This is a genomic window from Aureibacillus halotolerans (assembly GCF_004363045.1).
In the GTDB taxonomy this organism is placed as follows: Bacteria; Bacillota; Bacilli; order Bacillales; family DSM-28697; genus Aureibacillus; species Aureibacillus halotolerans.
Window position 1 is genome coordinate 374561 of record NZ_SNYJ01000001.1, and the last position, 57671, is coordinate 432231.

Sequence of the window (57671 nt, forward strand, 5' to 3'; positions counted from 1 at the left end):
TTTTGCGTCTTTTCTTCAGGTGCCTCACTGCTCTCCTCCACAAGGTCTGTCTCATTAGCTAACAAGGCTAATCGCTCCAACGTCTCAAAGGTCAATCGGAAATAGGCCTGTTTTTCTGCGAATCCCTTTGCATCAATTGCTTCTAAATCATGAAGCAGCTTCTTCTTAAGTTCATTAAATAACCTCTCCATATCATCATCCCCCGCTCACGCTCTTTGTTTGTACGATAGTATTCGCCAACAGTTGTCAACAACCCTACCGTCGTTACAAAAAGACGACCAAAGTCGTAGAGGTTTAGCAAAAAAGACCAAAGGAAGATTGGAATAAGTGCATTCAGCTTTATAATTCGTTGTTGCTGCCTACTCTATTCTTTCTAGTAGATCAACCCCCATACTCTTCCCAATATTCCTCTAACTTTTCTTTGAGTAAGACTTCTAAGTCACCTTGCCCAGTTTTCGCAAGTATTTCTGCATCCATAATTGTATGAGCAAGAGGACCACTTAAGCCCTGACTATTTCCACCTAGACCTAATTCGGGCAACCTTTCAGATTGGGAATACCATCTCTCAGCATAATCTTTTGTTCCTCCGGCATTTTTTACGATATATATTCTGTGAAGAATATCTTTATCGTCACGATATCCATAAATAAAATACCCTTGCGTTTTTAAGTTTTTAGTAATATCGATTTCCTCACCGTTTAATTTGAAAATGAGTTTATTATTCACTTCATTCACAAGCCATTCATCTTTTTCATTATCCGCCCCAATACCAACGTAGCCATTGCCCTCCTCATCTACATAAAAATCAACCGAATCACCATTCGAGAAAAACACTTCTTCCATTTTCTTCTGAATGCTTGAAAAGACTGTACCACCTGTGGCGGCATAAGCACTTGTAGACACAATGAAAAGGGTTGTCATAGCGATAATGGTCACAAGCAGTTTTCTCTTGAGTGAACGCGGCTTCGACTTTTCTTCTTTCGATATTCTTTCGGCAAACATGGCATGACGCATTTTCGCCTTTTGCTGCTGGCTTGGGGTCAGGTCATCAAATGCGCGTCTGATAGGATCTCTCATACGTCCCTCCCAGGTCAATTTTAAGGCGTTTTCTTCCTGTAGCGAGCTGTGTTTGGATCGTGCTTTCCTTCTTTTTTAGAAGATCTGCTAGCTCTTTCACAGAATAATCCTCAAAATAATAGAGATACAAAATGGTTTTATACTTTGGTGGCAGGGCCAACAGCTTTTCAAGCACTTCATTGTTTGAACCGCCATTTTCATGAGTCACTTGGTCTGGCAGCACGTCGAGGTCTACCTTGCGTCGTTTCCACCAGCTTTTCAGCAAATCTTTGCAATGGTTTTTGCTCGTTACGATCAGCCATGCTTTCTCATGCTCCAGATCCCTAAACGACGGGTGTGGGTTTAGCATTTTGAGGAAAATGGATTGCACCGCATCCTCTGTATCCGCTCGATTTTTCAAATACACATAGCACAGTCTGTACACCATATCGGCATGGCGGTCATAAAAAGCCCCCACTTCCTCGTCTGACATCGCTGATTTCTGGTCCAATTGCTCACCTCCTACTTAGTACACGATTCTAAAGCGAGGAATATCCTGTTTTTTTAAAATTCTATTAGAATTTAGTATGTTCTCTTCTCAAAACCACTCTATCATAGTACACTGGACCAAAATGGAAATTACACCAAAGGAGGGCATCTGTCATCCTATCACTTTTTATCCGTGTGAACCTCACTGCCGCGTTGTATGGCTTAGGTCTTGCCATCCCGAGCATTTTGTACATGAACATTTATCGAATTGATCGCTTCATTGGCTGGTCAGATGGGCTTATGACTAGTTTAGGGATTGTTTACTTCGTGGCGCTCACGGTTATTCTGTTTTATGTCACGCGTCGACTGCCTTCAGTACTGAGTCGGGTCGCCACATTTTTCTTGCATGGGATTTATGCTTTCGGTCTTCTTCGCTTCGCTTTCTGGCTATACCCAATCACCTACAAAGGCGATGAGATGTCCGCAGGTGGGGGCTTTGCCTTTCTCTTTTTATGTCTTTTGTATTTTTTCTATGTCTTCGTGATGCTTTGTATCTCTTTACCTAAATGGCCGACTGCCATTCCCCACCCCTTTAAAAGCATGCCTGATCAGTGATCGGGCATGCTTTTAGTCTCCATTTGATTTCGCATTCTCTTTTACAGTAGTTCTGCACTAATTTCAAAATGTTCTAACTTCTAAAGATCTCCCCAACAAGCGTTTAAGCTGATTATCAATAAATTGATTATCGGTCTTGTTTATCCCGCGACCGGCAAAATGACCCCAGATCGACTCAATCGGACGAAAATCGGCATTTGGCATTTGCTTTGCCTCGTATTCGTTATCATCCGCCGCGCAAAAGAGATCTGTGCTCCCTGGCATGACGCAAGCAAGTGCTTTTATGCTATTAAGCGCCTTCTCAAAATCTCCATTATAGGTGGGGTTTGCACTAATATCGGCTTGTTGTCCTGTCGATAGCATAGCGAGGACATTGTGCGGATCCATCTCCATAAAGCTTTTTTCCCAGACGCTTGACACAAAATCGGTCAATGCCTCAAACCCGAGCTCACGATAAAGTTCCTCTCTATAAAATGCCTGCGATACGCCCCACCCTGCGTAAACCCGGCCAACGGTGCGCATATGTTTAGAAGTTAGCTCGTTAACTCTGCTAGAATCGAAGTCAATGGCCGCCATAAGCGCAGCCTTCATTGCGTCTAACACCACATACGTATGGTTCCACGTCTTGGCCACACCGGCGAAAGGGGCAATACGCTCCACCATCTCCGGATAACTTGCTCCCCATTGATAGGATTGGATGCCCCCCATGGACCATCCGACGACAAGGGCGATCTTTTGAATGCCAAATTTTTCGGTCACGAGCCGATGCTGGAATTTGATGTTGTCATAAATGGTTACTTGCGGAAAGTTCCCCCGGTCGAATGGCGGAGGCGTATTGCTGGGGGACGAAGACAACCCATTGCCCAGAAGATTAGGAACGATGATAAAATATTTTTGTGGATCTAGTGCCATTCCCTCTCCAATCAACCATTCATTCTGAACATGCTGATCACCAAAAGCTGTAGGATAAACAATGACATTGTCTTTCTTTTCATTTAGTTTTCCATATGTCTTATAAGCAAGAAAAGCGCGAGGTAATGTCTTTCCCGATTGCAAAGCTACGTCACCCAAATCATAAACATCATATTCCATATTGTTGTTATCTCCTTTCAAATTATCGTGCTTATTGTTAGTATAGTTTCAAGAGACGTTCAATAAAAGTGAGCAAAATTCAATATAGCTTTCAATATTATTGAAAGTCAAAGGAGAGTCGTATAATGGAATTGCGCCAATTGAACACGTTCCGAACGGTTGCCTCAACATTAAATTTCAGTCGAGCTGCGGAAGTGCTGAACTACGTCCCTTCCAATGTCACGATGCAGATGAAAGCATTGGAAGAAGAACTTGGGGTGCGTCTTTTTGACCGCCTCGGTAAGCAGCTCGTCCTCACAACGGCGGGCGAGCGCTTTTTAATGCATATCCAAGTTGTGCTCGACAAAGTGGACGAAGCGCGCAGCATCGTTCATGACAATGAAGAGCTGACCGGGACATTAACAATTAGTGCGAACGAGGTTCTCTGCGCCTATCGGCTTCCTGATGTTTTTCACTTATTCCGTTCGCGCCACCCTGGAGTGCGCCTTATCTTCCGCACCGTTCCCAATCAACAGCTCAAGCAATCGCTCTTTGACGGAACTGCAGATGTCGTCTTTATGTTAGACGAACCAATCCGCTCTACCGGACTCGCCATTGAATCAATGGTGGAAGAAACGTTTCGCTTTTTCGCCGCTCCAGACCACCCACTCGCAAAACGACCTTCATTGCAAATGGACGATTTTCATAGAGAAGTCTTTCTGACGAATGAGAAAGGGTGCATGTATAGAACAATGTTTGATCGCTCATTTGAGCAAGAAGGCATTGATACGATTACGCATTTGGAGTTTCAAAATGCCGAAGCGATTAAACAATGTGCCATTACAGGCATCGGGATTGCCTTTCTCCCGGAGGTCGTAGTGAAAGCTGAATTGGCACGTGGCGACCTCGTTACTCTTCCATGGCAAATCCCGGACCTCTACGTGTACACCCAGATGTTATGGCATAAAGACAAGTGGCTTTCACCCATTATCTGCTCTTTTATAAAAGCCGCACGAGAGGTTATTGCTGAAGATCAGGTGGAAAATATGCCATTACGTAAGGGACTAATGGAAAAATAGTTGAAAAGGGATTGCAAAAGAGCTTTATCATAGAGAAAAAAGAGCGTACCTGATCACTGATCAGGTCGCTCTCTTTTTTATGCTTACTCTGCTGTTGTGTAACGCTCATAGGCTGCATTTTCAATTTCCATATACTGATCAAGGCCCATGCTTTCGACCTGCTCAACGTAGCTGTCCCATTCGCTAAGTGGTTTTTCACCTGTGACAAACTTCGCCTCATTCTCACCAATAAATGTTTCCATATCTGCCGCTGTAGAGCTCATAAACTGTAGTTCTTCGTCTGTATAGTTAAACGCATTCCAAATCTCTTCTGGCAAATGTGGTTCGATGCGGTCTCCCGTTTCCACCGCGTTTGGCAATGCTTCTGAACCGTTAAAATATTTTTGTTTCACAATACCAGGATAGCTGCCGCCAAGCCATGTGAAGTATTCGGCTAACGCCTGGTCCTGACTCAAGCCATCTGGGTTGTTTGTAATGTTCTCTGTATAAGCGAGCTTCCCGTCTTCAGCAACGTTGTAAGTCTCTCCTTCTTTACCCATAAAATAAAAGGTCGCGCCTTCATCTCCAAAGAAGTGATCCATCCAACGCACAGTCGCTTCTGGATAAGGGTTACGGTCTGTAATCGCAAAAGCGCCGATGTGCATAAGGCTTTGTTTCACATGTGAATACAGGCTATCGCCATCCGGCCCTTCCAACGCACCTAGGCCCACATAATCGTCTTGTGTCATTTGTGTTACTGGGTTACCCGTCAATACAGCGCCAATGCGCCCTTCTGCACCTTTGGCATTGAACTCAGCGCCTGACTGCGTAAAGATGTCCTGGTCAATGAGACCTTCTGTGTATAGCTTGTTCATATACGTGAGTATCTCTTTGTACTCGTCAAGTGTTCTTGTAAAACGAAGCTCGCCTGTTTCTGGATCAACATCGACATGCTTATGTGCCAAACCACGATTGCCGACGCCCCAAGAGCCTCTCAGCTGCATGATCATGTTGTCTAGGCTTGTGCCACTGAAAGCAATTTCTTCGCCTTCCACTAGATCATTTTCTTTCACAGCCTTCAAGTACTGATAAAATTCTTCTGTTGTCGTTGGTGCTTCCATGCCGAGTTCATCAAGGAACGATTGCTTGACCCAAATTGGTGTTCCAATTAACAAAGACGTAAACTCAGGGTCATAAAAGGAAGGGAAGGCATAAATATTGCCGTCAGCCATCGTTAGACCTTTTCGCAAATCAGGGTTTTCATCGAGCAACTTGGAGAAATTTGGTGCGTATTCTTCAAGCAGGTCATTTAATGGGATAAACACACCTTGTTTACCATACGTCGTTAAGTCTTTCGAATTTAGGCGCGCAGAATAAAACGCGTCAGGATAATCCTGGCTGGCTAACGTTAAATTGACCTTCTCGCTAAGTCCTTCAAAAGGAACTTCTTCAAAATTGATGTTCATCTTGGTTTGGTCCTGATACGTGCTCCACACCATGCGTTCTTCAAAATTATCGTTGTTGGCTGTTGCTTTGCCAGTGAAAAAGGTGAGGTCTATTGCTTCATTCACGATCGGGAAACCCGTCGCATTTGTATTTGCCAAAGCATCTTCTTTTGAGACTGTTGGTGCGCTACTCCCACCGGAGCAGCCAGCAAGCAAAAGCGTCCCTGTTAACATCATCGTTGTAAACTGTTTTTTCATCATAAACCTCCTGAGAATTGTTTAGATAATTTCTTTATCGCTAAAAGGTGTCTAGCCTTTGATTGAGCCAATCATGACCCCTTTAACAAAAAATCGTTGTAAAAATGGATAGAGTATCAACATCGGCAGACTAGCCACAATGACAACGGCGTATTTAATGCCTTCAACTCGCATCATATGCCGCTCAAGCGTGGCATCACTTATGCCAATCATTTCAGACATTTGGTCCTGGATGAGCATTTCGCGTAAGAACAATTGCAACGGATAGAGACCACGATCCGTCAGATAGATTAGCGCATCGAAAAATGCATTCCATTGGCTGACTCCATAAAACAGCACCATGACTGCCAAAACCGGCTTTGAAAGGGGCAGCAAAATTTTCGTAAGGTATTGAATGTTATTGCATCCGTCTAACTGGGCAGATTCTCTCATTTCCTCGGGAATACTTTGGAAAAATGTCCGGATAACAATGACGTTATATACCGAAACGGCACCAGGAATGATCACCGCCCAAATTGTGTTGAGCATGTCAAGATCTCGAATCAAGAGATATGTTGGGATCATGCCCCCATTAAAAAACATCGTAATGACGAGGAACAACGTCAACACGTGGCGACCGTGAAAATCGCGTCGTGACAGTGGGTAAGCGACGAGTACGGACAGCACAAGATTAAACAACGTGCCGAGCACCGTATAAATGATCGTGTTTCGATACCCTAACCAAATATCACTGTTGTTCATAACACTTTGGTACGCTTCAAACGTAGGTTCGACAGGCCACAGCCATAATTCACCTCGAAGGATCGCCGCAGGATTGCTGAACGATGCACTTAACACATATACGAGTGGGTACATGACTATAATTGTGATGACCGTGAGCGTCAGGCCAACAAAAATGCCAAACGCGCGATCTTGCGTTGTTTCTTTCAAACAGACACTCCTTTCCCTACCAAAGACTTGTATTGCTCGTTTTCTTCGCAGCAAAATTGACAGCAAGCAGTATGAAGAAGTTGAGCAGTGACTCAAACAACCCGATGGCGGCGGAGTAGCTGTACTGCGCTCCCACAATCCCTGTCCGATAAATGTGGGTCGCGATCACATCTGACGCTTCCATGTTCAGATCGTTTTGCATGAGAAAGACCTTCTCAAAGCCAACCGATAAAATACTTCCTGTTTGGAGAATCAATAAAATAATGATTGTTGCTTTGATGCCGGGCAAATTCACATGCCAAATTCGTTGCAAACGAGAAGCCCCGTCCATTTTCGCAGCCTCGTGAAGCTGTGGATCAATGCCAGCAAGTGCCGCGAGATAAATAATTGAACTCCACCCCATCTGTTGCCATACACTTGAAAAGACATATGTCGTTTTAAACCATTCAGGCTCTGTTAAAAATAAAATTTCAGATAGGCCAATAAAAGACAACAATTGGTTGATCGCACCGTTTGGCGATAAAAATAAAAACAACATCCCGACCACAACAACGGTCGATAAAAAATGAGGCGCATATGTAACGGTTTGCACGAAGCTTTTGCCGTGTTTGTTTTTCACTTCGTTTAGCAGCAATGCTAACAGAATGGGAATCGGAAAACCTACCGCCAATCCGTATAAACTGATGCCAATCGTATTCGACAAAAGTCGCCAAAAATAAAACGAGTCAAAAAATCGAATAAAATGCTCAAACCCCACCCATTCACTTCCAAGGATGCCTTGGGTGGCAATAAAATCCTTAAAAGCAATTTGCACACCATACATTGGAAAATACTTAAACACAAGAAAATAAATCACAACCGGTAATACGAGTAGGTACAAATCCCAGTTTTTCTTCATCTTTTGAAGATGCCTCTTTTGGTTTGGCGCACTAGGTGTTCGTGCCTCTTTGTTGTGGACAATCCGTCCTTGCATAGAATCCCTCATTCCCTTTAGCCACATATATCAATTACAAGCATATTTCTCCATTTTATAGAGAGATTATTAAGATACTATTGATGAAATGTATGGTTTATGTGAACGAATTCTTTATTTATTTACAAACAGACGGTTATTTTCTTCTTTAACTTGAGGCGATTAGCAATTACATAATGACTGGCACACTAAAAAACCTGCGCCACTATAGGTGGGCAGGCTTCAGACGACTGATTTTCACTGATTTACATGGTTATTCCTTGTTCCACTCGGCTGGCATAGGACGAATGCCGCGGTGGTAATAAATCATTGGTGTGCGGTCGCTGTTTTCAATATCAATGACTTTACCGATCATGACGGTATGATCACCAGCGGGTACAGCTTGATAGGTGTCGCATTGAAGTACAGCTTTGGCGCCTTCGATAATTGGCAGTCCGTTTGGTGACAAGCTCCACTTGCAGGACGCAAATCGATCGACGTCTTTTCGTGCGAAGGTCCAGCAAAGGTCTCCCTGCTCTTCGGCGAGGATATGCACGGCAAAGCCCTTCGCATTTGCGAAAATGTTTTTTGAATTGACATGATCATCAATCGACCAAAGCACGAGCAATGGGTCAATTGAGACCGAGGCAAACGAATTTACAGTTAGACCTACGGGTTCGCCATCCTCTCCTGTGGTGGTCACGATCGTTACACCTGTTGGATACTTTGACATTACGTCTTTATACGTTTGTTGGTGATCAGCCATGCAAGTTTCCCCCTTTGTTCTTTCCAACCTATTTTCTATTTGCAGTGTATGGTGTCATTCTCTCATCCGTTCATCCCATTCTCCAACCTAGTTATATCAAACATCTTGAAACAATTGCAAAGAGAACGTTCGCTTACGGCTGTAAATAACAAATGGCAGCATCTTCACACAAGTATCAAGAGCAGCTTCTTTACATCACCTTTGTCAGTCCGATTGTTTTCTCAATGATGATCAAAGCAACGATCGACACAACGATAAACAAAAATGAAATTGCATTAACTGTTGGATCAAAGGTTTGTTCAATATACCCAAAGGTACGGACCGGTATCGTCACTGTCGAAGGACCAGAGACAAACAGGCTAATTGAAATTTCTCCAAATGAAGTGACGGCGGAAAAGACGGCCCCCGCAATAATGCCAGGCTTGATTAACGGCAGTGTAATTTTATAAAAGGTTTCGGCAGGACCTGCGCCAAGACTCTGGGAAGCAAGCTCTAGTCTAGGATTCATGTTGGACATCGACACGCTCACGGTCCTTACGACATAAGGAAACGCGATAATCATGTGTCCTATCACAAGCGCTCCGAGTGAACCCGACCATCCGAGCGACGTGAACACATACAGAAGTGCAATCCCTAGCACGACTTGCGGAATCATTAACGGACTAAGCATAAACGCTTGAAGGGCACCACGTCCCGGAAAGCGTAACCTAGCCAACGCATACGCCGCCGTTGTTCCGAGCAGCACAGTGAGCGGTGTCACGATGAGGAGCAGGACAATAGAATTCATTAACGCTGCTGTCCACGCTTCGTTTCGGAACACCTCACCAAACCAATGTAGCGAAAAACCTGATGGTGGGAAGGTCGGGTACGGTGTGGGGCTAAATGCCGACAAGGCAATGACAAGCACCGGCAGCAATAAAAATACGTAAACGAGAATGCCTGTTGCCCAGACGATGCCATCTAACGTACTAAAGCGTCGTTTCTTCATTGATCTAGCCATGCATTCTCGCCTCCCAACGTTTTAATACGCCACCTAAAATACCGATAACAATAAACACTAATACAAGCAAAATCATCGCCATTGCTGCGGCCATTGGCAAATTATAGACTTGCATCATCTGCTGATAGATCGACAATGGCAAAAAGGGCTGCAGTCTGCCCCCGACCAATAGAGGGGTAATATAGCTGCCTGCGGCGAGGGAAAACACGAGCATGGCACCAGTGATCATCCCAGGGATCGTCAGCGGAAAGGTGACCTTCCAAAAGGTTTGAAAGCGTCCTGCTCCCATGCTCATCGATGCCTTACGCAAGTTGCCATCGACATCTCCTAGAGACGTTACAATAGGAAGCACGGCAAATGGTAGCATAACTTGCACGTAAGCAATCACGACGGCATTCATGTTCCAAAGCATTTGCAATGGTTCGTTAATGAGATGGAGCGACTCGAGAACATCATTAACAAGACCGTTTTGAGCCAAAAGCACGATCCATGCGAATGTCCTAATGACCACACTTGTAAGCAATGGTGAAATCAAGACAATATAGAAAAAGGCGCGTAGCCCTCGGCTCGGCGCACGGACTAGCAAATAGGCAGCTGGATACGCCAAAAGCAAGCAAATCACCGTCGTCACAAAGGCAATCCATAGGGTCATCCAAATTGTCTTCACGTACAACGGCGTTGTTAACACCTCAGCATATTGCGAAATGCTGTACGTTGGCAGCAGCTGTGAAAAGTCGCCGACTTCACGAAAGCTTAAAACAAATAGAAGGATGAATGGGATGAGCAGAAACAAGAGGAGGAAGACCAGTGTTGGCGACAACATCAGCCATTGAAACAGTGATGCCTTTCCCCGCTTTATTGATTTTGCCATGTGGCATCCCCCCGTTGGACGAGCGGAATAATATCTTCATTTCTCCAAGAAAGCTCCATTTCCTCGCCTGCCTTTGGCAACGTAGGAAAATTCGGGTCCGTCGCGTGGACGATCAGCTCTCCGCGACCCTTTAACTCAAATCGTAAACGAAGCAGCTCACCCGCATAGCTGACGTCCTTGAGCACACCGGTGACGTGATTGATTCCTGGAGTCACTGGCTTTGCACCAATAGTTATCCGCTCTGGGCGCAGCATGCATTGCACATCTGCCTCTTGATCCAACGCCGGCTCATTCGGGACTGCGATGTGAAGGCCTCCTGTTTCGTTGGCGTGCGTACTCACATCGTAATGAAATACATCATCACCCGATCTGGCGTTGTTTTTTCTACCCTCGAGAATGTTCACCTGACCGATAAATTCTGCAACAAAACGATTTGCCGGCTGGCGGTAGACCTGCATTGGTTCGCCCACCTGTTGCAGCTCCCCATCGCCAAGAATGCCAATACGATCAGAAAGACTGAGTGCCTCCTCCTGATCGTGTGTGACAAGAATGGTCGTAATCCCAATGCTTCGCTGAATACGACGCAGCTCTGTTTGCATGTCCTTGCGCAGCTTAGCGTCAAGGTTGCTTAACGGTTCATCCAACAGCAACACAGATGGCTCAATGGCCATCGCTCGGGCAATGGCAACGCGCTGTTGTTGCCCCCCACTCAATTGCTGAGGCATCCGGTCCGCATAAGCTTCCAAGCGCACGAGAGCAAGGACTTCCTCGACTTTTTTGGCTATGTCCGCTTTTGGCATTTTCTTGACACGCAGCCCATACGCGACGTTGTCAAAGACACTTAAATGCGGGAACAACGCATAGTTTTGAAACACCATCCCCATTTTCCTTCGAAATGGCGGAAGTGCTGTGACATCCGTCTCATCTAGATAGACGTCTCCAGAAGAAGGGTCAAGAAAACCAGCAATAATGTTTAATAAGGTGGTTTTTCCACAGCCACTTGGGCCGAGAAGGGAGAAAAATTCTCCTTCTCGAACTTCAAGGTCCACATGACGTAAGGCCGTGTTTTCACCGAACTGTCGACTAACTCCACGGATTGAGATGCCTTTCGTCATTGGCCTCCCCCCATCACCTGCGTCCAGCGGTTTGTCCAATCTGCCACATTAGGGGACGCTGTTTCATAATCCACCCACTTCAGCTCGCGATAAAACTCTTCACCAACCTGTACTTTGTCGGCAATGGAATCGCTGTACTCCACATTTTGATTGGTCATCCCGTAATAGGTGAGGTCTGAAAACGCTTTTTGAACGTCAGGACTTGAAAGATAGTCGACGAGTTTGTAGGCATTTGCTTCATTTGGTGCGCCTTTTGTAACCACCCAGCTTGCCACTGCGGCAACGGGTCCTTCCTCAGGATAAACGAACCCAAGATCGAGACCGGCTTCTTGTAGAGCAAAGGTACGTCCATCCCAAAACGGCACAAGCCAAGCGTCTCCACGCTCAAGTAACGTCTGAATAGAGCCTGCATTGTCTGGATAGGCGACGACATTGCTGCTAAGTTTTCCGAGCTCTTCGAAGGCTTTATCAATAGATGCTTGATCGCTTTCCTCGCCACCAAATGCATTGACCCAGCCTGAGAAAAACTGCAAGCCTGCTGCATAGCTAGGAGATGATACAGCGACATGCCCTGCATACGCTGGATCCTGTAGGTCCTTCCAGCTTTCAGGTGCTTTATCAACGAGGTCTTTGCGGTACGCAATGCCGAGCTGCCCCATGCTAAAGCCTGCTGCATAAGTCTCTCCCTCATACTGAAGCTTCTCCTGAACAGATGGGTAAAGGTCTGCTAAATTCGGTACATTTTCCTCAGTTAATGGCTGTAGTAGCCCTGTTGCCGCTGCACGCGTGATTGTGTCTGGCTGAAGAACGAGAACGTCATACGCAGGGTTGTTTCCATTTGACGCACGAAGTTTGGAAAACCATTCGGCATCCGTTCCTGCCACAACATCAACCTCGATGCCAGTTTCTTCTTCAAAGCCCTTAATGCCTGCGGAGATAATGTTTTCCTCCCATGCACCTCCCGTTACACCGATTACAACTTTGTCTGTTTCTGGCAACGGACCGTCCGCGTTGTCTGTTGTTCCTCCACCGCCACATGCGGTTAGAGCTAAAAGCAAAAGTGATCCAATGATGGCCTGTTTTTTCATTTTAGTTTTCCTCCTGATGTTCAATAATGGTCCAAGCGTGTTGAATGTCTTGTTCTGTTAACGCTTCTTTCGCATTTGAAAAATAATCGTGTAGAAGCTGTTTGTAATGCCAACGTTCGGCTGCTGGCTTTTGCTGCACGAGCAAGGCAAGTACATCACTCGCATCCGTCGTCCAAATACGCTCATAGGCCTCACGTGCCTCGCCAAAATCCCAAGGGTTTGGCGCTTCATTAAAATGAGCCAGACGTAACGCCTTTGTCTCGTCATGCTGCACTTTATATGCGTATCCGATTTGCTGAAGCTCTACACCATAAGCTTCACGAGCCACTGACAGTGTGAGCAGCCCTGCTTCGACATCTTGACGAACCGCTTCAGGGTCCCGTTCATAAGGATGTCCCCAGCCGCCGCCTCCAGGAGAAAGAATCTGAACGACATCTTTTTTTTCTGGCTTAAGCACATTAATTTTTGGTTCGTTGGTTTCCTTCGAAGTCCCTGGGTTAAGGTGTACACTGCCCGAAGCTCCTGCTTTTCCACCAGCGAAACCCCAAGGCTGAAAACGCAGACGCTCCATTCCGCGAGCTGTCACCATTGAGTCAGGTTGCACAATTTCAAAATCAAGTCCGATCGCATGACCGCCACGATGCTTGCCGGGACCTGCCGTATTCGGCAACAATTCATAGCGCTTGACGAAGATATCAATATGCTGCTCAAGGCTTTCAATTGGCGTGTTCTTCAAGAAGCCAGACGCATGGTCAATGCCATCGACACCATCCATATCGGCTTGACCACCACCCCCGCCGCCCATTGGTTCGACAACGGCCATGCTACGCTTGCCGCCATCACCTGTTGGCGTGGATAACACGACAATGGCCGCTTGCCCCGCACCAGCCGCGGGCACTTCTTCTGGCATCGATTTAGCAAGCGCACCAAGAACAACATTGTACATGCGCATCGTAATTGAGTGACGCACCCCGACTGCGGCAGGGTATTCAGGGTTCACAAGTGTCCCACGAGGTGCTTCGACATGGATAGGTCGCGTGATGCCACCGTTAATCGGGATGTGTGGGTCTGTGCTAATAATGTAATTTATCAAGCCCTGAAACAGAAAAGAATGAGGACTTCCGTTTGTCACTAAGTTAAAGGCTGTTCTCACTTGGGGATCACAGGTTGAAAAATCAAGGGTGATGTCGCCACCGCGCACTTTTGCGGTAACCGCCAAGCGAATCGGTGTGTCGGAAACGATGTCATCGTCGAGATAATCGCTGAAGGAATAATCACCATCTGGAAGTCGATCAATGATCTGCCGCGACCGTGATTCACTTTGCTCGAGTAAATCATCCATCGCCGCCGTCACATCAGAGACACCAAACTTATCCACCATCCGAAGCAGGCGCTCCTCTGCCGTATTGACAGCGGCCACCATGGCGTTAATATCACCTTGGTTCAGCTCAGGCACGCGACTGTTCGCGCCTAAAAAACGAAGCACATCCTTGTTTGGCTCGCCACGTTTGTACAACTTAACAGGCGGGATCCGAAGTCCCTCTTGATGAATGTCCGTCGCACTTGGCGAAATGCTTGCTGGCACGAGACCTCCTACATCACTGCAATGGACGAAGCTCCAAGCAAAGCTGATCAGCTCACCTTCTGAAAAGATCGGCTTAAACACATGAATATCAGGAAGGTGCGTCGCAAGCCCGTCCGTCGTGTACGGATCGTTGGTAATAATAATATCGCCCGGTTCGATCGAATCAAGCTCTTGAATGGCACGTGTTAACGTCAGTCCCATGAAGATGGTGACGCCGACGGTTTTCGGATAGACATAAAATTCGCCTTTAGGCGTTGCAAGTGCCGTCGCAAAATCGGCCGACTCTTTCACGAACGTCGTAAAGGAGGTTCGCTCAATCACATGCCCCATCCCACTGGCAATCGAATTAAAATAGCTGCGCAATATTTCGAGCGTTGCTGGGTCGGTCCTCATGAGCGCTCCCCTCCTTGTTGTCGTTCAATGAGTAGATTGCCACTAACATCTGTACGTGCTTCCCATGCCGGCAACACAACAGTTGTTGTGTCGTCCTGCTCGACGATCGCTGGTCCAGGGACAACATGCCCAACCAATAAGTCTTCACGTCGATACACTGACGCTTCTTCGGCTTGACCACGACAAATGATTTGACGTGTGGCTATCGGTTGCAGTGTTGCCCCTTTTTCTACTGATGAAATCGCTGCTCGGAGTGGCTTTGGCGTATGACCGATGATTCGAGCTCTGAGGTTAATGATCTCAATAATCGCCTCTGGATCGCTGTGGCCATACTGCTTTTTATGAAGAGCGTGGAATCGGTCAATCAAGCTTGAGCTATCCTTCGCTTCAACCCATTGATTTTCGATGTCCATCTCAATATCAAACGCTTGCCCCTTGTAGCGAGCATCCAATGATAAGATGAAGCTTCGTCCTGTTAGAACCTCAAGGTTTTGATCATCTAGCCAACTCGCGGCTTCATCGGAAAGGGACTCGTACGTTTTCCTGAGGCTATCCATCGGCAGCTCATGAAGCAGTGCATCCACTGACTTTACTGCGTCATACACAAAATCAGAGCTCAATGCCCCTTGCGCACAAAGCGTTCCTGGCGTTGGAGGGACAACAACACGTCTCGCCTGAATTTCCTCTGCTAGGAAGTTTGCCGTCACTGGACCAGCCCCGCCAAAAGCAAGAAAACTAAAGGAACGTGGGTCAAAACCGTGTTGCTCCATGACGTTACTTAACTCCGCATACATATTGGCAACAGCCACTTGAATCATATGATCGGCTGCTTTGGCGGGCGTACTACCGAGGTGACTGGCAATCGGCATCATTGCTTGCTCTGCGAGATGAGGGTGCAACGTCAGGTTGCCAGCAGCAAAACGGTCTGGAGAAAGATACCCACAGAGGAGGAAAGCATCGGTTAACGACGGCTCTTTTCCTTTACCGTAACAGGCTGGACCAGGGTCAGACCCGACCGATTCTGGGCCAACCTTCAGCATGCCACCTGCATCAATCCACCCTTTCGATCCCCCTCCTGCCCCTACCGAATACATAGAGACGGATGGCATCATGATGGGGACCCCACCTAATTGATTGGCTTGTGTAAAGGTAGGGTGTCCATTCTCAATAATGGATATGTCTGCACTTGTGCCTCCCATATCGAAGGTCACAATATCCTTCAAACCAGACGCTTTGGCTTCCTGAAGGGCCCCTACGACACCAGCCGCTGGCCCCGAAAACAACGTACGAACCGGTGCCTCAGCAGCCGTTTCAATCGTCATTATCCCTCCATTGGATTGTGTAATAAAGGGGGTCGTTCGCACACCTCTTGATTCAAGGCGTTCCTTCAATGTCGTGAAGTACGCTCTGACCTTTGGCTGAATATACACATTCGCCGCACCGAGGACAGCACGTTCGAATTCTCGCATCTGTGGCCAGAGTGCCGCCGATCCAATGACTTCAATATGTGGAGCACGCTCACGAATTCGCTCTACGGCCTTCTCTTCATGAGTGCTGTTTCGGTAGCTATGCAAGAAGGCAACGACGATCCCTTCAATGTTTTCCTCTAGCGCTTGGTCAATCGCTTGATCTATTGAAGCGATTTCAAGCGGTTGGTGAACGTCGCCTGTATGAAGCATGCGTTCCGAAATCGAATACACATGTTTTCTTGGCACCAACGGCTCTGGCAACCGTGAGCGGAAATCATAAGGGACTGGTAAGCGCAAGCGTTGTAGGGAGAGAATGTCACGAAATCCCTCCGTCACAAACAGCGCTGTCTTTGCTCCTTTTCGCTGCAATAAGGTGTTCAAACCAATTGTCGTGCCGTGAACAAAATAAGTGATGGACGACACATTAATTCCGTCGTCTTCCAGCATGTCCAAGCCTTTTTGAATGCCAGCCGCTGGATCCTCTGGAACGGTCGGCATCTTTAATGTTTTAAGAAGGCCTGTATTCACATTCAACAGCGTCAGGTCTGTAAACGTTCCTCCGATGTCGATACCCAATCTGTATGTTTGCTTCCCCAACTAAGAAACCTCCTCTTGAACTTCAAGCGCACTCTTTACTTTATAATGCCTCAGTTGAGACTGTTTCATCATTCTTCACTAAAAATGAAGAAATCGATAACAACTCAATGAACTGATTGTTTTCAAATAGTTGCAACTCGTCTTCCAATTAATTAAATCCCTACACGAATAATAGGTAAATGATGAATTAATCCTATAAGATAAGTCCAGTTTAGTCAATCGATTCACTCGAATTATGTCGAAAATTCGTATGTATTTACTGGAATACCAATCAAAAAGGTAGGTCATGATGCAGATTTTCTTAGAAAGAGACTCGTTTCGCGCAAGTAGGCATGCTGGTCTCGAGAACTTATTGTGTTTAGTCGCACAGTTTGTCTCCGTATCCGCGCAAGTTGTCTCGTTTTCCGCGCAGCTTTGGCTCGTATCCACGCCGGTTAGAGCTTTTTCCTCGCACTTATAGCCTTTCCTTCCGAGCCCTTTTCCGTATCCGTGCTGTTTGTGGCAAGCAATACTATTGAGAGCGAACCATTAACTAGGCATCACAATATAAAAAACGGCCAGCACATCAATTTGATGTGTTGGCCGTTTTTCGACTTTCTCCGCATTGATTTTGTAGATAAACCTTCTTGATCTTGCACGTTTACGCATTTTGTTTTGCTTTTGCTTCCTTGCCAACAAAACGCCAGAAGTTGTCCGCAAACAGATCAGCCACGTCTCGCTTAATCTCGTCTTCGCTAATTGTCCATCCCGTTTGCAAAATGTCGTTGTACTTGTCAATCAGCACATCACCGATCAATTGCTTAGAATGGCTCCACTTATAAACAAGCTGCTCAAGAACGCGAGCATCGGAATGCTGTGGAATCATACTTGTGCCGAGCATTTCCATGCGCATACGTGTCATTTCGTTAATAATGATCGGGTTGTTCATAAACCACCAGCAACCGAAAATCATTAAGTTCGAGAATTTGCGTGCCAACACGACGAGTTCATGCTGGTTTTCACGTGAGAGCATCGTGACAATAAATTTATTGTCAGGATAATGAGAAAGCAAATGCTCAACGGCATCCATGGAGGCTTTTCCTAAATAGTCTCCAGCATCTCCAAGCCTCGGATTCACTTGCTTTTTCACGCCAATCATCATAGCAAATGGCAGGCTGTTTTCTTTTGAAACAGGCAGAATACATTCTTCAATGACTTTTCCACGGAAGGAATCCTCAGGGAAGGCAAACGTTGGTGGCAAGGACACGGCCATATAGACAGGGTCCATCCGTTTAATCCAATCGTTCAAAAACCGGCGAACTTCTGCAGCTGTTTGCTCTGACCAATTGGCATCCACCTTATAGCCCCAGCCCTGCAGCTTTGGCACAGATTGCTCAAACTGGTTCAACAATGGGTCGATACGTAAGGCTGCGTGGAATGGCGCCTCAGCCTTCTCTCCTTTTTCCCAAGAAACACGTTCAAGGTCATCAAACGGATCATTGGTCATGACAACATGATTCACATTCGCCGCCTTCAACACATTCGCCACAGCTTGCTCACTAGTAAGCTTTTCAAAATGAGCACGGTACGCATTTAAATCTCTCGTCGACGGATCGAGACCAAGTCCTTGCAAGCAAGTAAGTACCCCGCGACAGGCTTCACTTACTGGAGAATGCTTAATAAACAGCTCGTCCCAAATCAAATCAGCCTGTTCACGTTTGCTGAGCTCCCAGAAAGCTTCTGGCGTGATATCTGTCCAACGCATCACTTCAGCAACCAAGTAATGGTAGGTTAACAGCTCGTCAATATCCCAAAGCAAAATGTCTCCGAAATTTGGTGAATACAGATGCGTATGCATGTCCGTGACCGGCTGCTTTTGAATAGCCTCGTGTACGACAGTTTCCAGTTGGTCTTTCGATTGAATGGTCATGTTACTTCCTCCCTTTCGAATATGGGCCAATGTGTTGGCTGATTGTTTCAAGCACGCCTTCCTGAAGCATTGCCGTTACATTTGAGACGACGGCATCCTTCCAGCCGGTAATCTCGTTTAAGTCGCTCCCCCACACATCCTTCTCGGCGAGGATATTTTGCACGAACGAATCAATGCTCTGCTGCTCGATATCAAATGTGCTCCACTCACGCTCAAACAAAGCGATCGCTTCATCTTGATCGCGAATTTGATATAAATCGTTTTCCCGTTTCCCTGTCAAAAAAGCACCATCTCTGGCTACAGGACGCCCATACAATAGCTGTGCAGCGAAAGAAAGCGCCAGCAATGGTGGGACTTGTTGCTCCTTTTCCACGTAGGTAAACAATGAGGGCAAGAGGCGAGACTTCCATTTTTGTGTCGCATTCATGCCGATATCTGTTAAGTAATGTTGTGTGAAGGGATTTTCAAAACGTTCAATCACAGACTGTGCAAATGCCTGTTTCTCTTGCTCATCAAAATCGAAGGCAGGAATGAGCTCACTGGACAACGCATTCTCGACAAAAGGTCTTAACACGGGATGGCGCATCGCTTCGCCCACCGTATCAACGCCTGCCAGATATCCAACTGCGCTTAGCATCGTATGAGGGCCATTTAGTAGCTTAACTTTAATCGTACGTTGCGGAGCCACATCTCCCCATTTCACATTTAAGCCTGCATCCACAAAGGGGAGCACCTGTTCAGCCTTTTCATCCCCTTCAATCGCAAACAAATGATACGGTTCACCAATTACGACCAGTTTATCACTATAGCCAAGTCGTTCCTCGTACGTTGTTTCTTCACCTCTTGGATAGCCTGGTACGATCCGGTCAACGAGCGTATTGCAAAACTGATTTTCCTCCTGTACCCAGCGAACAAAATCCTCCGACAACTCCCAATCTTTCGCTTTCATTACAACGATTGATTGCAGGAATTCGCCGTTGTTGTCCACGAGCTCACAAGGAACTATCAACCACCCAGGAAGTTTAGCTAAATAACGGTGATGCAATGCCAATGCCAGTTTTCCTGGAAATGACAGCGGCGCTTTTTCCGGCTCATAAGGCTCTTTCTCATACACGAGACCGGCTTCCGTCGTATTGGAAAATACGACTTCAATATCTGGCGATGCAGCAACCTCAAGGACTTTATCCCAATCCTGATATGGATTAATGCCTCTTGAAATTGAGGTGATGACTTCTGCGTCGTCAATCGTTTCCCCATTATGAATCCCTTTTTGAATGTACGTATACAGTCCATTCTGTGCGTTCAGCTTCGGAACGACCTTCCCATGTGGAGTCGGTTGGATTGCAACGACGCGCCCATTAAACAGTCCCTGCTTGTTCATCTCTTGAATCATCCAATCGACAAAACCGCGAAGAAAATTGCCTTCGCCGAATTGGAGGACTTTTTCTGGTAGCTCCTGTGAAGGATTCGATGATTTAACCTGTGCTTCATATACGCGTTGATTTAGTTGCATACATTTCCCTCCAATCGTCTGTTAGTCCTCTCTCTAGTCTTAGAGAATTACACCGTCTTTAAAGATCGAGATTTCTTTATAGCCAAACTCCTCGTTTCGCGTTAATGTCTCACCAGAAGCAAGGGCGACGATGTAATCAAGCAATTCGTCCGTTACCTCTTCCATTGGCTTGCCTTCGAGAAGCTGACCTGCATTAAAATCAATCCAATGCTTTTTCTTTTCAGCGAGCTGTGAATTGGTAGAGACCTTCACTGTCGGAACAGGACCTCCAAACGGTGTACCTCTCCCCGTTGTGAATATGACAATATGCGCCCCTGCTGCGGACAACGTCGTCACAGAAACCAAATCATTTCCCGGTCCTTGAATAAGGTTCAATCCTTTTTTCTCTAACCGACCGCCGTAGGGAAGCACATCTACTACGTTGGCAAAACCACCTTTTTGGACACAGCCTAACGACTTTTCCTCAAGTGTTGTAATGCCTCCGTCCTTATTACCAGGTGAAGGGTTCTCATACACTGGCTGGTCATGGCGAATAAAATATTCCTTAAAGTCATTGATTAAATGGACAATCTTGTCAAAGGTTTCTTCATCTTTTGCACGGTCCATCAGGATCGTTTCTGCACCAAACATTTCTGGGACTTCGGTCAATGCGGTTGTTCCGCCATGACCAATTAAAGCGTCGGAAAACGCGCCAACAAGTGGGTTGGCAGTGATGCCAGAGAATCCATCCGAGCCACCGCATTTCAAACCGACCTTCAATTTGGACAACGGGATGTCCTCTCTCGTAAAGGAGCGTGAATACGCAAACAGCTCATTAAGCAGCTCAAGCCCTTGCTCCATTTCGTCGTCAGCCTCTTGAACCCCTAGAAACTTGACCCGATTCTCATCATAATCACCAAGTACCTTTTTAAACTCACTAATATGATTGTTTTCACAGCCTAGCCCTAAAACAAGGACACCCGCTGCATTCGGGTGATGGACGAGGTTGCTGAGGATGGTCTGCGTATACAAAAGGTCGTCTCCAAGTTGAGAGCAGCCGAAGAGATGCGCATAATGATACACACCGTCCACGCCGTTCCCCTTCATTTGCCGATCTGCAAGCGCTGCTAGTCGCTCAGCGGTTTTATTAATACAACCTACAGTATTAATAATCCAGATTTCGTTGCGGATACCGACATCCCCATTGGGTCGGTTATAGCCTTTAAATGTTCTTTCTGTTCGTGTGGTCTCTGTTTTTGCCGCCCTATTTTCAGGCTTGTATTCGTAGGAAAGCGTTCCTTCAAGCTTCGTTTTCATGTTTTGAGAATGAATCCATTCTCCCGCTGCTACAGCGTCGGTCGTTTTTCCAATCGGGAATCCGTATTTCATCACATCGGTTCCCGCTGGAAGATCGAGAAGGGCAATTTTATGGCCCGCTGGAATGTCTTCCTTACAAATGACTTCACCCTCCGGCAATGAAACCGTCTCTCCCTTTGCGAAAGGTCTCAGTGTCACAACAACATTGTCTCCGGTATGCACACGTAAAAATGGTTCTTTGATCGCCATTCGCTCGCTCCCTTTCTTTAGTTTGGTTGAACGGACACAGGCTTTAACAATTCTTTAATTTGAATTGGCTTTCCAGAAGAGGCAGATTTCCAAATCGCTTCTCCCGCTGCAATTGAATATGCCCCTGCTTCTGAGCCTGCCAATATTTCATAGCCTCGATGCGGATCAATACCAAGGAATATATCTTCAATGAGAAGTGGGTCGCCACCACCATGACCTCCGTCATTTTGTACCACATTGATTTGCTCCTTCGCCCCAAAAAGAGGAAAGTAATCTACGGTTTGTTCAGGGACTTCAAATGGCACCCTGCTGAGTTCATGAAATTCTGTCGTTTCTATCCGTCCCTTTGTTCCATTAATGGCTAGACGATACCCCTCGTATGGCAGTGAAAAATTGATTGAGTAGCTGAGCATGGCGCCTTTGTCGTATTTCATAACAGCCGTGTACGTATCTTCAATCTCAATCTCATCATCAAAAATACATTGATCTGCCCGATATCCAGTATATGCGCTACCCGCAGCCTGGTCCCCTTGGATATGATCATCAAGGACGCTTGTCCGGTTTGTTCGCGTCGTCCATCTTGTGTAGTAAGGGCATACATTTTGTTCGGAGCAGGTTTCACAGTGACGTCCATTTCGCTTCGATGGATTGTGCTCTCCGTCTGGTCCATAATAATTCAATGCGCCATAGGCAAATGCCTCGACTGGCCTTTGATCCGTCCACCATTGCACGAGGTCAAAATGGTGTGTGGATTTATGGACGGACAACCCCCCCGAAAATTCTCTCATCCGATTCCAGCGTTTAAAATAACTTGCGCCATGATACGTATCAATGTACCAATTTAAATCGACTGAGGTGACACGGCCGATTTTGCCATCCAAAATCATTTCTTTAATTTTACGATGAAATGGACTGTATCTATAATTGAAGGTAACGATAATTTTTCCCTTACTCGCTTTTTCTGCTTCGATGGCACGTACAGCGTCTTCTGCTGTTGTCACCATTGGCTTTTCTGTAATCACGTCAATGTCGTGTTCAAGCGCTTTCAAAATATAATCAATATGAGTGTTGTCACGACTCGCCACAATGATGACATCTGGTCTCGTCTCTTGAACCATTTGGTCAAAGGCTTCGGCAGAGTAAGTAGGAACATCTTTAATCTGCGGAAGTCGCTCCTTGCTAACAGCAAAGCGACGTGGGTCTGCATCTAGCATACCGACCAATCGTCCATACTGTTCATATTGCGTGACCAGAGGTTTAATAAACATGCCAATCGCCCGGTTGCTAATGCCACAAACTGCATATGATTTCATCGTTTTCCCCTTCCAAAAGTCTTCTGAAGGCCCTCTACTCCCTAAACGGCCTATTCGAACGTTTCACTTCGTTCGTCCAGAATCTTTCGTTGTTGTTTTTTGTAAGCGGATTCACAAAATGAACTGCTCTTTTCTTTGAGATGAGCATCGACTCGCTCAAACCAGCACAACGTTACAGCAAAACCAGCACCACTCAATCGACAGTCTCTCACCTCCACGTTTTTTCTCATTTAACGTATAGAGTGTCGGTCTACTCTTTATATTACCAATTTGCTGACGATACTTAAAGAGACTATTTTAAATACCATTTAAATCCATATACTTATTTGGATTTCATCTCACAGCTCTTCAATCTATAATTTAGCGATTTATCAAAGAATATCGTACTATTCTAGATGATTTCTCTCGTGATAGATTGTCTTTTCAATCTCAAAATTAAAGGATTTCTATTTAAGTAAAAAGAATGCTATAATCTTCATGAATGTAAGCGTTAACACATAGTGATTGCTAAAGGAGGGGACACATGTTTCGGCAACGGAAATCATTTTATATTCGCCTGACCATGTTTATTGTGCTCATTAGCACCGTCCCCGTATTAATTGTGGGGGTCTTTTCATATATTCGTGCATCCGATACACTTCAGGAAAATGTGCACACAGAAAAAATACAAAGTGTCTACCAAAGTCAATTAAATATTGAACAAACGTTAAAAACCGCTGATCATTCCCTTAGTTATTTTGTGAACTCATCGTTTTTAAAATCCGTCCTAAAGGAACCTATGTATGCAACACAATTTCAGCTTCTTAATGAGCTAAAGCAAGAAATGAATCATTTGCAAACCTTTGATATCGGACTGGAAGAAGTACTGCTTGTCAGTTTACGAGAGCAATGGGTCATCGACAGCTTTGGCTTTCGACGACTGACAAATGAACAGACAAATACATTTAGGAAAGCCTACACAGACTACCCTGCCGACTCGGTATGGATTTTGGAAGACCCAGAGTGGCTAGGCTACAAAATAGATGTAGAACAACAGTGTTCTCTAAGAGTGAATCTTGTCAAAATGGTGCCAGCGAATGCGAACCAAAAAAGCGGTCTAGCCATTGCAAGCTTTCCTGCATGCAGATTGCTTACCCTTGATCTAGACACACAGAAAGAAGCGTTTTTTATTCTTGATGAAAATCAAAAGGTCATCGACTCTGAAAGGCTCGATGTGTTAAACGAAGCGTATGAAAATCCCACTGAGCTTTATGAGTTAATAACAGAAAAATCACAAGTCTCAAAAACAGGTCAGTTCTCTGTAGAAAAAGAAATGGGCGACTACACGATTACGTATCGAAAATCGCTGTTTAACAATTGGATCTACGTCTCGTTTATTTCGAATCAAGAGCTAACGAAAGATTCCAGTGCAATAGGCGTCTTCACGTTAACGATTTGCTTGACGGTCATTCTTATCGTATTGTTTTTCGGTTGGTTTGGCTCTCGTCGAATCTATCGACCTGTGCGAGATTTAAATAAAACGATCCTTGCTACCTTATCTCCACTGAAGGCGAAGCAAGCAAACATTGATGAGTTTGCTTTTTTCAATGAGCACATTTTTGATATGCGTGATAAGCACAATCAACTGTTGGGAGAATTGAATGGGCAAATGGAGCAGCTCCGTCATTTGTTTATTGTCAATCTCGTTCAAGGTCATCTTTCTTCAGAGAGCATTCAGCAAAGGATGTCATCTTTGAACTATCCAGAACAATGGACCTCGTTCTGCTTATTTGCGATGCAAATCGACACACTTAAAGGAACAACGTATACATCAAAGGATAAGGATCTCCTTTTACTTACAATGAATCGTCTTGTGCAGGAACAAATTCCTGATGACGTTCGACTAACACCAATGGTGAATAAGCATACGTTAGTCCTCGTGTTAGCCGCAACAGAAGCGGAAAACACAAATGCGTCTTATGAAACGATCGCCAAGGAGCTTATTGCTCTATTCAAGGAAGACTTTGGCATCTCTGTAAGCATCGGTCAAAGCGCTCCGTATACGAATTTAGCAAATACTCGAGAAGCGTATGAAGAAGGTGTTGAAGCCTTAAAGCATCGGGTGACACACGGTAAAGAGGCTGTTATTCCTTTTGTAACAATTGAGAGAGATCATATTTACTTCACGCATTATCCACAAAAACAAGTGCATCTCGTCATGGAAGCCATTAGAAATGGCAACTTGAAAGAAACGGAGGATCACTTGTACACTACCATTAAAGAAATCGTTTCTACCAATCAACATCCGAACCAGAATCATATTTCTCTCATGCGATTGTTGAATGACATCATTCAGCTCATGCATCGCATGGGTATTGACTACTTTGAGGTCAACAGCCAAAATACGTTATTTGATAGTCTGTTTCAGCTTCATGATACCGATGCTATTTATGAATGGTTCCATGTCACACTAATTGCTCCACTCGTACTAAAGATAAATGAACGTTCGAGTGAACAATACAAGAACATTTCAGAACAAATCATTCATATGATTCAAGAAAAATACGACACGGACATTACTCTTGAGTCCATTGCCGATGAGCTTCACTATCACCCGAATTATCTCAGCTCAATGTTTCGGAAGGAAACCGGCTTGTCTTTTACGGAATACTTAACCTCATTTCGTTTAAGTGTTGCTAAGAAATGGTTGATGACAAGCAAAATGCCGATACGTGAAATTGCTGAAAAGCTCCGCTATGGCAACTCACAAAATTTCATTCGCTCGTTTAAGAAAAAGGAAGGCATGACTCCAGGCAAATACCGCGATTCTCATACCGAGTTACCGCCAGATTTTATTTAAACAAGCACCTTTGCACCTTAATTTTTAGAGGTAAGCCTAAATAGTGGCTCACACATGTTAAAGTTGGCACGCGGCAAAGAAAACACGACGAAGTCTTTTTTGAGTTGATGAAGCCCTTATGCCTTTTAGGGTGCAAATAAAACACAATCGCTTCGTCAAAATACTTCGCTTTCACCATAAATGGTATAAGGTCAACATCGATTCGAGAGTACCTCATCGTGTTTACTTTACCGCCTGGCACGGCTTCAGCTTCCTCGGAAAGCTTTCCGAGGGGATCTTCAGCTCGTGCTGTTCCCGCAGGAGTCTACGTATTTTGACTGCGCTCATTGCCTATCTTTATATCTTTATTATTGACTGTTACTTAAAGAAGAAAAGTCATTACTCCTGTTGAAGTAAATCCCCCGTTAGTTCAATAAGAAAATGACTGAAAACGACGAAACGTACTTGAGAGTCGATGTTGATCTTATGGCCTTTAGGGTAAAAGCGAGCGTATGGCAGCTTGTATAAAAAGCATCATCCACAACAAGATTGTATTATATATCGGGTTACATGAAAAAACCGAACGGCCTTACGAAATTAAACGTGACATTTCGTAGACATTCGGATTTTTTATTAAGACAACTTTCTCAGTGCAAAATAACCTTCAACGCTTGATGTAATTGAGTGGAAGCATGGTGAGATTGATCAATTGACATCTTAAGTACAAATCCTGCTGTATTCAGAATATATAGGGGTCCATGCTCAGAATCTTGTTTTTCTAAAAGATCGCCTTTACGTAACTAAACGGATTTCTACGTTCCAAATAACTAGATGAGTCCATTATTAAAAGCTGCCACTACCGAGACTCCTGCGGCAAAGAAAACACGATGAGGTCCTTTCGAATCGATGTTGCACTTGTACCCGTAGGGTGTAAAAGCGAGCTAAGTGAGACCCCGCAGAGCGCGCACGCGATCGAGGAGGCTCGCAGTTCGCCCGCGGAAAGCGAGCGTATGGAAGCTTGTATAAAAAATAGCTCAAACTACTATTTTGCAGATTACTCCGACATGGATTGAAAAAGTTACACAAAATATTTCTGTTCCAACCTCATTTGTTAAACTAATTCTTAATAACAAGATCCGGCTTTTTATTTAAGCTATGCTTGCCCTCGATAAATCTTAACGTTCCAGATTTGGCGCGCATGACAAGTGAATGCGTCGTACCGATACTGCCTTTGTATTGAACACCTTTTAACAATTCACCGTCCGTAATCCCTGTTGCTGCAAAAATGGCGTCATCTCCACGAACCAGATCCTCCATCAGCAATACCTTTTCTGGATTTTCAAGGCCCATCTGCTTGCAACGCTCCCACTCTTCATCCGTTTGTGGCATGAGAACGCCTTGCATTTCTCCACCGAGACATTTCATAGCAACCGCTGCAATCACGCCTTCTGGTGCACCGCCAGAGCCAAGCATAATATCTACGCCTGTTCCGTCAAATGCCGTGTTAATCGCGGCAGCAACATCTCCTGCTTCAATCAGCTTAATGCGTGCGCCCGTATCACGAATCTCTTGAATCACCTTCTCATGACGTTTCCTCTGCAATATCGTGACTACTAAATCCTGTACGTCTTTATTTTTTGCCCGCGCCACAGCACGGAGGTTATCAATGACTGGTGCATTAATATCGACGAGCCCAACTGCTTCAGGACCAACGGCAATTTTTTTCATATACATATCCGGTGCATGAAGCAAATTCCCGTGATCCGCAACGGCCAATACAGCAAGAGCATTCCAGCCACCAGTCGCCACAAGCTCCGTCCCTTCAACAGGATCAACAGCGACGTCAACTCTAGGACCGTAGCCTGTCCCAAGCTTTTCGCCTATATAGAGCATCGGAGCCTCGTCCATTTCTCCTTCGCCAATCATCACTGTTCCTTTCATCGGTACCGTATCAAAAACATCACGCATGCTACTCGTTGCAGCTCCGTCGACTTCGTCCTTAAGTCCTGTTCCCATCCATCTTGCTGCTGAAAGAGCCGCTGCTTCAGTTACACGGACCAGTTCCATAGACAAACTACGTTCCATTGCATAATCTCTCCTCTGCATAGTTGTGCATCAGCATACTGATTTCCTGTTTCAATTCGATACGGATCACTGATGTAAATCTGTTTTGAGATAGTATATCATGTTTCTTCTAAATATTCTTTACTACTTTTATCCTTTATCGTGATATAATCACTAAATTTTCTTTGAATACACTCAATTGAATACGTATCTAAATGAGACAACATGATAATTTTCCTGGATACTTTCTGTATTCTGCAGATGTTCAAGCGTCTTCTATAACGGTAAACTACGAGTAAGACTGACTTTTTAGAAGGAGGAGCTCGATGACAAATATCGTTGTCTTCTATGATGATTCGTTTCCTTTTCAAGGAGAGCGACCAACCCGTAGCCAGCTAGATTCACTAAGCAACTTCGCAAAGGTGTGCGATGCCCAAGAGCTGCCAATCGCCTTAGCCCAAGCAGATACGTACCTTCATTTACATGGAGGGTATTTTCCAAAAGCGAGCTGGCCAGCTATTTTGCGTCACACGAAGCAAGGCAAAGGTCTTGTGACTGTTGGTGGAGCCCCATTTCGTTTTCCTGTTGTTTCACGGGAGAAGGAGTGGCACGCGGAGCCCGAGCAAACGGCCTACCATCAGGAACTTCATATTCAAGAAGTCCATCCTGTAAAAGGAGACCGTATTCAACACTGGGAAAGCCATCAGGAGATTCCATTATTCAAAGGGTTTGAATCTCTCTTTTCAGTCCAGTCCACTGTCGGATTCACGCTTCACGTGACGAGACAGAAGGATATGCCTCATGAGAATGGTTCATCTGGTCCAATGGACGCCCATATTTATCCACTTTTGAAAGGGTTTTCAAAAAAAGAACGTTGCATCGCCTCTCCTGCTGTATTGCTTGAGCATACAAAAGGTGATTTTGCCGGCGGACGGTGGATCTGTGTGAATCTACCAGTAGAATCTGAACTTTGGTCAGAAAACGGGCTCAACGCGCTCCAGCAATGGGCAGCATTCACAGCACGCGGCGCGGATGAGATGTGGGTTAAACCACAATACGCGATGTATTACCCTGGCGAAATGCCGCGTTTGACAATTCAACAGCAACAATTAAAAGCGTTTGATACTGCCAACCAATCATGGACCTATCATTTAGCGCTTTCCATGAATAACGAAACTCTTTGGGAAGAGAGCATTACGATTTCAAGTACGGCTCACATTCAATACCACCACCAATCTATTCCTGTCACTGTTCAGCCAGGGTTATATGAACTACACTGCAAAGCCATTTCTAATCATGGCGAAGAGCGTACATTTCGACAGGGTTTTTGGGGAATGGACGAGGAGTTGCTGCAGGAAGGAACCGTGCTCAGCTGTGACGAGGATTATTTTCAAAAAGATGGGGAGCCTTTCCCTATTGTCGGCATGACGTACATGACTTCCGACGTCGCACGCAAATTTTTATTCCTTCCAAACGTGCACGCTTGGGATGCGGACATGAAGGCGATGAAGGATGCCCACATCAACTACATCCGGACTGGTTTATGGACAGGCTTCCGACAAGTGATGTTTACGGATGGTCATCCGTCTGAAGAAGTGTTGCGTGCCGTCGATGCGTTTATTCTGACAGCAAAACGTCATGGGCTTGAAGTGACCTTTAACTTCTTCTCCTTCACTCCAGAGCTTTGGGAGGGGGAAAATCCCTATCTTGATCCACGTAGCGTTGAAGCACAAAAACGCATGATTGCTGGGCTCGTGAGCCGACACACAAAAACGACAAATATTGAATGGGATTTAATTAACGAACCTTCCTTAATGGATCCGAAAAAGATTTTCACTGGGGCACAACCTCTTGGTGACCGCTTTGAACAAAAAGCCTTTATCGAATGGATTAAAGCCCGCCATGGGACAATTGAATCCTTGCAAGAGGCGTGGAACAAAACACCTGAGGAACTGCCTTCCTTTGAAGCAGTACGACCGATCTCACCTGATTCGGTGAATTTCCGACCAACGGAAAAGCTACAAAAAAACGGTCGTCCTTGGCTCGATTTTACGTTATTTACAATGGACATGCACAATGTGTGGGCGAAAGAGCTCACAGATAGCATCAAAGCGCATGCACCGAACCAGCTCGTTACGGTCGGTCAAGATGAAGGCCTTGCAGGCGGTCGCCCGTCTCCCTTCTTTTACGCTGAGGCCGTGGATTACACGACGGTTCACTCATGGTGGCTGATGGACCAACTAGTATGGGACGGGTTGTTCACAAAGGTCGACAGCAAGCCAAGCCTCATTCAAGAAACAGGAATTATGTACACCGAACGTCCTGATGGCTTTGCAAAACGTTCTGATGAAGAGCTTAAAGCAATTCTGGAAAGAAAATATGCATACGCCTTTTCCACAGGTGGGGCCGGAGCCGTCCAATGGCTTTGGAATGTGAACCATTATATGGACAACATTAACGAATCCAATATTGGCGCTGTTCGTTCCGATGGCTCTGAAAAACCTGAGGTCGATGTGTCGATGGACTTCGGTTCGTTTATGAATGAAAACCGGAAGCTTTTTAAAGCGCGCACACGTGAGGACATCGCTGTTGTTTATCCATTTTCAAACGATTTTTCCGCACGTAAAGTTTCCTATGATGCAACGGCGAAGCTGACGCGTATTTTCACGTACGACCTACGGATCCCTTTCCGTGGTGTTGGTGAGTATCATTTGGAGGAGCTTGAAGCCCATCCACCAAAGGTCATCTTCGTGCCAAGTGCGCACAATTTTGATCGCAAGCAGCTTGAAAAGCTTCTCTCTCACGTTCGCAAGCATGGTTCAACGCTTGTATGGACAGGACCACTTCATTTGGATGAATATTGGCGATCCGTACCTAAAACGTTGGTTAATGAACCTCTGACACGTGCCAATATCCGTCGTGAAGAATTGCTACAAATTGGTGAAAAACGTTTCCCTGTCTCGTTTTTCAACGACCGCAAAAGCGCTGGCGTCACCTTCTCTGGAAACCGACTTGCTGAAATTGAAACAGAGCGAGTGGACAACTGCGATGTAAGTAGTATTCATTCATGGAAGGAAGGGAAGGGCAGCGTCGTTTGGTGTCCATTGCCACTAGAGCTGAATGAGCGTGATCCTGTCTTGCTCGCCTTTTATGAACAGGTGCTTCAACCACATCAGCTGAGTGCGGAATTGGATTGGGAAACAGGTGGAGATCTCCCTGGAATTTATGGACGTAAGCTCACTTTCGAGAATGGCAGCCTGTTTATATTTGTTTCAGAAGCAGCCTACGAGATTGACGTCGCTGTGCGTGATAAAGAGACTGGAAAACGCTATTCATTTTCCGTAGAAAGTGAACGAACGGTCATGTTTTCTTGTCAATCCGATGGCACACTCACATCCATCTATCGTCCAGAAGAAGTCCAGGTAGAGTGCGCTTCGAATTAATTTCATTGGATTTATACAGATTCATGTCACCTCTTGACTCATCATTAAATCAGAGCTGTCTCCAACCGTCATCATTGTGACGTTTGGCGGCAGTTCTTTTTTTACGACGCGTATCCGTATCCGCACAGTTTCAAGCTGAAACCAAGCAGAGCACTTTTTCTTATTCTGCAAACTCTCTCTACGCAACCCGAGTTTTATGCTATCTTTCTGACACTCCAATGTTTGGTTATGGTAGATTTTTTTTCCTAAGGCATGTATAATTGCATTAAATTGAAACGTCGTTCCGTATTATGGAACTATATGATCGGCTGTGTTTTTCTTACCTCTGGTCATCCCTTAAATGTAAGGGGTTTCATTTTAATCTTTTTAAGAAAAGGAGCGTTGTGGAAATGGAATTTCGTTATGCGACACATCCAGATCAAGCGCAAGCGTTTACGACGTCCGAGCTTCGCCAGCACTACCTTATGGAAGATCTTTTTATTGCCGGTGAGACGAAGCTTATTTACTCAATGGAGGACCGAACGGTTATAGGTGGCATTCAACCGTCTGGAGAACCTGTAACATTGGAGACTCATGAGCATCTTAAAGCAGCGTATTTTCTTGAACGACGTGAGGTCGGCATTTTTAACATAGGTGGTCAAGGTTCGATTACGGTCGATGGTCAAACATATCAATTGGAAAATAAAGATTGTCTTTATGTTGGCAAAGGAAACAAAGAACTGCTTTTTTCAAGTGAAGCAACCGACTCCCCTGCAAAGTTTTATTTGTTTTCTGCGCCTGCACATACAGCTTACCCAACGCAATACGCTGCATTTAAGGAGGTTGAAGGCGACCATCTCGGGTCGAGCGAGCAAGCGAACGAACGAGTGCTTCGTCGCTTCATTCACCTTGAAGGCATCAAAAGCTGTCAAATCGTTATGGGTGTGACTGCGCTCAAACAAGGCAGTGTCTGGAACTCTATGCCGACTCATACGCACCACCGACGTATGGAAGCCTATCTGTATTTTGACCTCGATGCTAACGCACGAATGTTCCATTTGATGGGCAGACCCGACGAAACGCGCCATTTGGTCATGAAAAATGAGCAGGCTGTCCTCTCCCCTCCATGGTCTATTCACTGTGGAAGTGCAACGAACAACTATGCTTTTATTTGGGCGATGGCAGGAGAAAATCAGACATTTACAGACATGGATCAAGTCGCTATGGACGAGTTACGTTAATCAATTTTTTAGGGAGATGAACAACGATGAAGGCAACCGACTTCTCATTAGACGTCTTTAACCTTGATGGTAAAGTCGCCATCATCACTGGAGCGAGCAAGGGGCTAGGACAAGCCTTTGCTCTTGCTCTCTCCAAAGCAGGTGCACATGTGTTTGTCGTCACGCACAACAATGACTGGGAGGAGACAAAAGCGCTTCTTGACCAAGCGAAGGGAACCGCTCACTTCTATCAAGCAGATTTGTCTAATCGTAAGGAAATTACAGCAGTTGTCGATGAATGTGTTCGTGTATTCGGAACAGTCGATATTCTTGTGAACAATGCAGGGACGATCGCCCGATCACCTCTGTTGGAATCAACCGAAGAGGCTTGGGACAAGGTGATGGCCGTCAACCTTGACGCTGTTTATTTCCTCAGTCAGGAAGCAGCAAAAGTCATGGCTATACAAAAAAGTGGCAAAATCATCAATGTGGCCTCCCTACTTTCTTTCCAAGGAGGAAAATTTGTCCCTGCGTATACAGCAAGTAAGCATGCTGTCGCTGGGTTAACAAAAGCGTTTGCTAATGAGTTGAGTGAACATTCCATCCAAACGAATGCCATTGCGCCAGGTTATGTGAAAACCGCCAATACCGCCGCTATACGTGCTGACGAGCAGCGTAACGCCGAGATTTTGTCACGTATTCCAAGTGGTCGTTGGGCAGAACCCGTTGATTTAATGGGGACCGTTGTCTTTTTAGCAAGCGGTGCATCTAATTATGTAAATGGACATGTGTTAGCGGTCGATGGCGGTTGGTTGGCTCGTTAATGAGTTCTTATTTGTGTGGATTCACTGCGGGTAAATGAGGACGATGCGGGGCTTTAGATATGGAAAATTCATCTTGAAGCAGCCACAGAATGACCACCTAGACTTACAACAAATCATATAATTCATTAAGCTCCGCTCCATTTGCTTGCAATTACCTAAATGGAGAGGTAAGGTGTGCAAAATGAAAATAATGAAAACCGTTGAGAAGGTGCCTGGTGGCTTGATGCTCGTTCCATTGTTTCTAGGGGCGTTAATTCAAACGTTCGCTCCTCTATCAGGGGAATTTTTCGGATCATTTACAAATGGACTTTTAACCGGAACTGTTCCCATCTTGGCTGTATGGTTTTTTTGCATGGGTGCAGGGATTAGTCTGAAGTCTACTGGAATCGTATTACGTAAATCGGGAACGCTCGTCGTCACAAAGATTGCTGTCGCATGGGTCGTTGCCATCGTCGCAGCTCAATTTTTGCCGGAAGGCGGCATTCAAAGCGGGCTTTTTGCCGGCATGTCCGTTTTAACGCTCGTTGCAGCTATGGATATGACGAACGGCGGGCTTTACGCTGCCCTAATGCAACAATATGGGACAAAAGAGGAAGCTGGTGCCTTTGTTCTCATGTCCCTTGAGTCAGGGCCATTGATGACAATGGTCATTCTTGGTTCAACAGGACTCGCTGTCTTTGAGCCTCAAGCTTTTATTGGTGCGGTATTGCCCTTTTTAATAGGCTTTATTTTAGGAAACATCGATCCAGACTGTCGTGAATTTTTTGGCAGAGCCACGCAAACGATGATTCCATTTTTCGGTCTCGCCCTTGGGTTTTCCATTGATTTAGGCGTCATTTTGCAAACAGGCATTGCTGGCATCCTTTTAGGGGTAGCCGTTATTATCATCACTGGAATTCCGTTAGTCCTAGCAGATAAGTTCATCGGAGGCGGTGATGGCACTGCCGGAATTGCCGCTTCAAGTACAGCCGGGGCAGCTGTCGCTAACCCAATGATCATTGCGACGATGATCCCTGAGTTTATGCCGATTGCCGAAGCAGCTACGGCGCTTATTGCCGCTTCAGTCATTGTAACATCCATCATCGTCCCGATTATTACGGCTTATTGGTCACAAACGATGAAACAGAGAAATAGACCAGGGGATCAACAAATGGTGGGAAAAGAAGGTCCTCCTAGCTCGCTATGATAAAAACGCATACAAAAATGGCGCTCCGAAAAGTCTGGGAAAAGACTTTATGGAACGCTTTTTTATCTTACATACAGTGGGGTCCAGCTCCCAGAAGGATGTTTCGTGATGTAAGTCCGTATTGACGATTTCTAAGCTCGGGGCTGCTAACATCCAAGCACTCGCTGGCGCAAAAGGATGATTTTCATATCGTTTAGAGAGACTGCCAAGTTAAATTAATGAAACATACGCATAGAAGAAAAGGATTGGCGAGAAAATTTATGGAGGGGTGCTGCTGGCGTTCACAATCTTTTGGGTATGGGCGATCTTTGAGTGGGGATTTTTTGACGCACTGACGACCATACTTTATTTTATTTCTGATCTCATGTATCTGCTCATCGCTTACATTGTTATAAGATGTGCATGGTCGATCATAAAAAATAAGAGGAAGAAGAGCAATACGCATTCGTGAAGTGTTTGCCTTAGCATAACCGTAGATGAATATTCCTTTAACCACCGAAGATGACTACTCGTTCCAATTGTTTTGTTCATGGACATAGAACGATTGTTGACCCTTCGTCAGTGTTGGGCAGCGTCTGTTGTATACCCAAATTGAGAAGAAATCACCCTACTACATTCAGTGACTTTTTCAATAAGCACTTGCTCAACACGCTCCGTAGTAATGCGGTGGATTGGTCCCGCTACACTAAAGCTGGCAATGGCCTTCCCCCACTGGTCATAGATAGGCGCAGCGATACAACGAAGATGCTCCTCGTTTTCCATGTGATCAATCGCATAATGCACGGCTTTAATTTGTTGAATCTCTTCCCTAATTTTGCTTTCTGAAGTCGTCGTATGCGAAGTAATGGCTTCAAGAGGCGTATTTTTGAAAAACTGATCCAATTGCTCATCTTTTAGTCCGGCAAGCAACACTTTACCAAGCGCTGTACTGTACATCGGGGCGCGACTGCCAATACGAGAAAACATCTGGATGGTCTGATTGCTCTCGATTTTGTCAATATAAACAATCTCGCCTTTATCTTCAACACACAAATGAACCGTTTCGTTCAACTCTTGAGATAATTTCTTCAAGTACGGTCTTGCGGTCTTAGGAATGTTGCCATTGTTGATTAGGTTTCTAGTAATATAGAGCGTTTGCAACCCAAGCTTATACCGATCAGTGTCAGGATCCTTTGTGACGTAATTCATGCTTGTTAGGGTCGCCAATAGCCGATGTGTTGTACTCTTCGATAAACCGACCTGCTCTGATAACCTTGCGATTTGTAAGCCGTCAGGATAATCGGATAACGTATTTAAAAGATGTAAGGCTCTTTCCAAAGATTGCACATTCGCCATCGTTTGAACTCCGTTCTAAAGACTTATAGGATAGGCTTTAAAAGATTACTATACATTGTGTACCATTCTACACATACAATCATCTGAGATCAATGCACAACCATACCTTGCTGACTTTTCCTCAAGCCATATTGCGAAACTCTGTCGGTGTCAGTGACGTTCGTTTTTTAAACACGGACACAAAATATTTGTAATCCCGGTAGCCGACCATCCCCGCAATCTCAAAAATTTTGTAAGGGGTCTCCTTAAGGAGCTTTTTTGTTTGATTGATGCGCGCATCATTGAGGACATCGCTAAATGAATGACCCGTTTCTTGTTTAATCAACAAACTGAAATAATTTGGCGAGACATTGATCACATCTGCCACCTCTGCGGCCTTGATATCATGATTGTAATTTTCATCGATATAGACTAACGCATTCTCCACCAGTCTTTTTCGACTACTCGTTGCCGCCCGCTTTTTCCACTCTAAAATGTGCATCACATCTAACTTAAAGGCTTGGAGCAATAGCTTCGTGCTATTCAATGTGTCCAGTTGATGTCCTTCTAAAAAGCGCAAAATAGGCGCCTCCGTAAAGCTTTTAACAAGCTCCGTTTCAACAGTCTGAAACCATTGAATCACGTCCTTCATACGCCAGTGTGTCGTTTCAAGTAATGTCGAAAGTTCAACGAAAAGCGATTCCGCCATTTCCTGTTTCGTCTGCAAAACAGCATTGGCAAAACCATCTGCAAACGTAGCTAGTGCAGCAGCTTCTACTGATTCGATTTGTTCGTTCAGAGGCAGGATCGTGTTCGGACCAAATGAAGGCAAATATTGCATCTTCTGAAGCACCTGATGAACCGTCGGACGCATATCAGACCACGTGGTGAGAACATGTCCAGCGACGATTGACCAAGAAAACAATATGTTGTCCAACGAAGTGGGCAGCCGATCATACTCCGACGTATCAATGTCTCCGTCCCCCCAGTCTGTCAGACATAGCACAAGCCGATGATCAGAAAAATGTGAGATGGCTACTGTCATCTGCATATTATCAGCCCAGCGAAGCCATTTCTTTTGAAACAACGCCTTCTGATCAGCCATTTCTTCCTCCGTCAGATGACAAAGCCAGGTTTCATATTCAGCGATTTCAACTCCATACACCCGATATCGTAACGTCCGATTGCCTTGTACCGAAGCATCGACTATGTTCGTAGATAGATGGTGCTGTACCTGTTGATTCCACCATTTATGATCCTCTTCCTTGTCTTCCTCCTGCATTTTTTGTAACAGCGTGCCCAGCTCGTCAATATCGACTGGCTTTAACAAGTAGTCCTTTGCACCATATTTTAGGGCTCGCTTGGCATAATCAAACTCCTCATACCCACTCATCATAATCATTTTAATATGAGAATAATGTTTTTGGACGTGCTCTGCGAGATCCAGCCCGTCCATTTCAGGCATTCGAACGTCAGAGAGAATAAAATCAACATCAAGGGAAGCGAGGGTTTCAACAGCATCAACACCGTCATAGGCGATGCCAACGATTTCAATCCCCCACTGCTCCCACGGAATTGTGCTGCTAAGCCCTTCACATATAATTGGCTCGTCATCCACAATAAGCCCTTTATGAATCATTCGCCTCTTCCTCCTTCATGAAGATCTCAATCTTTTCTTCACTTGTCACGAATGGGTGCCTTATCCTCACCCATGCCCCACCATCTTCTAGTTTCTTTAATGAAAGAGAAGCATGACCCTTAAACGCTAGCTGCAATCGCTCTTCGAGGTTCTTAAGCGCATAGCCTGACTTTTTAAGTTTCTCAAAATCTTCACCTTCAAACCCCTTGCCGTTATCCATCACGTCAATGACGAGGTTTCCCTCCTCTTGAAAACAGCGAATGTACAGGTGACCGGGTTTCTTGCGTAGTTTAAATCCGTGCTGAATGCTATTTTCAATTAAGGGCTGCAACGACTGTTTTCCGACCAGTGCTTGAGCAGCCGTATGCTCGTAAAAAATCGTGTAGCTGAATGAACGTCCTAAGCGTTTTTTTTGCAGGGTCAAGTAAAGCCCATTGTAATCAAGCTCATCCTTAATGGAAATCCACGTTTTCCCTCTACTGAGGCTAATCCGAAACATTTTTGATAGCTGCTCAATAAGCTTGCTCGTTCCGAGTGCATTCTCCAAGCGAGCGTTCCAGCGTATCATATCAAGCGTGTTATAGAGAAAATGAGGGTTAATTTGATTTTGCAGCAACTGCAGCTCAGCTTCGCGATTTTTAATTTCCATCACATACTTGTGATCAATTAAAAGCCTTAGTTGCGACGTCATATGGTTAAACCACTGACTCATTTGACCAATTTCATCATTTGATCGCACAGGCATTTTTGCTGACAAATCCCCTGCCCCTACGCGTTTTGTTTGTGCCGTTAATAGCTGTATCGGTCGCAACGTTGTGTAATAAAAACCTATCAGCGCAAGAATGCCGAGAGCCATCGTTACAATAAACATCACCTGCGTGATGTTCACAACGCCAGAAAGCCCTGTTGCAACTTTCGCTTGATCAACGCGTGCAACCACATTCCAATCAATCCCAGGAATTTGCTTCGTAATATACAACTGTTGTTGAGTCGATTGTTTTCTTATCGCACTCGTTCTTTCATCGGCCATCTCTGTGACGAGCGAATTTTCATTTTTTGTGCCAATCAAGTTTTCGTCTGGATGCAGGACAATACGCCCATGAGTATCGACAATAAACAGTTCACCAACACCATCCAAGGCATCGGTTTTCACAAGCTGATACAGTCGTTTTGTATTTAACCGAATCGTCGCCATACCTATTCGTCTGTTGACATTATTAATGTCTTTTATGAGCCTGTATAAACTGACGACATGCTCGACATTTTCATACGAGTAGCTCTGAATAGAATAGCTTTCACTCCAAACTGGCGAACCGTCTGCCTTTTTTGCAAGCGCTTCATATTTTTGCTTTTGAGTATCTTGAAGAGAGGGACCAATATGAAGCTCTCGCGATTCAAGTAGGCTCCTCACTGTAATGGAGTGCAAATACGGTTTGGACGTTAAATGGAACACAGCGAATCCTGTGATCCTGTGCTCCAGTGGATACAAACTATTTATTTGATCAGGAGAAGAACCTGCTTGCAAATAAGCTCTCATATCTTCACTGAAAATTAGATAAGAAGTGATGTCTTCAATACTTTGCATTGTAGAACTCAAATTTTCTGCGACCTTATCTAATGCTGCCTCGGTGCTTTTCACCGTTTGCAGCTGTACAGCTTCGTTAGCCTTTTGATAGATCAAGGTGCCGAACAGTAGGATGGGAAGGAAAACGCAGACGAAAAAGACGCTGAAAAACTTCCATTTTAGACTCCAATACCGGAACATGCGCATACGCTTCCCTTCATTCCTTTACTGTTTTCAATCTCACACCATCTTAGCCTTTTACGGCCCCAGCTGTCATCCCCTTCACCAATTGCTTTTCTAGCAGTAAGTAAATGATGACGATTGGTATCACTGCGAGAGTAAGACCTGCCATCTGAGAGCCATAGTCTGTCGTGTATTGACCTGAAAAATTCGCCAGCCCATATGGCAATGTTTTTAGCGCATCGTCATTAATTAAAACGAGGGCAAAGGAAAACTCATTCCAGTTATTAATCACGTTCAAAATAACCACAGTTGCAATTGCTGGCCGTGTCATTGGCAAAATAATTGACCAAAAAATACGAAACACCCCACAGCCATCCATCACAGCGGACTCTTCAATATCCTTTGGAAAGGACTCCATAAAACTAACAAGAAGGAAAATCGTAATCGGTAAGTTAAACGCAACATACGGAAGAATTAAGCCGATATGAGTGTCCAACAAACCAATATTCCTCATTAGAATAAACATTGGAACAAGCGTTGCGTGAATCGGGATCAGCAACCCAAAAACAAAGAAAGATTGAAGAACTTTGCGTCCTTTAAAAACAAACCGTGAAAGAAAGTAGGATGCCATTGCTCCTGCAAAGACTGTGACAATAACAGCTGTCACCGATACGATCAAGCTGTTTAGAAAGTATACATCAAGATTCGCCGTTTCCCATGCTCTTGCATAGTTTTCAAACTGCCAAACCTCCGGCAAGCCAAACGAGTCTTTTGCAAATTCAGCATTGCTTTTGAAGGAATTGATAAACATCCAAATCAACGGATAGACATTAATCAGCCCATAAATGCTTAAGACGATGTAAATCATCGTGCTTTTGATTGATCTTCCTGACGTAAATTGTACTTTTCTCTTGTTGTTGGTCGTACTTGCTTCCACCTTAGTCATAGTCGGTCTCCTTTCCTTATGAATTAATCAATGTTTTTCCGTCGAAGGACAACACGCGATAGAAAGACGAGTGCAAGGCTGAAGAAGAAAATAAAGAGTGAAATCGCACTTCCATAGCCGTAACGTGTCGCATTGAATGTGTTTTCAAACATGTACATGGCAAGGACTTCTGTGGAGTGCCCTGGTCCACCGGCAGTCATGACGTAGATTAGGTCAAATGTTCGCAAACTACCGCTTATGCAAAGCATGACAGCTACAACAACCGTGTTCCACATCATTGGCAACGTAATATGAATCGTCTGCTTCCAACCAGATGCCCCATCGATTTCAGATGCCTCATAAATTTCACGAGGTATGTTTTGGAGCGCGGCTAAGAAGATGATCATATATAATCCAACAAACTGCCAAATAATTGTAATACAAACGGAGACCATGGCCCAGGTAGGATCACCGAGCCAGTTTTGTGTCCAGCTTTCGAGACCTACACTCTCAAGCAATTGGTTAAACAAACCGTTTCTGGAGTTGTACATAAGTCCCCATACGAGCGAGATAATGACCGTTGAAAGCACAACTGGCATGAAGCCTAACGTACGGAAAAGCTTGCCTGCACGAAGCTTTCGATTTAATAAAAGGGCAACAAACAGGGCAATTGGAATCTGACCAAACACTGATGCGCCAACCACATAGAGGTTGTTGACTAACGCTTGCCAAAACACGTCATCGTTCAGCGCTTCAGTAAAGTTCGCCAACCCGATGAACTCCATCTCTGATAGCCCGTCCCAATCCATTAAAGAATAGTAAAATGAAATGACAATCGGTAGTATTGCGAACACCACATAAAGGATCAAGGCTGGTGCCAGCCCTAAAAGAATCGCCCCTTTGTTCCGGCTGAGAATGTGCATCTCATACCCTCCTTAAACTATAGATAAAGAAATATTGTTGTATAGCAGACAAGCTGCGGCAACGATGGATACTACATCACTAGCGACTCTCTCTGCCAAAGAAAATCGTTCCGCAAATCCGGAACGATGCAGGCTGATGACAAACACCGCTTTCTTCGCTACTTTGCCTTGTCCGGTGCTCATTGCTCCGTGACAGCTTGTACTTTGAAAGACGAACGTTTCCATTCAGCCTGGTATAGTACCTTTTACGTACTGAATCGTTCCATGAACACATAACGGCTTTTTATCTAACGATCTAACGTTTCTTGCAATTCCTGTGCGAGTTCTTCGGGTGTCATTTGTCCAAGCGTGACACTTTGCAAACCTGAATTCAGCTTGTTAATGACTTCAACAGGCAAGACCGCATCATAGACGGGCGATACGTCACCATTCGCATATTCAATAAACGTTTTTAGCATCGGATTCACTTCTTCAGGAACAGGAACATTGGCAGCTGGAACAATTTCAGCTTTCATTAACTCTTGATAAAATTCATCACTGTAAAAGAATTTCAAAAACTGCTTTGCTGCTTCAAGCTCTTCTCCCTCAAGACTAGAATTGATCGCAATTCCTCGATTTACCGTTGATGGAACCGTTTCGGGATTTCCTTCTCCACCTTCAATGGCTGGAAAACGTGCAATGCCAATCTCTTTGTCTTCCGGTGCTTGTTCTGCAATAGGACCTACCGACCAAAGACCGTCCACCATCATTGCCGCTTCTCCATTCGTAAAGAGGGCTCGATGCTGTATGCTGTCAATGGCATTAAAATCTTCATTGAACGCTTCCATATCTGCAAGCTCTTTAATGACGCCCACAGCCTCTATGAATTTAGGGTCTGTAAACTTCGCTTCGCCAGCGATCACCTTTTCAAGAAAATCACTTCCTGTCAATCGATCGCCAATGGTTGACATGTACACAGATTGCATCGGCCATTGCGCTTTATTGCCGAACGTAATCGGAATAATATCATTGTCACGAAGCGTTTGAATCAAGGACTTAAAGTCTTTGTACGTCTCTGGAAAAGACTCATACCCTGCCTCTGCAAGCATTGCCTTGTCATAAAACACGACCGCCGTGATGGCCTGGCTCAATGGGAGTGCATATTGTTTGTCGTCTACACGATACCCCGCAAGCTGTGCATCCGTTACTTTCCCTTCCCATTGATCAAGAATGTCATCAATAGGAGCCAAAAGCCCAGCTTGCACGAGCGGTGTTATTTCAGAACCAGGCCATACTTGCATTAAATCTGGGAGTTCATTCCCTGCTGCCTGTGTTTTCAGCTTTACTTTATATTGATCATGAGGAATGTTTTGTTGATTAATTACGATGTCAGGATTTTCTTCCATGAACGCTTCTACTCGTGTTAAACTTGCGTCATTTTGCGCAGACGATTCAGCCCAGTTATTCCAAAAAGTAAGCTCAATTTTACCCTCATTTTCATTTGATGAAGATTGAGTTCCACAAGCTGTTAACAAAAACAAACCGACGAGTGAAGCAAGAACAGACCATTTTTTCATGAGAATCACCTTTCGTTTCTGTTTTCTAAGCACTTCAACATGCGACCATATGCTGACCTTTACTCTGGATGGATTAACCGTAGTTTCTTATGATGTTTTACGCTTTCCATGCAGCTTACGGCTAAGAAAACTGTCTTTCCCGGTAAAAACCAGGAAAGACTTTTAAAAAAAACGATACTCTATTTCTCAATTTCAGCTTGCAAATCTTCGGCAAGCTCTTCTGGTGTTTTCGTACCTAACGTGACCTCTTGAAGTCCTGAATTTAATGTTGAAATTACCTGTGCAGAAAGAACAGAATCATAGACAGGAGATAGTTCGCCACTAGACAATTCAGCGACACGCTGTACAAGTGGATCTACGCCTTCAGGAGCTTCTACGTTTGCCGCAGGAACAACTCCCGCTTCTAAGTAGGCTTTAAAAAGATCTTCAGTATAAAAGCCTTTCAAAAACTCTTTCGCAGCTTCTAGCTCAGCGCCTTCAAGATCACTGTTAATCGCAATTCCTGTTCCGACAACCGCAGGCACTGCTTCAGGATTTCCATCGCCACCTTCTATTGTTGGGAATTTAGCAATGCCGATGTTCATTCCTTCAGGAGCTTGTTCTTTCAATGAGCCGAGTGACCATGCGCCATCAATCATCATTGCCGCTTCTCCGCTCGTGAACAACACACGGTGCTGGATGTTGTCGATTGCGTTAAAGTCCTCGTTAAAGGCATTCATTTCGGCAAGCTCTTGGATCACGCCAACTGCCTTCACAAAACGCTCATCCGTGAAAGAGGCCTCACCAGCCACCACATTCGACAGGAAGTCGCTTCCTGTCATTCGATCACCGATTGCTGAAATATACGTTGACTGCAAAATCCATTGTGCTTTATTTCCAAGTGTGATCGGAATAATGTCGTTGCTTCGAAGGTCGGTAATGAGCTGTTTAAACTCTTCGTATGTTTTAGGAAACTCCTCGTACCCAGCTTCAGCAAGTATGTCTTTGTCATAATAAATCATGCCGGTGACCGTTTGGGCTGCCGGAATTGCATACTGACTTCCATCTATGCCGTAATCTCTCAATTGCGCATCACTAACGAGACCATCCCAATTGCCGACAATATCATCAATAGGCTGCAATAGACCTCCGCTGACAAGTGGTGATAGCTCCGATCCTGGCCACACCTGCATAAGATCAGGAAGTTCATTCCCCGCCGCTTGTGTCTTAAGCTTTACCTTATATTGATCATGAGGAATGCTTTGCTGCTCAATAATGATGTCCGGATGTTCCTCCATAAATTTCTCCACTTGCGCTAGATTTGCTTCATTTTGTGGAGAAGGGTCTGTCCAAATATTCCAGAGCGTTAAAGTCACTTTATCTTCAGCATTTCCCCCATCTCCAGACGCACTGTCTCCGCTACCGGAGCCACATGCAGAAAGGAGGACAAGCATGGTGACAAGACTAGCTGTCAGCCACTTTTTCATACAAATCAACCACCTTTTTTTATTGTAAACCGCTTACACAAAGTGTATAGCGCTTTCATTTATCTTGGAATACGGCAGAATTACATTTTCATAGGACTAATTTACGATCACTGTCTGTTCTGATTGTAAATTTGCACGATATGGGCGATTATGTTGCACTTGTAAATTCGTCATTAAATCTTTACAAAACCCTTCTTCAAAGGACGCCATTTCGCTTATTCATGCAGCTGGCGGCTACGCTTTCCTCGCCCATCCAGGGATCTATTCAACCCCCATCTCTCTTCCTGCATTACTACATGAAGGGCTTGATGGGATTGATGTGTATCATTCAAAACATAGTCCACAACAGGTCGAGCAGTGGAGACTGCTTGTGAAGAATAACGGGTTAATGATTTCAGGAGGAAGTGATTTTCATGGTCCTGAGTCTCGGAATCCATTTCCAATCGGAAGCTGCGGATTGACAAATAATGACGATTACAGCTTTTGGACTTGTGACAATTTCCGGGGAAATAATACAGCAAAGTCGCTTTAATTGTTCTTGCAACTAACAATGAAAAAGCCGCATCCTCAGTCAACGAGGGTGCGGCTTCTTCATTGTTATTTATTCTTTTATCGAGCCAAGCAAGGCTCCTTTCGCAAAATACTTCTGCAGAAACGGATAGACAAGCAATACAGGAATTGTAGCGACGACAATAACAGCCATTTTCACCGTTTGTTCTGGCGGAGGGACATCGGTGTAGGTTGCCCCATCATAACTGATTCCTGTCGCTAATACGACAATCTGCCTTAATAAAACTTGAACGGGCCAAAGATCTGCGTTGTTCAGATAAAGAATCGCATGCATGTAAGTGTTCCAATAGGTCACTGCGTAAAATAGAGAGATTGTAGCAATTGCCGGTAAGGAACACGGTAATACGATGCGAAATAGGACACCAAAATCACTACAGCCATCAATTTTAGCTGCTTCTTCAAGACCTGCGGGCAGGTTTTGGAAGAAAGTTTTTAAAATGATCATGTTAAACGCATTGATTGATACAGGAATCACAAGTGCTGCAAGTGTATTCATTAACCCTGTTTGCTGGACGACGAGGAATGTAGGAATCATACCACCGTTAAATAAGATGGTAAAGATGATGAAAAACATAATCAATCGACGACCATCTAAATTTCTCCGCGAGAGCGCATAAGCGGTTAATACCGAAAGTAGCATGCTCCAAATCGTACCTAAGACGGTGACACCAATGGAAATCATCATTGATTTTAGTAGAGTGTCCGTCGAAAAAATGTATTCATAGGCCGCTAAGCTCCAATCAGTTGGTATTAATACAAATTGTTTTGCAGCTAATTCAGCACTTGTCGTAAATGAACTCGCAACGACATGCACGAAAGGGAGTACTGTTGCCAACCCAATAATCGCGAGTATAATCAAGTTTGTGTAATTAAAGATCCGACTTCCTAGCGATTTGTCTTCAACCATGATGTCACTCCTCTAACAGTTTAATAAACGCCTTCTTCGCCAGCTTTTTTCGCCAACCAGTTCGCGAACATAACCATCACTAAGCCTACAATTCCTTTAAAGAAACCTACAGCAGTACTATAGCTGAACTGGCCTTGCTGAAGTCCCGTTGTATAGACGTACGTATCGAATATTTCAGCGACGTCACGATTTGATGCATTGAGCAACAAGTAAACATGCTCGAAACCTAGCTCAAGAACGTCACCAATTTTTAGAATGAGCAAGATGATAATGACACTTCGAATAGATGGAAGCGTAATATGCCACATTTGGCGCCAGCGACTGGCACCATCCATTCTTGCTGCCTCGTACAATTGCGGATCGACTGCTGCCATCGCTGCTAGGAATATAATCGTTCCCCAACCTGCCTCGCGCCAAATGACCTGCAGGATGTACATTGGTCTAAACCAATCTGGGTTAAGTAAAAAGTTAACTGGTTCAAATCCAAAGACTTGCAACAGTTCGTTTACAATCCCACCGTCTAATGTCAGCATGACGTAACTGATTGACACGACAATAACCCATGACATGAAATGAGGAATGTAAATTAATGTTTGAACCGTTCGTTTAAACATATGAATACGGACTTCATTCAACATTAATGAGAGTATTATAGGAATAGGGAAGAAAATAACAAGTTGAAGACCAAAGAGAATCAACGTATTCGCAAATATGTTCCAAAAATCTGGTTCTGAAAACAATCGTTCAAAATGGGCAAATCCAACCCATTCACTTCCCATGATCCCTTGGTAAGGTTTATATTCTTGAAAGGCAATGATAAGCCCATACATAGGTATATATTTATAAATAAGAAAGTACAACAGTCCTGGCAAAAGCATAATGTAAATGAGTTTATTGCGTTTAATACGACGGAACCTTTCAGCTTTCAGGTTTGCTTTATCGATTTTCGCTTGCTCCTGAGCCGCGATGTCGAGAGGCTGGTTCATTTTTGTCATCCTCCATTCTGTTTGTCTAATGCAAGTTCGCAAGTAAAGTGAAAGGAAGTATCGCTTGAGTCCTCTCTTCTTGGTCGTCTTCTATGCATTTATCACTTGATTGAGCTCTTATGCTCTTAGGACCAATTACAAGAAAACAATAAAGTTCATTATTTCTGACGGAATCTGCAGAATAAAATGAATTAGGGCATTAAAATTTTTTATAGCGAGAGGAATGACGTGATGTCATTCCTCTCACTGTCCATGTTAATTCGAATTGAGCTCTTCGTAAGAAGCATTGTACTCTTCAATAACAGCAGTACCACCCTGATTCTTCCAATCTTCTACAGCGCTTTCAAAACCAGCCTCATCAATCTGACCGATCATATACTTCCATGTCGCATCTTGAATGATCTGATTTAACCGCTCACCATTTTCAATAAATGTCTCGGAGTCTAGAGCGACTGTCGGATCATGAATCAAATAGTTCTCATTGTCTTTGATTAACTCTTCTGCTTTTTCTTTTGCTTCATAAGGGAAGACACCTTCGTAACGTCCATTCGTTTCCGGTCCACCAACTTCGATACTTTGGAATGGCTTGACTTCTCTGTCCTGAACAGAACTGTCAGCAATCACGTTTGCACGACCGTCTACGACTTCATAATTCTCTCCTTCGATTCCCCAGTAAAGTAAATTCGCATTTTCTGGAGTCATCAAGGCATCAAAGAAGCCAAGGATTTTGAGAAGTTCTTCTTCAGACTCCACTTTACTTTTAGGAAACATGACCATGTTTCCATAGCCTGGGATAGCCCATATTTGATATTCTCCGTTTGGTCCTTTGATCTGATTATGAACACCAAACTCAATGTCAGGGTTAAGCTCTTTAGCATCTTCATACAAGCTTAGTACATCCCCCATAGAACCAATATAGGCACCCGCCGTTCCATTTTTGAATAGGGTTTGCTGGTCCGTTTTGCTTGTAACTGGAAAATCTTGATTCATATACTTGTTTTCGTGAAGATCTTTAAAGTAATCCATCGTTTGCTTGTATTCTGGGAACATAAACTCTGGCATCAACTTTCCGTCCTGCTCGCCCCAGTTATTTGGCGTATTAAACCAGGAAGAAACCGTTTTGAAGGCGCCATAGACAAGGTCTGAACGATCAGTAAGGCCGATCGTGTCATCCTGGCCATCGCCATCTGGGTCATCTTCTGTAAACGCTCTCATCATTTCGTAAAAATCTTCCGTAGTCTCAGGTGCTTCAAGCCCCAAGTTATCTGCCCAATCCTTACGATAGATCAAACCTTGACGGGACAAAGGTCTTGCTTGATAAATCGAATACAGCTTTCCATCGACCATTGTGTTTGCCAACACCTGTTCATCAAGCTTGCTTAAATTCTCGAACTGTTCCATATAAGGCCCAATTTCCCAAAATTGATCGTCCCGGATCGCTTCTTTAAATTGAACAAAGGTCGTCTGATTTTTCATGAATACTGCGTCAGCAAATGAATTCGTAGCAAATGCAGAATTCAATCGTTCCACATAGGTGTTGTCTGGCACCCATTGAATCTCAATTTCCGTGTTTGTGCTTTCCTCTAATGCGTTTAGAATTTTGTCATCTGGTACTTCTGGGGTGTGTAAATTTGCCATAATTGAAAAGGCAAACGGTTCAGACGACGCCTCTCCAGCTTCTGACTGTTCAGTTTGGTCGGTTTGGTCAGCATCCCCACCATTTGAAGCGCTTTCATTTGATGCGCACCCAGCCAAGGCTGCAATTCCAAATAAAGATGAAAAAACAGCTGCAGCAAATTTCTGCCTTGGTTTCATTTGTAACTCCCCCTTTTTTCATTTCACTCTCTCATCATACTCAAACGAGATCATAACACCAATAATCATTAGTTCAGTTTATTGTAAAAATCACTGTTGTAGCAGGCTTTTTCAAACATAATCTAAGCAAATGATTATATGTTTTCTAAATTTTTCGGCATGCGTGGCTTTTCCTAAAAATTATCATGTCCGTGGGAGATGAATCTATCGGCAGCACGGAAAGGTTGAATAGTCCGAAAAAAATGATCAATATTGTCAAGAACGGTTAAAAACCCCTCCATCGATTTCAGGAGGGTATGTCTTATTCTTACAATGTCTTGCCATCATAGATAATCTTAATATAATCTTACATACATTTTAGGATTGAATCGCTTTGTTGGCAAGCTGTTTAAAAAACTATTTTTTAATTCACGTTTATTGGCGACCCTGACTAGCTTTGCCTGCCATCAATCTCAATGAATACAGCTGATAAAGATCTTTTTGGGGAGCGCTTCCTCTTCCAATCCAAGCTACAAGCCCCGCAAATAAGCTAAGCTCTGCTCAACACTGACATTTATATAATCAACGACACCCTTCCAAGTTAGAACTTCAAGGTCGGAGGACGCATCAGAAAATGCATCCTTGCTCGTCTGGAGGAGCAATTCAGTTAATTGTGCCTGTGGGATGTTACTAAACTGAACGTTCGGTGGATTTTTAAGCCATTCAAAATCAGAGGGGGCTTTACCAAACTCAGTCAGAAGAGGTTGGTTTAATTTCATGAAATCACGATAAAACGCATCGTACTGACTAGGATCCGATGTCACTCGATGATGTAGCCAATGATTATAAATAGTACTTAACCAAACATGATCTGCCACAAGATGGGTTGCGTATCCTCGCCACTTGGACGCTTGCGACAAATCCATGTGTTGACGTGCAAACTCTGCGAATTTGACTTTCAGCGTACCATCTTGGTCTTCCTGATAATAGTGCAATTGCGATTTCCCAACATGATCAGAAGCGGCGTTTGGGGCAAGCCCTCCTATAATGAAAGTTTCCATTTCAGTTTCTTCACGCTTTTCCGCTACCTCCGCTGCAATAATGGCATGCATAATTTTTGAGCCCATAGTATCCCGTCGTCAAAAACAATAAAAACCATTCTATTTACCTATGAAAACTCCATAACAAATAGAAGAGATTTTATCACCTACTTCATTGACAAAACGGTCTCCCCTCCTTTTTCGTGTACTTTCTTCTTGAAGTAATATTTTAGTTGAGATTTACTTACAAAAAATGACTCCAAAAACTGTAACGCTTTTTTATTAAAATAACACACTTTCTCTAAAATTCCCTTCCATATGTAATATAACCTTCTTTTTCAATCGATTTTTCTGAATGCTATGTGCTGTACTGAAAAAGACTTTGTATTCGTAACAGTTTTCGTTTCGGTATATACTACATTTATAGGATGAATTGATAGCTACATAGTAATCTTCCGCACCTTAAATTTTGGAGATACGCTCAGATTTAGCTGTGTAGACCTGCAATCCATTATTGTGGTTGCTTTTTATACAAGCTGCCATACGCTCGCTTTCACCATAAAGGGTACAAGTGCATCATCGACTCAAAAAGACTTCGTCGTGATTTCTTTGCTGCAGGAGTCTCTCTAGTGGCTGTTTTTTTTAATGCAATCATCTTATTGGTGTACAAATCGCTTTGTTCTTAGAGGCGCCCTTTTAAAAAATATAGGCTTATGAGCAATGGTATCTTACTATTTAATGGAGACAGCATGCGTTATTTTGAAGAGGTGAATTGATCTATCTCACCTTGCTTCCGCCCGAGAACAGCTAGTGTTGAAGTTGATTTTGCACTGCAAAAGTTGTCTGAATCACAAACAAACCTGAAGTTCACCTCTGAATCTATATTAGGTGATATAATTTTGCATGAAACGATGCACTTACTTTTCTTGTTTACTAAAGCAACCCAGCTGAACTCACTTTTTCATTTTCTCCATAGTCCCTTTCAATCCCTAATCGTACGACTATTGAAGCTCGCCTATTCGAACATACAAGGAGCCAGGAACAATGAATTTAAACCAATGGTTTGATAAAGGAATGGACTATGAAACCTATGTTGCTTCAATGACGGTGAAGCAAGATGAGCTTCTACACATCTACAAAAAACTTGCCTTTACAAAGGACGACTTATTGAATTTTGAAAGCCTTCGTCCAAAAAATCTTCGATGCATCGTTCTGTCTGCCGATTGGTGTGGTGACGCTGCCTTATGTGTTCCCATCTTTCAACGAATCGCTGAAGAGAGCAACATCACACTCCATTTTCTGCTCCGTGATGACAATCTAGAGCTGATGGATCAATACTTAACGAATGGGACTTCTCGATCCATTCCGAAGTTTATTTTTATTAATGAGGCTGGTCACGAAACGATGGTTTGGGGACCAAGATCCCCTCAATGGGAAGAGGAAATCACAAGGGAAAGAAGCGCATTGCCTGATAAAAGCGCACCAAACTATGATGCGATGTCAAAGGAGATGTATGCACGTTTTAAAACAAAAAGAACATCCGATCCGTTTGTTTGGAAGGACGTCATTAACGATTTTAAACGTTTGTTATAAAGAAAGCGTTCATTGTAAAATCAAATGCAACTCCTAGAAAAGGGAGAAGAAAACGTAAAAAATCTTGGTACGTGACGCTCCACAGCACCAAGACGCTTTACGCCCTATCAACGAAGGATACATGTCGATTCAAAACGGAGAGAGGCACCGCCCCTGCTGCAATGATGTGTCAATGTCACGTACTTGTTGTCTAGGCTTCACAAGCTGCTAAGCGACATGGCGGTCGACATTTCTGGTTTAGCCTTTTACTAGCATGGTCAGATTGTTTTTTCCTCCGTTTTTTGGCTCTCGAACAGATGAACACCCAGTTCTTCAAGAACATCGATGGCCTTTTCAACAGGTAGCTTCGGTAAGTGAAACTCGTGGTCGATCACTTCCCTGACCTCTTTGCGGTTAGCTAGCGTAACCTTTTTGCCCTCCCCGAGGCTGTTTCGGATACTCAACACATTGTTGACCAAGGAAAGTGAGCGCTGTTGATCCAATTGCCAAATCTGGCAGCGTAAATAGGCGGTGAAGAGACTATTCGGCTTGTAATAGCGTTCGATCGCCTCTTGAAAATCATCAAAGCGGTACGTTTTGCGGGTATCGAACGGCCAGTTCATTTCCGTAAGCAGCTTTCCATCGACCGCTCTGTGATACGTGTACGTTCCAGGTTCATCCCCCGGCCGTAACTTTACTTCTATGCCGCCGTAAGAGGACACATTATGGGGATCGGTTTCCAATCGAATCGGTTCAAAAAATGGAGCGCCGTTCCCGCAATCCACGTATAGTTCTTCTTGTTTATCGGGGACCCGGACGAGCAGCGCAACGTGATCCCCGCCTAGGAAAGTATAGCGGCTGTGAAATCCGAGCTGGTTCAGCAATTGATTGAGACTGCTATTGATGACATAACACGTTCCTCCCATATGATGCTGAAATAGGTGCTCCACAAACTTTTTTTCATCCTGTTGAAGTCTTTTCTGTTTGTGGTACGTTTTGTAATTTATTAATGTACTCACATTTTCAAAAGGAATACGGTTTAGATGAGCAGTGCATATCATTGTTAAATAGTCATGAGATGGCTCTTGAATCGGAACTTGAATGTAGTTCAAATAATTGATGGCCCATTGTGGTAATGGTTTATGAGTCAAGGTATTTCTCTCCTTTTTCGTTTCTTCAAAGTCACTCAACTTTCGCAGCGTACAAACGGCAACAAACCTTGATGTAAACAAGTAAAGCCTGATCGTCCATTGGTCTCCCCAAAAGTATTTTTTATGACACCCCTTCCCTTCCTTATCACGCGTATTCTTCTTCTCTAAGCGTAGCAATCGGCTCTAAGGATTGATGGCAAAAGACATTTAGGGCTCTTCCTTCTTTGATCTTATTCACCCAATCTGGATTAACCAGCGCCTCTCTCCCAATAGCAATCATATTCGCAGCTCCATCTGCCAAGAGGCTCTCTGCCTTTTCTGGATCACCTAATTTCCCGTTCGCTATAACAGGGAGATGGCTATATCGCTTCGCCAATTCAGCCAGCGTAAATTGTGTATTTGCAAATGCAGGTGCGAATGCCTTGTATTCGGTTGTATGAATATACGTTGGCGAAGCTTCCGCCAATTGTTCGAATATAGTTTGAGCATCCTTTTCTCCATTCGCCCATTTATGATGAAAATCATTTACTTTTCCCTGCGAAATACGGACACCTACGATATAGTTTGGGCCAACTGCCGACCGGATGGCGTGCAATACTTCTACAGTCAGGCGTATTCTATTTTCTGTTGATCCTCCGTATTCGTCTGTACGCTGATTTGTATAATCTGTTACGAATTGATCAAGCAAATAACCATTCGCTCCGTGCACTTCCACACCATCAAAGCCGACTTTTTTCGCTCGCACTGCTGCTTGAGCAAAACTGTCGATAGCGATTTGAATGTCTTCTTTTGTCATTTCTCTAGGCGTTGCAAATTCCCCGCTCCCCCCATGTTCTTTCAACAATTCTCCTACAGGTTGTACCGCTGAAGGAGCAATGGCAGTGAAATCGTTATGTTGAACAAGTGCTCCTGCATGCATGAGTTGCGCGATAACTTTTCCTCCTTCACGATGGACAGCTTCTATAACTGGCTGCCAAGAGGCTGCTTGATCCTCATCTGCGATCCCTGGCTGGTAGTTATAACTCCTGCTATTTACATGATTTGGATACAACCCTTCCGTAATGACTAATCCGATTCCACCTTTTGCAAAACGAGCATAATAACGAGCCATTTTTTCATTCGCCTTCCCAGATAGTTCCGCACTTGTACGGGTCATCGGTGCTAAAACGGCACGATTGGGTAAATCTAAACCCCCTAGCTGAAAATTCGAAAAAAGATTGTTCCACATTAACATCCCTCCTTGTTTGTTGCAATCATCCATTATGTCAAAAGAATACTTGCTTAGAATCATTGTATGTGTCTTGAAACATATAGTAAAATGATTGTTAAAGATGGTACCATCAATTTAATTGATGGTAAAAAGGAGTTTTACTATGGAATTAATTGATTTAAGAATGGTTGTTACCATCCAACAAGAAGGCAATATTACAAGAGCCGCAGAAAAGCTGGGTTATGTTCAATCTAATTTGACCATGCGAATCCGCAAACTAGAAGCAGAACTTGGTGTACAGATTTTTCACCGTGATCGAAAAGGGGTTACGCCGACCGAAAAAGGCATACTGTTATGTAATTATGCGACTAACATTTTACGGATGACAGAAGAAACCATTGCTGCCGTCACGGAAGCGGAATATCCTTGTGGCTCTTTAACCATTGGCGTAGTCGAAACCATTGCGTCTACTCCTTCTTTTATCCGTGCTTTATTTGAATTCCAAAAAAATTATCCAGAAGTGTATTTAAGACTTAGCACTGGCACTTCACCACAAAATTACCAGAAGGTACTGAACGGTGAATTAGATGGAGCGTTTCTAACCGGCGAATATGATCTTACTTCGGTACATGTCGCTTATGAGTTTGAAGAAGAAGTCTTTTTATTAACAAGTACACACGAAAAAGAAAAAGCAGATTTACCTGATTTTAACAAAATAGCATGGGTTGTATTTCCGGAAGGCTGTCCTTTACGTAAAGCCAATTCAACTTGGCTGCAAACGAAGGGAGTGCCCTTTGATAACATCATTGAAGTAAGTGCATTGGACACCATGCTAAACTGTGTACGGGCAGGAATTGGAAGTAGCCTTTTAACAGAATCAGTCGTAGACAAGGAAGATGAACAAATTCAGGCATATCAAGTACCGGAGCAATTTAGATATGCTACTTCCCGATTGGTTACTCGAAAAAGTTTATTTCTAAGCAAGACCTTCAAAGCTTTTGCGGCGTGTTTCGAAGAAGCAATGAACTTAAGAAACAACATAAATAAGGTGTAGAGGTTGTCAAGGGAGATTTAAGTCATCCAAGTACGTTAGTTTCTGCCCTAGCAGACGTAAGCGGCATTCATTTGGTTACAACATGAAAAACCGCTTCGTCAAAATACTTCGCTTTCCGCGGGCACGGCTTCAGCTTCCTCGGAGTCTTGCTTTCCTGCGGGATCTTCAGCTCGCGCTGTTCCCGCTGGAGTCTGCGTATTTTGACTACGCTGATGTTTCTTTCTGCGTAAATTGTTTTTATTTTGTCTGGGTCTCGTATAGCGGAGAAACGGAAAAGCGAGTTGAACCATATTGCTTTAGGAAACAAGACAAGTAAGCGCATCGTTACATGCAAAGTTATATCACCCAATGTAGATTCAGCAGTGGACTTCATGTTTGTTTGTGATTCAGACAACTTTTGCAGTGCAAAATCAACTTCAACACTAGCTGTTCTCGGACGGAAGCAAGGTGAGATAGATCAATCCACCTCTTCAAAACAACGCCTGCTGTATTTAATTAATATTAAGATACCATTGCTCATAAGCCTATATTTCCTAAAAGGGCGCCTCTAAGCAACAAAGCGGATTTGTACACCAATTAAGATGATTGCATTAAAAAAAGCAGCCACTAGCGAGACTCTTCGGCATAGAAAACACGATGAGGTCCTTTTTGAGTCGATGTTGCACTTGTACCCTTTAGGGTGAAAGCGAGCGTATGGCAGCTTGTATAAAAAGCAACCACAATAATGGATTGCAGGTCTACACAACTATATCTAAGCGTATCTCCAAAATTTAAGGTGCGAAAGTTTACAATGTAGCTATCAATTAAACCTATAAATTTTATACTCCGTTACACAGATTCAAGATTCATTCCAATGAAAAAAGGCAAACCTTTTTAGCAACGATCGGTTTGCCTTCTTTCTATTTAACATTGTACTCGCATTTCGTTCAGTCGCTGCCATTCTTGCTTTTATAATAATGCTGTGCACCAAAAGACGTATATCCACATGACTCGTACAAATGCAATGCCCCTGCATTTGTAGCCACGACTTCTAAGCACACACGTTTTTTTGTTCTCAACTGCTCTTTTGTTACTTGCCAGAGCGCTGCACGGCCATATCCCTTGCCGCGGTGCTTTTCCATAATTACAAAACCATAAATCCACGTCTCTGTTTCTCCTATATCAAGGCGCATTTTTCCAACGATTTCTCCAGCAACCTCAATGAGCTGTGTCCCATTCGTTGGGTCTTCCTGTATGTAATAGATGCCTTTCGCATCCTCCAAGGACATCTCAAATCCTTGCGTATCCAGAAAATAGATCATGTCTTCGTCGGTAGGTTGCGCATCCCGTACGTTGATCACACTCGCTTCATCCCCAGGAGATATTTCACAGCACATTTCATACTCCGTAAAAGCCAGCACCCAACCATTTTCTTTTGCAAAGGCTTCACCACTTTTACTACCCTCTGGATAATTATAGAGGATCTCCTTCTTTGACGCTCCCCAATCGCTTAAGGCTTGTGAAAAGAGGCTTGTGGCCACACCTTGACGTCTAGACGAAGCGTCCACCATGCTGCATATTTCCAGCTTTGAGCCGAAGTCGTACACGCCTAAAAAGCCGGTAAGCTTTTGGCCCGTATAATGAAAATAGTCATATTCACCGGTGTTCTTCCGTTTGGCAAGCATGTCCCAATTGAGCTTTAAACGGATGTTATCGTGCTTCTCAACGTTGCTTTGAAGCTCTTTGATCTCTTCAAGCTTCCTGCTGTCCATCGTTTCCCCTCCCGCTCTCCAATTGCTTTAATAGCATTAGAAAGGGTGTCTCTTCCATAGATTCCAACCGCCAATCGTGTGCTTCAAAGGGGAGTTGTGCTGTGACTTGGTTAGGAACAATCACACATGTCAGTCCGGCTTTTTTCGCCGCTGTGAGGCCATTCAATGAATCTTCAAAAACAACGACGTCTTTCTTCTCAACGCCGAGTTCTCTCACTGTTTTTTCATACAAGGCTGGATCTGGCTTAACGCGCTCTACATCATCCCGTGTATTAATCACAGAAAAATACCTATCGATGCAATGCTTCTTCGTCCAACGATCAATCCATTTTCGATCTGAGCTTGAAGCAAGCGCAATGGACAGACCAGCTTCCTGCGCTGCCTGTAAATACGCCTTCACCCCCGGACGCAAGGGGAGCTCCTTCATTCGATCTGCATGAAAATCTTGAATAAACAATTCGTAATCTGCATCCACAATTGGTTTGCCAAGCAATGTTTCTAAGTAACGTAGTGGATGAAACACGTCGATATCCGTTCCTATTGCTTGTGCGTATTTCTCTAAAGGAAGCTTTTGATCATACCGTTCAAAAACTGCCGCATAGGCATCGAACCATGGCGTTTCTGTATCTAATAGCAAACCATCAAAATCAAAGATAACAGCTTTCAATGCAGACAACTCCTCTCTCCATTAAGATGCACCGACACGAGGCAGCATGTTTTTCTTATACAACCGTGCGATGCTTTTCAGCAACGGTACCGGCATTTTTTTCGGAAAATACCATTTTCCATAGTGAGTCGCAAAAGCTCTTTTTAAATCATTCCATTGGTGACACGATTTCATTTGCCTGAACCGAGCAACATCAATCAGTTTCACTTCGCCGCTTGGTGTTAAGATGATGTTCTGCAAGTGAATATCCGAGGGATTTAAACCTCTTTCTCTAGCGGCTGACAAGGCCTCGTCAACTGCTTCAATATGAGCCTTCTCGACTGGATGCCCGTGAATAAGACAGCTGTAAAAGGTTTGCCCTTCTATATACTCAATGACAAGGTATCCATCGCCATATTCATAAAGTGTTGGATAAAAAGACAGTCCTTGGAGCTGGCGATAAATGGCTGCTTCTTCTTGAGCAATATGATGAAAGGGTGTAAAAAACACTTTTAACACTTTAGATGTGCCTTTGATTCGAAATACATAGGCACTTCTGCCTTTTCCGGCGAAAATAAGCTCTTCTGCTTTTGAAAGCAATGAAGGCTCTTGCTCAGATGCTGAAAATTGAACACTATGTGCAAGCTCACGTGCTGTTTTCATTCGTGGTCACCTCTTCTAAGACCTTACTATCAATTGATGATTGATGAGGCCACTTATACAAAAAAGACCTCACCGAAGAACGGTAAAGGTCTCGCAAACAACAAATGTTGTAAGCAAAGCCGAGGATTGCTCCTGTACTGACGACTTTACTTTTTTGAGCTACTCCCCTTTAAAGGAAAAAAACA

At 44.2% G+C, this 57671-nt stretch carries 45 protein-coding genes (1 of these 45 cut by a window edge); 9 read left to right on the top strand and 36 right to left on the bottom strand.

Annotated features, from left to right (window positions below):
- The 3 genes from EV213_RS01665 to EV213_RS01675 form a co-directional block, all read right to left on the bottom strand.
- Window positions 1–191 carry the 5' end (the start) of a hypothetical protein gene (locus tag EV213_RS01665; RefSeq protein ID WP_133578734.1) on the bottom strand. Its footprint begins 493 nt before the window's first position, so only the first 191 of its 684 coding nucleotides appear in the window; it begins with the start codon at window positions 189–191; its stop codon lies beyond the left edge, outside the window.
- Between the two features lie 190 nt (window positions 192–381).
- The gene (locus EV213_RS01670; RefSeq protein WP_166639118.1) at window positions 382–1077 is read right to left on the bottom strand and encodes a hypothetical protein; all 696 of its coding nucleotides are present in this window, start codon (window positions 1075–1077) and stop codon (window positions 382–384) included.
- Entirely contained in the window at window positions 1049–1567 is a 519-nt protein-coding gene (locus EV213_RS01675) for an RNA polymerase sigma factor (protein ID WP_133578736.1), read from the bottom strand. The genes EV213_RS01670 and EV213_RS01675 overlap by 29 nt, the downstream gene beginning before the upstream one ends.
- A gap of 230 nt (window positions 1568–1797) precedes the next feature.
- On the opposite strand from EV213_RS01675, the gene EV213_RS01680 reads away from it, so the two are divergent.
- On the top strand, window positions 1798–2160 hold the full coding sequence (locus tag EV213_RS01680) for a hypothetical protein (protein WP_133578737.1): 363 nt from the start codon (window positions 1798–1800) through the stop codon (window positions 2158–2160).
- A 63-nt stretch (window positions 2161–2223) separates the two neighbouring features.
- Here EV213_RS01680 and EV213_RS01685 read toward each other — a convergent pair whose 3' ends face one another.
- Window positions 2224–3252, bottom strand: coding sequence for an alpha/beta fold hydrolase (locus EV213_RS01685; RefSeq protein WP_133578738.1), 1029 nt, complete (start codon window positions 3250–3252; stop codon window positions 2224–2226).
- A 125-nt stretch (window positions 3253–3377) separates the two neighbouring features.
- Here EV213_RS01685 and EV213_RS01690 point away from each other — a divergent pair, with 125 nt between their 5' ends.
- Complete coding sequence (locus tag EV213_RS01690) at window positions 3378–4310, top strand: LysR family transcriptional regulator (protein WP_133578739.1); 933 nt, start codon at window positions 3378–3380, stop codon at window positions 4308–4310.
- Window positions 4311–4393: 83 nt separating this feature from the next.
- On the opposite strand, the gene EV213_RS01695 is transcribed toward EV213_RS01690, so the two are convergent.
- The 14 genes from EV213_RS01695 to EV213_RS01760 all read right to left on the bottom strand — a co-directional run bounded on the left by EV213_RS01695 (window position 4394) and on the right by EV213_RS01760 (window position 23038).
- Window positions 4394–5995 carry an extracellular solute-binding protein gene (locus EV213_RS01695; protein ID WP_133578740.1) on the bottom strand — a complete coding sequence of 534 codons (1602 nt, stop codon included), beginning with the start codon at window positions 5993–5995 and terminating at the stop codon, window positions 4394–4396.
- Window positions 5996–6043: 48 nt separating this feature from the next.
- A complete protein-coding gene (locus EV213_RS01700) occupies window positions 6044–6922 on the bottom strand; it encodes a carbohydrate ABC transporter permease (RefSeq protein WP_133578741.1) in 879 nt (292 codons plus the stop codon).
- Window positions 6923–6938: 16 nt separating this feature from the next.
- The gene (locus tag EV213_RS01705; protein ID WP_243739963.1) at window positions 6939–7820 is read right to left on the bottom strand and encodes an ABC transporter permease; all 882 of its coding nucleotides are present in this window, start codon (window positions 7818–7820) and stop codon (window positions 6939–6941) included.
- A 328-nt stretch (window positions 7821–8148) separates the two neighbouring features.
- The gene (locus EV213_RS01710; protein ID WP_133578743.1) at window positions 8149–8640 is read right to left on the bottom strand and encodes a flavin reductase family protein; all 492 of its coding nucleotides are present in this window, start codon (window positions 8638–8640) and stop codon (window positions 8149–8151) included.
- A gap of 190 nt (window positions 8641–8830) precedes the next feature.
- On the bottom strand, window positions 8831–9640 hold the full coding sequence (locus EV213_RS01715) for an ABC transporter permease (protein WP_133578744.1): 810 nt from the start codon (window positions 9638–9640) through the stop codon (window positions 8831–8833).
- Complete coding sequence (locus tag EV213_RS01720; RefSeq protein WP_166639119.1) at window positions 9633–10511, bottom strand: ABC transporter permease; 879 nt, start codon at window positions 10509–10511, stop codon at window positions 9633–9635. Before EV213_RS01720 ends, EV213_RS01715 begins: the two co-directional genes overlap by 8 nt.
- A complete protein-coding gene (locus tag EV213_RS01725; protein WP_133578745.1) occupies window positions 10496–11626 on the bottom strand; it encodes an ABC transporter ATP-binding protein in 1131 nt (376 codons plus the stop codon). The genes EV213_RS01720 and EV213_RS01725 overlap by 16 nt, the downstream gene beginning before the upstream one ends.
- Window positions 11623–12714 carry an ABC transporter substrate-binding protein gene (locus EV213_RS01730; protein ID WP_133578746.1) on the bottom strand — a complete coding sequence of 364 codons (1092 nt, stop codon included), beginning with the start codon at window positions 12712–12714 and terminating at the stop codon, window positions 11623–11625. The genes EV213_RS01725 and EV213_RS01730 overlap by 4 nt, the downstream gene beginning before the upstream one ends.
- 1 nt (window position 12715) lies before the next feature.
- Window positions 12716–14692, bottom strand: coding sequence for a hydantoinase B/oxoprolinase family protein (locus tag EV213_RS01735; RefSeq protein WP_133578747.1), 1977 nt, complete (start codon window positions 14690–14692; stop codon window positions 12716–12718).
- Complete coding sequence (locus EV213_RS01740; protein ID WP_133578748.1) at window positions 14689–16758, bottom strand: hydantoinase/oxoprolinase family protein; 2070 nt, start codon at window positions 16756–16758, stop codon at window positions 14689–14691. The genes EV213_RS01735 and EV213_RS01740 overlap by 4 nt, the downstream gene beginning before the upstream one ends.
- A 640-nt stretch (window positions 16759–17398) precedes the next feature.
- Window positions 17399–18667, bottom strand: coding sequence for a glucuronate isomerase (locus EV213_RS01745; RefSeq protein ID WP_133578749.1), 1269 nt, complete (start codon window positions 18665–18667; stop codon window positions 17399–17401).
- 1 nt (window position 18668) lies between these two features.
- On the bottom strand, window positions 18669–20180 hold the full coding sequence (locus tag EV213_RS01750; RefSeq protein WP_133578750.1) for a tagaturonate reductase: 1512 nt from the start codon (window positions 20178–20180) through the stop codon (window positions 18669–18671).
- A 39-nt stretch (window positions 20181–20219) separates the two neighbouring features.
- Entirely contained in the window at window positions 20220–21725 is a 1506-nt protein-coding gene (locus EV213_RS01755; protein ID WP_133578751.1) for a UxaA family hydrolase, read from the bottom strand.
- Between the two features lie 17 nt (window positions 21726–21742).
- Window positions 21743–23038: a Gfo/Idh/MocA family protein gene (locus EV213_RS01760; RefSeq protein WP_133578752.1), complete on the bottom strand. Its 1296-nt coding sequence runs from the start codon at window positions 23036–23038 to the stop codon at window positions 21743–21745.
- 523 nt (window positions 23039–23561) lie between these two features.
- On the opposite strand from EV213_RS01760, the gene EV213_RS01765 reads away from it, so the two are divergent.
- Window positions 23562–25877 carry an AraC family transcriptional regulator gene (locus tag EV213_RS01765; protein WP_133578753.1) on the top strand — a complete coding sequence of 772 codons (2316 nt, stop codon included), beginning with the start codon at window positions 23562–23564 and terminating at the stop codon, window positions 25875–25877.
- A gap of 1095 nt (window positions 25878–26972) precedes the next feature.
- On the opposite strand, the gene glpX is transcribed toward EV213_RS01765, so the two are convergent.
- A complete protein-coding gene (gene glpX / locus EV213_RS01770) occupies window positions 26973–27941 on the bottom strand; it encodes a class II fructose-bisphosphatase (protein ID WP_133578754.1) in 969 nt (322 codons plus the stop codon).
- Between the two features lie 305 nt (window positions 27942–28246).
- Here glpX and EV213_RS01775 point away from each other — a divergent pair, with 305 nt between their 5' ends.
- The 4 genes from EV213_RS01775 (at window position 28247) to kdgT (ending at window position 34572) form a co-directional block, all read left to right on the top strand.
- Entirely contained in the window at window positions 28247–31363 is a 3117-nt protein-coding gene (locus EV213_RS01775; RefSeq protein ID WP_133578755.1) for a beta-galactosidase, read from the top strand.
- Window positions 31364–31752: 389 nt separating this feature from the next.
- On the top strand, window positions 31753–32583 hold the full coding sequence (gene kduI / locus EV213_RS01780; protein ID WP_133578756.1) for a 5-dehydro-4-deoxy-D-glucuronate isomerase: 831 nt from the start codon (window positions 31753–31755) through the stop codon (window positions 32581–32583).
- 26 nt (window positions 32584–32609) lie between these two features.
- Entirely contained in the window at window positions 32610–33386 is a 777-nt protein-coding gene (gene kduD / locus EV213_RS01785; RefSeq protein ID WP_133578757.1) for a 2-dehydro-3-deoxy-D-gluconate 5-dehydrogenase KduD, read from the top strand.
- Between the two features lie 181 nt (window positions 33387–33567).
- The gene (gene kdgT / locus EV213_RS01790) at window positions 33568–34572 is read left to right on the top strand and encodes a 2-keto-3-deoxygluconate transporter (RefSeq protein WP_133578758.1); all 1005 of its coding nucleotides are present in this window, start codon (window positions 33568–33570) and stop codon (window positions 34570–34572) included.
- Between the two features lie 558 nt (window positions 34573–35130).
- Here the strand turns inward: kdgT and EV213_RS01795 are convergent.
- From EV213_RS01795 to EV213_RS01845, 12 genes are all read right to left on the bottom strand, one after another.
- Complete coding sequence (locus EV213_RS01795; protein ID WP_133578759.1) at window positions 35131–35907, bottom strand: IclR family transcriptional regulator; 777 nt, start codon at window positions 35905–35907, stop codon at window positions 35131–35133.
- A gap of 121 nt (window positions 35908–36028) precedes the next feature.
- Complete coding sequence (locus EV213_RS01800; protein ID WP_133578760.1) at window positions 36029–37525, bottom strand: response regulator transcription factor; 1497 nt, start codon at window positions 37523–37525, stop codon at window positions 36029–36031.
- Complete coding sequence (locus EV213_RS01805; RefSeq protein ID WP_166639120.1) at window positions 37515–39290, bottom strand: sensor histidine kinase; 1776 nt, start codon at window positions 39288–39290, stop codon at window positions 37515–37517. The genes EV213_RS01800 and EV213_RS01805 overlap by 11 nt, the downstream gene beginning before the upstream one ends.
- Window positions 39291–39339: 49 nt before the next feature.
- A complete protein-coding gene (locus tag EV213_RS01810; RefSeq protein ID WP_208112701.1) occupies window positions 39340–40218 on the bottom strand; it encodes a carbohydrate ABC transporter permease in 879 nt (292 codons plus the stop codon).
- 23 nt (window positions 40219–40241) lie between these two features.
- The gene (locus EV213_RS01815) at window positions 40242–41120 is read right to left on the bottom strand and encodes a carbohydrate ABC transporter permease (RefSeq protein WP_133578762.1); all 879 of its coding nucleotides are present in this window, start codon (window positions 41118–41120) and stop codon (window positions 40242–40244) included.
- 12 nt (window positions 41121–41132) lie between these two features.
- Window positions 41133–41303: a hypothetical protein gene (locus tag EV213_RS20620; RefSeq protein WP_166639121.1), complete on the bottom strand. Its 171-nt coding sequence runs from the start codon at window positions 41301–41303 to the stop codon at window positions 41133–41135.
- A gap of 104 nt (window positions 41304–41407) precedes the next feature.
- Window positions 41408–42676: an ABC transporter substrate-binding protein gene (locus tag EV213_RS01820; protein ID WP_133578763.1), complete on the bottom strand. Its 1269-nt coding sequence runs from the start codon at window positions 42674–42676 to the stop codon at window positions 41408–41410.
- 179 nt (window positions 42677–42855) lie between these two features.
- Window positions 42856–44142 (bottom strand): extracellular solute-binding protein, encoded by a 1287-nt coding sequence (locus EV213_RS01825; RefSeq protein WP_133578764.1) that lies wholly within the window; start codon window positions 44140–44142, stop codon window positions 42856–42858.
- Between the two features lie 601 nt (window positions 44143–44743).
- The gene (locus EV213_RS01830; RefSeq protein ID WP_133578765.1) at window positions 44744–45619 is read right to left on the bottom strand and encodes a carbohydrate ABC transporter permease; all 876 of its coding nucleotides are present in this window, start codon (window positions 45617–45619) and stop codon (window positions 44744–44746) included.
- 20 nt (window positions 45620–45639) lie between these two features.
- Window positions 45640–46605 (bottom strand): ABC transporter permease, encoded by a 966-nt coding sequence (locus tag EV213_RS01835; protein WP_133578766.1) that lies wholly within the window; start codon window positions 46603–46605, stop codon window positions 45640–45642.
- 255 nt (window positions 46606–46860) lie between these two features.
- On the bottom strand, window positions 46861–48420 hold the full coding sequence (locus EV213_RS01840) for an extracellular solute-binding protein (RefSeq protein WP_133578767.1): 1560 nt from the start codon (window positions 48418–48420) through the stop codon (window positions 46861–46863).
- Window positions 48421–48929: 509 nt separating this feature from the next.
- On the bottom strand, window positions 48930–49526 hold the full coding sequence (locus tag EV213_RS01845; RefSeq protein ID WP_133578768.1) for a hypothetical protein: 597 nt from the start codon (window positions 49524–49526) through the stop codon (window positions 48930–48932).
- Window positions 49527–50483: 957 nt separating this feature from the next.
- On the opposite strand from EV213_RS01845, the gene EV213_RS01850 reads away from it, so the two are divergent.
- Window positions 50484–51032, top strand: a complete 549-nt coding sequence (locus EV213_RS01850; RefSeq protein WP_133578769.1) for a thioredoxin family protein — start codon at window positions 50484–50486, stop codon at window positions 51030–51032.
- 257 nt (window positions 51033–51289) lie between these two features.
- Here EV213_RS01850 and EV213_RS01855 read toward each other — a convergent pair whose 3' ends face one another.
- Window positions 51290–52162 carry an arylamine N-acetyltransferase gene (locus tag EV213_RS01855; RefSeq protein ID WP_133578770.1) on the bottom strand — a complete coding sequence of 291 codons (873 nt, stop codon included), beginning with the start codon at window positions 52160–52162 and terminating at the stop codon, window positions 51290–51292.
- A 145-nt stretch (window positions 52163–52307) separates the two neighbouring features.
- The gene (locus tag EV213_RS01860) at window positions 52308–53390 is read right to left on the bottom strand and encodes an oxidoreductase (protein ID WP_341770313.1); all 1083 of its coding nucleotides are present in this window, start codon (window positions 53388–53390) and stop codon (window positions 52308–52310) included.
- A gap of 145 nt (window positions 53391–53535) precedes the next feature.
- Here EV213_RS01860 and EV213_RS01865 point away from each other — a divergent pair, with 145 nt between their 5' ends.
- Entirely contained in the window at window positions 53536–54426 is an 891-nt protein-coding gene (locus tag EV213_RS01865) for a LysR family transcriptional regulator (RefSeq protein WP_133578772.1), read from the top strand.
- 926 nt (window positions 54427–55352) lie between these two features.
- Here EV213_RS01865 and EV213_RS01880 read toward each other — a convergent pair.
- From EV213_RS01880 to EV213_RS01890, 3 genes are read right to left on the bottom strand one after another with little or no spacing between them, the layout of a single operon-like run.
- Window positions 55353–56177 (bottom strand): GNAT family N-acetyltransferase, encoded by an 825-nt coding sequence (locus EV213_RS01880; protein ID WP_133578774.1) that lies wholly within the window; start codon window positions 56175–56177, stop codon window positions 55353–55355.
- A complete protein-coding gene (locus tag EV213_RS01885) occupies window positions 56158–56844 on the bottom strand; it encodes an HAD family hydrolase (RefSeq protein ID WP_133578775.1) in 687 nt (228 codons plus the stop codon). Before EV213_RS01885 ends, EV213_RS01880 begins: the two co-directional genes overlap by 20 nt.
- Before the next feature lie 21 nt (window positions 56845–56865).
- Window positions 56866–57486 (bottom strand): protein kinase family protein, encoded by a 621-nt coding sequence (locus EV213_RS01890; RefSeq protein WP_133578776.1) that lies wholly within the window; start codon window positions 57484–57486, stop codon window positions 56866–56868.
- Window positions 57487–57671: the final 185 nt, after the last annotated feature.

Excerpts from the sequence above, each read along its gene's own strand:
- EV213_RS01670 (WP_166639118.1), bottom strand. The coding sequence starts at position 1,077 with ATGAGAGATCCTATCAGACGCGCATTTGATGACCTGACCCCAAGCCAG.
- EV213_RS01680 (WP_133578737.1), top strand. The coding sequence starts at position 1,798 with ATGAACATTTATCGAATTGATCGCTTCATTGGCTGGTCAGATGGGCTT.
- EV213_RS01685 (WP_133578738.1), bottom strand. The coding sequence starts at position 3,252 with ATGGAATATGATGTTTATGATTTGGGTGACGTAGCTTTGCAATCGGGA.
- EV213_RS01690 (WP_133578739.1), top strand. The coding sequence starts at position 3,378 with ATGGAATTGCGCCAATTGAACACGTTCCGAACGGTTGCCTCAACATTA.
- EV213_RS01695 (WP_133578740.1), bottom strand. The coding sequence starts at position 5,995 with ATGATGAAAAAACAGTTTACAACGATGATGTTAACAGGGACGCTTTTG.
- EV213_RS01705 (WP_243739963.1), bottom strand. The coding sequence starts at position 7,820 with ATGAAGAAAAACTGGGATTTGTACCTACTCGTATTACCGGTTGTGATT.
- EV213_RS01710 (WP_133578743.1), bottom strand. The coding sequence starts at position 8,640 with ATGGCTGATCACCAACAAACGTATAAAGACGTAATGTCAAAGTATCCA.
- EV213_RS01715 (WP_133578744.1), bottom strand. The coding sequence starts at position 9,640 with ATGGCTAGATCAATGAAGAAACGACGCTTTAGTACGTTAGATGGCATC.
- EV213_RS01720 (WP_166639119.1), bottom strand. The coding sequence starts at position 10,511 with ATGGCAAAATCAATAAAGCGGGGAAAGGCATCACTGTTTCAATGGCTG.
- EV213_RS01725 (WP_133578745.1), bottom strand. The coding sequence starts at position 11,626 with ATGACGAAAGGCATCTCAATCCGTGGAGTTAGTCGACAGTTCGGTGAA.
- EV213_RS01730 (WP_133578746.1), bottom strand. The coding sequence starts at position 12,714 with ATGAAAAAACAGGCCATCATTGGATCACTTTTGCTTTTAGCTCTAACC.
- EV213_RS01735 (WP_133578747.1), bottom strand. The coding sequence starts at position 14,692 with ATGAGGACCGACCCAGCAACGCTCGAAATATTGCGCAGCTATTTTAAT.
- EV213_RS01745 (WP_133578749.1), bottom strand. The coding sequence starts at position 18,667 with ATGACCATTCAATCGAAAGACCAACTGGAAACTGTCGTACACGAGGCT.
- EV213_RS01750 (WP_133578750.1), bottom strand. The coding sequence starts at position 20,180 with ATGCAACTAAATCAACGCGTATATGAAGCACAGGTTAAATCATCGAAT.
- EV213_RS01755 (WP_133578751.1), bottom strand. The coding sequence starts at position 21,725 with ATGGCGATCAAAGAACCATTTTTACGTGTGCATACCGGAGACAATGTT.
- EV213_RS01760 (WP_133578752.1), bottom strand. The coding sequence starts at position 23,038 with ATGAAATCATATGCAGTTTGTGGCATTAGCAACCGGGCGATTGGCATG.
- EV213_RS01765 (WP_133578753.1), top strand. The coding sequence starts at position 23,562 with ATGTTTCGGCAACGGAAATCATTTTATATTCGCCTGACCATGTTTATT.
- glpX (WP_133578754.1), bottom strand. The coding sequence starts at position 27,941 with ATGGAACGTAGTTTGTCTATGGAACTGGTCCGTGTAACTGAAGCAGCG.
- EV213_RS01775 (WP_133578755.1), top strand. The coding sequence starts at position 28,247 with ATGACAAATATCGTTGTCTTCTATGATGATTCGTTTCCTTTTCAAGGA.
- kduI (WP_133578756.1), top strand. The coding sequence starts at position 31,753 with ATGGAATTTCGTTATGCGACACATCCAGATCAAGCGCAAGCGTTTACG.
- kduD (WP_133578757.1), top strand. The coding sequence starts at position 32,610 with ATGAAGGCAACCGACTTCTCATTAGACGTCTTTAACCTTGATGGTAAA.
- kdgT (WP_133578758.1), top strand. The coding sequence starts at position 33,568 with ATGAAAATAATGAAAACCGTTGAGAAGGTGCCTGGTGGCTTGATGCTC.
- EV213_RS01795 (WP_133578759.1), bottom strand. The coding sequence starts at position 35,907 with ATGGCGAATGTGCAATCTTTGGAAAGAGCCTTACATCTTTTAAATACG.
- EV213_RS01800 (WP_133578760.1), bottom strand. The coding sequence starts at position 37,525 with ATGATTCATAAAGGGCTTATTGTGGATGACGAGCCAATTATATGTGAA.
- EV213_RS01805 (WP_166639120.1), bottom strand. The coding sequence starts at position 39,290 with ATGTTCCGGTATTGGAGTCTAAAATGGAAGTTTTTCAGCGTCTTTTTC.
- EV213_RS01810 (WP_208112701.1), bottom strand. The coding sequence starts at position 40,218 with ATGACTAAGGTGGAAGCAAGTACGACCAACAACAAGAGAAAAGTACAA.
- EV213_RS01815 (WP_133578762.1), bottom strand. The coding sequence starts at position 41,120 with ATGCACATTCTCAGCCGGAACAAAGGGGCGATTCTTTTAGGGCTGGCA.
- EV213_RS20620 (WP_166639121.1), bottom strand. The coding sequence starts at position 41,303 with ATGAGCACCGGACAAGGCAAAGTAGCGAAGAAAGCGGTGTTTGTCATC.
- EV213_RS01820 (WP_133578763.1), bottom strand. The coding sequence starts at position 42,676 with ATGAAAAAATGGTCTGTTCTTGCTTCACTCGTCGGTTTGTTTTTGTTA.
- EV213_RS01825 (WP_133578764.1), bottom strand. The coding sequence starts at position 44,142 with ATGAAAAAGTGGCTGACAGCTAGTCTTGTCACCATGCTTGTCCTCCTT.
- EV213_RS01830 (WP_133578765.1), bottom strand. The coding sequence starts at position 45,619 with ATGGTTGAAGACAAATCGCTAGGAAGTCGGATCTTTAATTACACAAAC.
- EV213_RS01835 (WP_133578766.1), bottom strand. The coding sequence starts at position 46,605 with ATGAACCAGCCTCTCGACATCGCGGCTCAGGAGCAAGCGAAAATCGAT.
- EV213_RS01840 (WP_133578767.1), bottom strand. The coding sequence starts at position 48,420 with ATGAAACCAAGGCAGAAATTTGCTGCAGCTGTTTTTTCATCTTTATTT.
- EV213_RS01845 (WP_133578768.1), bottom strand. The coding sequence starts at position 49,526 with ATGGGCTCAAAAATTATGCATGCCATTATTGCAGCGGAGGTAGCGGAA.
- EV213_RS01850 (WP_133578769.1), top strand. The coding sequence starts at position 50,484 with ATGAATTTAAACCAATGGTTTGATAAAGGAATGGACTATGAAACCTAT.
- EV213_RS01860 (WP_341770313.1), bottom strand. The coding sequence starts at position 53,390 with ATGTGGAACAATCTTTTTTCGAATTTTCAGCTAGGGGGTTTAGATTTA.
- EV213_RS01865 (WP_133578772.1), top strand. The coding sequence starts at position 53,536 with ATGGAATTAATTGATTTAAGAATGGTTGTTACCATCCAACAAGAAGGC.
- EV213_RS01880 (WP_133578774.1), bottom strand. The coding sequence starts at position 56,177 with ATGGACAGCAGGAAGCTTGAAGAGATCAAAGAGCTTCAAAGCAACGTT.
- EV213_RS01890 (WP_133578776.1), bottom strand. The coding sequence starts at position 57,486 with ATGAAAACAGCACGTGAGCTTGCACATAGTGTTCAATTTTCAGCATCT.